Here is a 44,996-nt window from a genome sequence, read left to right as displayed (position 1 = left end):
CTGGGGGGGCCCCCCCCGGCGGTGGCGGGGGGGGCCCCCCCACACCCCCCCCCCCCCCCGGGGGGGGGGGTTGTGTGTCGGGGGGCAACAACCCCCCAACCCCCCCCACGACCCGTGGGCCGACAGGTAGCTTGCGAACCGCTCGTCGACTTCCTCGGGCGTCAACCCGAAGTCCGCCAGGCTGTAGCGGTGCACCGGTTTCCGGTCGCCGGTCCGGCTCGCCTCGTGCACCGACGTCATGGCCGCCCGCGCCTGCGGGGTGAACTCCAGTCCGAAGTGGTCGTACACAGTGGACACCGTGCCGATCGGGTCCGCGACGAAGTCCTCGTACCGCACGTCGAAGAACTGAGCCGGGTCGTGCCGCGCGCGGGCCCACCCGAACTCGTCGGCTCCGCGCGCCCACAGGTCGAGCTGCCCGCGGCCGATCACCTCGCCGCGGAACCTGTCCGACCAGCCGTCCGCGGCCTTCTCGGCCAGGCTGCACATCGACGCCATGATCGTGCGCGGCGACCGGTGCGTCTGGATCACCAGCGCGTCCGGGTAGTTCGCCATCAGGGCGTCCAGGGCGAAGAGGTGGCTGGGGTTCTTGAGGACCCAGCGCCGGCCCGCGTCGGGCAGCCCGATCAGCTGCAGGTTGCGCTTGTGCCGGGCGTAGGCGTCCGTCCAGTCCTGTTTGGCCAGCCAGCGCGAGTACCGCGGCAGGTGCGCGAGGCACTCGAAGGACACCGAGCGCATCGACTGGCGCAGCAGCTGCCAGCACTCCTCCACCTGGTCGGCGGACATGTGGTGCACCCCCATGAACTCCGGGTGCTCGACGTGGTGGCGTTCGTAGCCGGCCTGGATCCCCTGGAAGATCGGGTTGTCCGCCCACGACGCCCGCGGCGGCCGCGGCTGCGGGACCTCGGCGAGCCACACTTCGAGCCCCTGGTGCGCGGGGTCCTCGGCGAGCAGCCGGTGCAGCGCCGTCGTGCCGGTGCGCGGCAAGCCGGTGACGAAGATCGGCCGCTCGACGCGGACCTCCGCGTACGCCGGGTTCTGCTTCCACGACGCTTCGCTCAGCAGCCGCGCCACCAGAGCGCCGCGCAGGAAGGCCCGGTGCACCTTGTTGCCGTACGGCGTCAGCTCGGCGTCCGCCTCGTACGACTCCAGCAGCACGCGCAGGCCTTCGACGTACTCGTCCGCACCGAAGTCGGCGAGCCCGGTGAGCTTCGACGCCGAGGCGTGCAGGTCCTCGACGGTGCCCACGTCTTCGCGGCCGGGGAGCATCGATCCTCCTAGTGGTGGTACTCGCCGCCGTTGACGTCGAGGCACTGCCCGGTGATCGCGCGGGCCATCGGCGAGGCCAGGAACACCACGGCGTCGGCGATCTCGTCGGGCTCGGGCAGCTTGCGCAGGTCCGTTGTGGACGCCGTTTCGGCGTAGACCTCCTCGGGCGTGATGCCGCGTTCCTTGGCCAGGTAGGCGAAGTACCACTGGAGGTTCGGGCCCCAGATGTACCCGGGGGCCACGGTGTTGACGCGCACGCCGTCCGGCCCGAACTCGCTGGCGAGGCTCTGGGACAGCGACAGCAGCGCCGACTTCGCCATCTTGTAGGCCCCGAACGTCCGCCGCGAATGCCGCAGCACGGCGGAATTGATCATCACCAGCGAGCCCTTGCTCTCCTTGAGCGCGGGCAGGAAGAGCCGGGTCAGCCGCAGCACGGAAATCGCCGCCGTCTCGAAGCCCGCGCGGACCGCGTCGAGGTCCACAGTGGCCAGATCGGTCAGCGGCGGGACGGCGAAGGCGTTGTGCACCACCGCGTCCACCCGGCCGAACGCCTTGACCGCCTCGGTCACCAGGTTCGCCGCGGAGTCGGCGTCGTCGATGTCGGTGCGGACCGCCACGGCCCGGCGCCCGAGGTCGGTGACCTCCTTCGCCACCTCGGTGAGCCGCGACTCGGTGCGCGCGGCGAGCACGACGTCCGCGCCGGCCTGCGCGCTGCGCACGGCGATCGACCGGCCGAGCCCGGGTCCGATCCCCGAGACGACGACCACCTTGTCCTGCAGCAGGTTGTCCACGCTCACCCCAGCATCCGGGCGGCGACGGCGTCCTGCCGGGCCGCGATCCTCGCCGCCCACTGCTCCGGCGTCACGCGCGCGTCGGCGTGGTGGGGCAGCCGGTCGGGCAGTTCGTCGGTCTTGACCACCTCGACGACCGGGCCGTCGTCCGGGCCGAGGTCGCGCGCGAGCCGCTGCCAGCGGATCTGGACGTACCCGCGGTCGTGGCCGGTGAGTTCGAGCCAGTTCGCCAGGCCGGGATCGCGTTCGCCGATCACGAACCGGATCTTGCCGTCGGGGTCGACATGCGCCTGGTCGGCGGTGAGGCTCGTCTGGTGGTTGATGTAGTCGAGCGAGACGTACCAGCGGCTGCCGAGCTGGATGCCCTGGTAGGGCGCGTCCGCGCAGCGGGGCACGGTGACGATCATCGCCTCTTCGGGGCCGAGTTCGTAGTGCCCGGCCGAGGAGAACTGCGTGGTGAGCCCGCCCGGCGTCGAGCGCGGCTCGGTCAGCGTGTTCACCGGCAGGTTGTCGTAGAACCACTTCGGGAAGGCCAGGAACGTCTTGAGCCGGCTCAGCAGGATCTTGCCGGTGACGCCGTAGCGCTTGGCCAGCGCGCTCCGGTCCGGCACCGGCGGCGCCTGGCCCGCCGTGTCGACGCACCGGATGCGGATCTCGCCCCGGCGTTCGGTGGCCCAGTCGCTGTAGACCTCGCGGACGACGAGCATCGACGAGCCCGCGCCGAGCGTGAAGTAGTTCGGCCCCGGGTTCTCGCGGGCCGGGCCGAAGCGCAGCTCGAACCGGCCGTCCGCGCCGATCTCCAGCTGGCGGTCGTCGAACGCGGTGAGGCTGTCGGGCACCTCGACCGGCGAGTAGTCGCCGTTGAGGACCTGGAAGCTCAGGTCGGCGGTGCTGCCGCGGACGCCGGTGACCAGGTACTCGCGGTCGTCGCGGATGTTCGCGTTGAAGTACAGCGTGTCCGGGTTGTCCAGGCCCATCTTCGTGTACGGCCCGGTGGACGCGGTGAAGTACGGGAAGTCGCGCTGGTAGGCCCAGGCCATCTGCAGTGACGCCCGGATGCTGCCGGCGAGGTAGTCGTACCCCTCCAGGAGGCCCTGCTCGGTCTGCGCGGGCGGGGCTCCGGCGATCAGCTTCTCCGCCTCGGCGATGGCGTCGGCGAACGGCCGGGTCAACGAGAACTCGTTCTCGATCATGCCGGAACGGCCCAGCGGTTCGCGAGCAGCCGGTAGCCCGGGATGCCGTCCCAGGACATCATCGACTCGTAGGTCCGGACGTACCCGATGTGCGTCATCCGCCAGGCGCCGTCGGCCTCCCGGCGATAGGTGTCCTCGTAGAACGCGGCGCCTTCGATGATCACCTTGTGGTCGGGCACGATGACCTTGTCGGTGAACGACCACCGCCCGGTCGCGGTGTCGCCGTCGACGTCGATTTCGGGCTGACCGGCGTGGTGCACCGTGATGATGCCGTTGCCGAGGCTCTGGGTGAGGAACCCGACGATGGCGTCGCGGCCCTCGAACCGCTTGCCCTCACCGCCGACGGCGTGCGTGCCGTAGTCGGCCGTGGCGTCGACGGTGAAGGTGCCGGCCACCTCGTCCCACAGCTTCAGGTCCACCCCGCGCAGGTACCGGTACTTCAGCCGCTTGATCTCTTCGAGCACGCCCAGGTCCATGCCCTACAGCGTCCCGCACCGCTTGACCAAAGACAAGAACATGTTCTACTTTTTTCCGGTGTCCGTGACCTCGTACGAGCTCTCGCACCTGGCCGCGCTCGAAGCGGAGGCCGTGCACGTCTTCCGCGAAGTCGCGGCGACCTTCGAACGCCCGGTCCTGCTCTTCTCCGGCGGCAAGGACTCCGTGGTGATGCTGCACGCCGCCGCGAAGGCGTTCTGGCCTGCGCCCCTGCCGTTCCCCGTGCTGCACGTCGACACCGGGCACAACTTCGACGAGGTGATCCGGTTCCGCGACGAGACCGTCGCCGCCCTCGGGCTGCGCCTCGAAGTCGCGAGCGTGCAGGACGACATCGACGCCGGCCGGGTCGTCGAGGAGACCGGGCCGCGCGCGAGCCGCAACCGGCTGCAGACGGCGACGCTGCTGCGGGCGATCCGCGAGGGCGGCTTCGACGCCGTGTTCGGCGGCGCCCGCCGCGACGAGGAGAAGGCGCGCGCGAAGGAGCGCGTGTTCAGCTTCCGCGACGAGCACGGCCAGTGGGACCCGCGGGCGCAGCGCCCGGAGCTGTGGAACCTCTACAACGGGCGGCACCGGCGTGGCGAGCACATCCGCGTCTTCCCGCTGTCGAACTGGACCGAACTGGACATCTGGCAGTACATCCGGGACGAGCGGATCGCCCTGCCGCCGCTGTACTACGCGCACCAACGCCCGGTGGTCCAGCGCGACGGCATGCTGCTCGCGGCCACCCGGTTCCTGTCCCTTGTGGACGGCGAGACGCCGTACGAGGCGACCGTGCGCTTCCGGACCGTCGGCGACGCCACCTGCACCGGCTGCGTCGAGTCGTCGGCGGCGACACCGTCCGAAGTGGTCGCCGAGGTGGCCGCCACCCGCGTCACCGAGCGCGGCGCGACCCGGGCCGACGACCGGATTTCCGAGGCCGGCATGGAAGACCGGAAGCGAGAGGGCTACTTCTGATGCAGCTGCTGCGGATCGCCACCGCCGGGAGCGTCGACGACGGCAAGTCGACGTTGATCGGCCGGCTGCTGTTCGACTCGAAGGCGATCTTCACCGACCAGCTCGCCGCCGTCGAACGCGCCAGCCGGGACCGCGGCGAGGACTACCCCGACCTCGCGCTGCTCACCGACGGCCTGCGCGCCGAACGCGAGCAGGGCATCACCATCGACGTCGCCCACCGCTACTTCGCCACCCCGCGGCGGAAGTTCATCATCGCCGACACGCCGGGGCACCTGCAGTACACGCGGAACATGGTGACCGGCGCGTCCACCGCCGACCTGGCGCTGATCCTCGTCGACGCGCGCAAGGGCGTGCTGGAGCAGTCGCGGCGGCACGCGTTCCTCGCGTCGCTGCTCGGGATCGGGCACCTCGTGGTGTGCGTGAACAAGATGGACCTCGTCGGGTGGTCGCAGGAACGGTTCGACGAGATCCGCGAGGACTTCCGCCGGTTCGCGATGAAACTCGACGTCGCCGACCTGACGTTCGTCCCGGTTTCGGCGCTGCACGGCGACAACGTCGTCAACCGCAGCGCGAGCATGCCGTGGTACGAGGGCACTTCGCTGCTGCACCAGCTCGAAGAGGTGCACGTCGCTTCCGACCGCAACCTGATCGACGCGCGGTTCCCGGTGCAGTACGTCATCCGCCGGTCCGACTTCCGCGGCTACGCGGGCACCATCGCCGGCGGGGTGTTCAAGCCGGGTGACGAGGTGGTGGCGCTGCCCTCGGGGTTCACGTCGAAGGTGCGCGCGGTCTGGGGCCCGGGCGGCAAGTCCCTCGAGGAGGCGTTCACCGGCCAGGCGGTGGCCGTGGAGCTGGCCGACGACCTCGATCTGGGCCGCGGGGCCATGCTGTGCCGCCCGGGCAACCGCGCGGAGGCGGCCCGCGAGGTCGACGCCCTGGTCTGCTGGTTCTCCGAGCGGGCGGCGCTGACTCCCGGTGCTTCCTACGCGGTGCGGCACACGACCACCGAGACGCGGGGCACGGTGGAGCGGCTGGAGTACCGCCTCGACGTCACCACCCTGCACCGCGACGAGACGGCGGAAGCGCTGTCCTTGAACGACATCGGCCGCATCCGGCTGCGCACGCGTTCGCCGCTGCTGTTCGACCCGTACCGCCGCAACCGGGCCACCGGTGGCTTCCTGCTGGTCGACGAGCACACGGGCGACACGGTCGCGGCGGGCATGATCACCGGCGCTCCGGTGTCCCCGGTGGTCTGGCACACGGCGGCGGTCCGGCGGGAGGACCGCCCGACCCGCGGCGCGACGGTGTGGCTGACCGGGCTGTCGGCGTCGGGCAAGTCGTCGGTGGCGGTCGAGCTGGAACGCCGCCTGGTCGCGGCCGGGCGCCCGGCGTACCTCCTCGACGGCGACAACCTGCGGCACGGGCTCAACGCCGGGCTGGGGTTCAGCCCCGAGGACCGCGCGGAGAACGTCCGGCGGGTGGCCGAGGTGGCCCGGCTGTTCGCGGACGCGGGCGTGGTGGCGATCGCGTCCCTGATCAGCCCGTACGAGGCCGACCGGGCCCGGGCGCGGGCGGTCCACGACGGGCTGCCGTTCGTGGAGGTGTTCGTCGACACGCCCCTGGAGGTGTGCGAGGCGCGCGACCCGAAGGGCATGTACGCGAAGGCGCGCGCCGGGGAGATCACCGGGTTCACGGGCATCGACGCACCCTACGAGCGTCCGGCGGCCCCGGACCTGGTGCTGCACCCGGCCGACGGCGACCCGGCGGCCATGGCGGCGGCGATCCAGGCCCGGCTCGACGAGCTCGGCTGAAATCCGCTTGCCCGTGCGCCCTAGGGTGGGCGGTATGACGTCGGTCAGGCAGGTCCAGGTCACCTTCGACTGCGCGGATCCCGGGCGGGTCGCCCGGTTCTGGTGCGAGGTGCTGGGGTACGAGCTGCACAGTTCGGGTGTCGTCGCCACCGACCCGGCCGGCGTGGGCCCGCGGCTGTACTTCCAGCGCGTGCCGGAAGGCAAGGTCGTGAAGAACCGCGTGCACCTCGACGTCCGGATCGGCACGGGCCTCGTCGGCGACGAGCGGCTGGCGGCGCTCGAGGCCGAGTGCACCCGTTTGGTGGCGCTCGGCGCTGTCCGCGGGCAGCTGTTGCTCGCCGACGACGAGAACGAGTCGTGCCAGAACATGCAGGACGTCGAGGGCAACGAGTTCTGCCTGGACTGAGACCTACCCGGCTTCCAGGACGAAGAACAGGAAGCTCGGGAACGTGTCCAGGATTTCGAAATCCCCGGGGAACAGCTCCCGCGCGGCCGGCACCGGATGCGGCTCGCTGACGGCCGCGATCCGGAACCCCGCCGCCGTGAACGCGTCGGTCATCGCGTGCAGCGGTTTGTTCCAGAACGTCATGTGGGCCTTGCGGCCGTGCAGCTCGAACTCGTCCGTCCACGTGTACTGCTCGAAGTAGTCGGGCCGCGGTCCCTCGTGGCGGTGGGTCAGGTTGACCATCATCGGGTGGTTCACCGACGCGATCAGCCGGCCGCCGGGCTTCAGCACGCGCCGGACCTCGGCCAGCGTCGGTGCCCAGTCCCGCAGGTAGTGCAGCACCAGGGACGCCATGACGTCGTCGAACTCCGCGTCGCCGAACGGCAGTGGTCCGGCCAGGTCGGCGACCCGCAGGTCCGCGTCGTCACCGAGGCGCCGCCGGGCGTGCGCCAGCATGCCTTCGCTCTGGTCGATCCCGGTCACGGCCGCGCCCCGCGCCCGCAGGGCCGCGAACAGCGGGCCCGAGCCGCAGCCGGCGTCCAGGACCCGCCGTCCCGCCACCTCCCCGGCCAGCGCCAGCGCCGCGGGCCGCTCGTAGTGGGCGTTCATCAGGCTGTCGTCGTTCTCGGCCGTGTACGCCTCGGCGAATTCGTCGTATGCGGCAGTCATGCGGTCCATCCTGCCCGAATCAGCCGGACGGCGTCACGAAGCCGGAATCGTAGGCCCGGACCACCGCCTGGGTCCGGTCGCGCGCCCCGAGTTTCGCCAGCACGTTGCCCACGTGCGTCTTCACCGTCTGGACGCCCAGGTACAGCTCGCCGGCAATTTCCACATTGGACAGACCGCCGGCCATCAGGCGGAGCACTTCCCGCTCGCGCTCGGTCAGCCCGGCGGTGGCCAGGCCGTCCCCGGCCGACGCCGGGACGTGCCGCGCGGCCAGGCGGCGGATCGCCGCCGGGAACAGCAGGGACTCCCCCGCCGCCACCGTCCGGATCGCCGCGACGATCTCCTCCGGCCGGGCGCGCTTGAGCAGGAAGCCGCTGGCGCCCGCGAGCAGCGCGTCGTAGACGTAGTCGTCGTTCTCGAAGGTGGTCACCACGATCACCTTCGGCGGCGAATCCACAGTGGACATGAGGTGCGTGGTGGCCCGGATCCCGTCCACCGCCGGCATCCGCACGTCCATCAGCACGACGTCCGGGCGCAGCCGGGCCACCAGGCCGGGCACCTCGGCGCCGTCGGCGGCCTCGCCGACCACCGCAAGGCCGTCCTCGCTGTCGACGATCGCCCGCAGCCCGGCGCGGATCAGGAGCTCGTCGTCCACCAGCAGCACGCGGACGCTCATCGCCCGCTCCCCCACGGCACCCGCACCACGACCTCCCACCGCCCGTCCACCGGCCCGGCCGACAGCTCGCCGCCGAGCACCGCCACCCGCTCGGTCATCCCCCGCACGCCGCGCCCGCCGCCCGCCGGGCCCGGGCCGGCTCCCAGCGGGTTGCCGACCCGCGCGGTCAGCTCGTGCGCGGCGACGCCGACGACCACCGCCACCGGGACCCTACCGGCGTGGCGCACCGCGTTGGTCAGGCATTCCTGCAGGATCCGGTACACCTCGCGGGACACCACCGGCGGCACGGCGGCGAGGTCGCCGCGGATCTCGGCGGTGACGTCCGTGCCGGCGAGCCGCGTCGACTCGATCAGGGCAGGGAGCGCGGTCAACGCCGGCTGCGGCGCCCGGCCGGCCGTCTCCTCCCGCAGCAGCCCGAGCACGTGGTCGAGGTCGTCGAGCGCGGTGCGCGCCGACTCCTCGATGGCGGCCAGCGCACGCTCGGTGAAGTCCGGGTCGGTGCGCAACGTCCGCCGGGCGGCTCCCGCCTGGATCGTGACGACGCTCAGCGCGTGCCCGACCGAGTCGTGCAGTTCCCTGGCCAGCCGGTTGCGTTCGGCGAGCTGCTCGGTCCGCCGTTCGAGCCGGGCGATCCGCTCGGCGGCGGTCGTCCCGAGCAGCGCGATCGCGGCCCGGCGCAGCAGCCCGCCGACCACCCGGACGGCGTAGATCAGCAGCACCAGGCCGACCACGAAGACCAGCGGAAGCCACACCGACGGCCAGCCTCTCGGCACGGCGACCTGGTCGCCCTCCCCGGTCCGGAAGAGGTGGCCGGTGAAGACGGCGCTGACGGAAAGCCCGATCGCGACGGGCGCGGCGAGGCTGAAGAAGGCAACACCACACCCGGCGACGACGTGCAGCACGAACATCGCCGCGGCCCGCCGCCGACCCGGCCGCGTGTGCGGTTTCGCGGGCGCGTCCGGCACCGGGTCGTCCAGCAGCTCCCGGACGGCGGTCGACTCCAGCACGTGGACGGCGGGCAGGAACGCGGTCCCGGCCAGGACGGCCAGGGTGAGCAGGCCGCCGACGACGGTCGCCCGGCCGAGTGTGGTGACAAAGGGCAGCAGCGACGGCACGGCGACGGCGGCGAACAGGATGTAGGGCACGCTGATGGCGCCGCCGAGAACGAGGTAGACCCAGCGGCGGTAGGTCGCCTTGCTCGTCAGGATGCGCACGGGCCGATCCTCGCAGGCCGGGCCCTGGGCGCGCCTCCCTCTCGCGGTGGAGGTGGGTCAGCCCCGGCGTCACGCTGAGCGTGGGCCGTAAAAGGGTGGCCCCCGAACCGGAGGCCACCCCGAAACAGCTCAGTAAGCGACCGCCCGGCTCTCCGCTCCGGCCACCAATCCGTTCACCCACAACGACTGGACCTTCGCCGCCTCGGCTGATGACGGCTTTGCGTTCTTGCACGCCGTTCCCGGGCCGTGGCCTGACATCAGTTCCGTGCAGGGGCCGGTGTAGTGGTCCGGCAGGCCCAGGTTGTGCCCGAGCTCGTGGGCCGCGATGCGGGTCGGGTCGAAGCCCTCGGCCACCTGGCTCTTGTCCAGGTAGATCTGGCCGCGGCCGTGGCCGTTCGTGTTCGTGTACGAGCCGCCGCTGGTGATTTCGTGGAACACGATCGTTGCGCTCGTGTTCCGCTTGACCAGCTTCACGTCGGTGACCGCCGCGTTCCAGTTGGCCGCGCCCTGGTCGATCTGGGTGACGTAGTCCGGCGCGCCCGAAGAGCTGTAGTACAGCGTCGTGACAGCCGCCGCCGAGGCGGCCGGGGCCGAGACCAGCCCGAGGCCCAGCGGGGCCGCGACCGCCGTGGCCAGGGCCACGACCCGGCCGATCACGCGTCCGTTCATCGTGTCTCCTTCGTCCGGTTCAGGGAGCACTTCACCGTGGTTCGCGCGATCAGGTTAGAAGGCCACCTTCGCGGCGGCCACGGCCGAAAGTCGTTCCCTCGCGGGAGGGAGCCGCCTCCCGCCGCCGCGTGAGGTCACCGCGCCGGCCGCCGTGGTCTGCTCGGTTCCGGCGAAAGGGCATCGATGGACATCCTGCTGGGCCTGCTGACCCTCCCCCTGTACGTGCTCCTGCTGTGGCCGCTGGTGGTCGCGTCCCGGCGGGTGCTCGGCGTCCGGATCGGCGCCGTCCGCGCCCTGTGCGCCGCCGCGTTCGGGTGGCTCGTCGCGGGCGGGATCGGGCAGGCGTTCCCCGTTTCCCTGCTGCACCACGGCGGTGCGGCGCTCGGGCTGCTGATCCCGTTGGCCGGCAGCGCTTTCCTCGCGACGCTGGTCTTCCTGTTCGTCGCCGAGCTGGCCCTGCCGCACGGCGTCGGGCTCGGCCGGGTGCGCGGCCGGCTCTCCCGCACCCGCCGGTACGCGCAAATCAGCCGGATCGCCGTCAAGCACGGCCTCGGCCGCCACCTGACCGGCCGGCGCGAACCCGGCCTCGCGCCGGGCCGGCACGCCAAGCTCGCGCGGTCCCTGCGCCGGGCGCTGGAAGAGGGCGGCGTGACGTTCGTGAAGCTCGGCCAGCTGCTCTCCACCCGCGCCGACCTGCTGCCCCCGGTGTTCGTCGACGAGCTCGGCCGGCTGCAGGACCAGGTCGCACCCGCCCGGGCGGACGCCGTGCGGGCCGTCCTGGCCGACGAACTCGGCGGCTCCCCCGACGACGTCTTCGCCGAGTTCGACCCCGAACCCCTCGCCGCCGCGTCGGTCGCGCAGGTCTACCGGGCCAAGCTGCGCAGCGGCGAAGACGTCGTCGTCAAGGTGCAGCGGCCGGGTGTGCGCGAGCAGGCGGAGCGCGACATCGCCATCCTCCGGCGGGTGGCCGCGGCGCTGGAGGACCGTGCCGGCTGGGCGCGCTCGCTCGGCGTCGCCGAGCTGGCCGACGGGTTCGCCGCGGCACTGGCCGAGGAGCTCGACTTCACGATCGAGGCCCGCAACCTCGCCGCGATCGCCGCCGCGGGCACCCCGGACGTCGTGCTGCCGAAAGTCCACAAAGGACTCTCCACCGGCCGCGTGCTGGTGATGTCCCGGCTGGACGGCCAACCGCTCGCGACGGCCAAGGACACCCTCCCGGCGGCCGAGCGCAAGCGGCTGGCGCGCTCGCTCCTGCGCTGCCTGCTCGACCAGGTGATGATCGGCGGCGTCTTCCACGCCGATCCGCACCCCGGCAACCTGATGCTGCTGGCCGACGGCCGGCTGGGCCTGCTCGACTTCGGCTCGGTCGGCCGGCTCGACACCGGGCTGCGCGGCGGCCTGCAGAACCTGGTGCTCGCCCTGGACCGCGGCGACCCGGCGGGCCTGCGCGACGGGCTCCTCGAAATCGTCGACCGCACCGGCGAAATCGACGAACAACGCCTCGAACGTGCCCTCGGCGCCCTGGTCGCCCGGCACTTCGGCCCCGGCCGCACCCCGGACCTCGACCTGTTCACCGGCCTGTTCCGGGTGGTCGCGGACTTCCGGCTGAGCGTGCCGCCGCCGGTGGCCGCCGTGTTCCGCACCTTGGCGACGGTCGAGGGCACCCTCGCCGCGCTGGACCCCGGCTTCGACATCGTCGCGGAGTCGCGCGCGTTCGCCGTCGAGCAGGTCGGCGCCGGGCTGCGGCCGGGCCCGCTGGGCCGCACGGCGCTCGGCGAGCTGACGGCGCTGCTGCCCGTGCTGCGCCGCATCCCCCGCCGCATCGACCGGATCGGCGCGGCCTTGGAGGAGGGCAGGCTGTCGGTGAACGTCCGCCTGTTCTCCGACGAGCGCGACCGCGAAGTCGTCACCGGCCTGGTCCACGAGATCCTGCTGGCCTGCACCGGCGCGGCGACCGGCCTGATGGCGGTGCTGCTGCTGACCGGCTCGGGCGGGCCGCGCGTCGCCGCGGACCTGACGCTGCACCAGGTGTTCGGCTACAACCTGCTGGTGATCAGCGCCCTGGTGGGCCTGCGGCTGCTCTTCGTCGTCTTCCGGCGCGCCGGACGAGCGTCACGACCATCCCGGTGACTCCGGCGAAGAGCAGGACCACGCCGCCCAGCAGCCACCAGCGCAGCGCGGTGTACAGGGTGTCTTCGAACGGCGCACCCGGCAGGCCCGCGTCGGTGAAGGCGGTCGTGCGCGCCAGCGGCGCCGGACGGGAGATCCGGCCGGTGCCGACCACGAACCCGGTGACCGCGGAAACCGGTACGACACCGAGGAAGCGCGAATCCCGGGCCCGGCCGCGCTCGTCCCCGAGCAGGAACACCTGGCCCTCGTGCAGGCGCACGAGGTACGGCGTGGTGGCGGCCGCGTCGTGCGCGTACTGGTCCTGGCTGAGGTAGGTCTCGGTGATCGCCTTGCCGTCGACCGTCAGCGCCCCGCCGGTGCAGCAGGCGACGACGTCCCCGCCGACCGCGACGACCCGGAAGACGCTGCGCCCGGAACTGTCCGGGTGGGCGAAGGCGCCGCGGTCGAACATGACCACGTCGCCGCGGTGGACGTCTTCGCCGTCGCGGGCCCGCACGAGGGCCGAGCCACCGGGTTTCAGCGTCGGGTTCATCGCCGCGCCCGGAACCTGGTAATCGCGATAGGCGAAGAAGACGATCCCCACCTGGGCCACGGCGACCCCGAGCCCGAGCACGGCGACGACGATCCACCCCACGAGGGCGGGCGAAAGCAGGCGCGGCGCCGGCCGCCCGGGTGGCGCGGGCGGGAACGCGAGTTCGGTCACGCCGATCTATCGCCCGCCCACCTGCGGCGTTACCCCGTCCGGGGCGCGTACATGATCACCGCGACCCCGGCCAGGCACAGCAGCGCACCGATGACGTCGTAGCGGTCCGGGCGGTAGCCGTCGGCGGCCATCCCCCAGGCCAGCGAACCCGCCACGAAGACCCCGCCGTATGCGGCGAGGATGCGGCCGAAGTGGGCGTCCGGCTGGAGGGTCGCCACGAAGCCGTACACCCCGAGGGCCACGATTCCGCCGCCGATCCACAGCAGGCCGCGGTTTTCGCGGACGCCCTGCCAGACCAGCCAGGCGCCGCCGATTTCGCAGACCGCCGCGGCCAGGAACAGGAGGATCGACCGCAGGAGCACCCCGGGATACTAGCTTTCGTGCCGTTCACGCTCTGTCACCCGGCCGCCGTCCTGCCCCTGGCGAGGCGGCCGCTGGTCCCGTCCGCGCTCGTCGCCGGGTCGGTCGCGCCGGACGTCTTCTGGTTCGTGCCGCGGCTGCCGGGCGTCGGCCTGACCCGGACCCACGAGTTCGCGTCGGTCCTCTGGCTCGACCCGCTGCTCGCCCTCGCCCTGCTCGCCGTCTTCCACGTCCTGCTGAAGCGGCCGCTCCTGGCGCTGGTACCGCGACCGCTCGCCGAACGGCTCCCCCGGACCTTCGGCCGGCGGAACCCGGGCTGGATCGCCCTTTCCCTGGTCCTCGGCGCCGCCACGCACGTCGGCTGGGACGCGTTCACCCACGAGAACGACGGGTTCGCGTTCCTGAGCACCCCGCTCGTCACCGGCGTCGACGTCGGACGCCTGATCCAGCTGGTCAGCACGATCGCCGGCGCCGCGGTCCTCGGCTGGTGGCTGCGGAACTGGTACCGCCGGGCGCCCACCGAGCCCGCTCCGCCACCCGGGCGCCATCGCAAGCTCGTCATCACGATCCTGGCGGCCGGCGCGCTCGTCGGCGTCCTGGCGCAGGTGCTGCCGTTCCTGGCCCAGCACGACCCGATGACCCGCGCAGGCGTCTTCGGCAACGCGACCTACCTGGCCGTCACCGGCGCCGGCAGCGGGTTCTTCATCGCCCTCGGCGTCTATGCTCTGGCCTGGCACGCGCGGTATAGGTCGTTATACGCCAAGCGGGCCACCTCGGAAGGTGACCCGCTCGACGAGAAAAGCCTCAGACCGTGAAGCCGAGGGCGCGCAGCTGCTCGCGGCCGTCCTCGGTGATCTTCTCCGGGCCCCACGGCGGCATCCAGACCCAGTTGATCCGGAAGTCCTTGACCAGGCCGCCGCTGGTCAGCGCGGCGTTCGTCTGGTCCTCGATCACGTCGGTCAGCGGACAGGCCGCCGACGTCAGCGTCATGTCCAGGGTCGCCGTGTTGTCCGGCTCCACGCGGATGTCGTAGACCAGGCCGAGGTCGACGACGTTGATCCCGAGCTCCGGGTCGACGACGTCGCGCATGGCCTCTTCGACGTCCTCGATCTTCGCCAGGTCGAGGTCCTGCTTCGCGGTGGTCTCGGCGTCGAGGTCGGCGGCGGTGCGCCCCTCACGGGTGGCGGTTTCTTCGGTCATGCCTTTTCAGCTCCACTGCTCGTCCGGGCGACGGCGTCCTTGAAAGCCATCCAGCCGAGGAGGGCGCACTTCACGCGGGCGGGGTACTTGGCGACGCCCGCGAAGGCGACCCCGTCCTCCAGCACGTCCTCGTCCGGCTCGACCTTTCCCTTGCCCTGCATCAGTTCCACGAAGGCGTCCATGGTGCTGAACGCCTCCTCGACCGTGTGGCCGACGACGAGGTCCGTCATGACCGACGTCGACGCCTGGCTGATCGAGCAGCCCTGGCCGTCGTAGGAGACGTCGGCGACCTTCCCGTCGTCGAGCTTCACCCGCAGCGTCACCTCGTCGCCGCAGGTCGGGTTGACCTGGAACGACTCGGCGTCGAACGGGTCGCGCAGACCGCGCCCGTGCGGGTTCTTGTAGTGGTCCAGGATGATCTCCTGGTACATGCTCTCCAGGTTCACTGCCCCACCCCGAAGAACTTCTGCGCCTCGCGGACCCCGGCGACCAGGGCGTCCACTTCGGACAGGTCGTTGTAGAGGTAGAACGACGCCCGCACGGTCGCCTGCGCGTTGCAGGCCCGGTGCAGCGGCCACGCGCAGTGGTGGCCGACGCGGACGGCGATGCCGAGGCTGTCGAGCACCTGGCCGGCGTCGTGCGGGTGCACGCCGTCGATCACGAACGACACGGTCGCGCCGCGGTCCGCCAGGTCCGTCGGCCCGATGATCCGGACCCCCGGGATCGCGCCGATGCCCTCGATGGCCGCCGCGGCGAGCTCGTGCTCGTGCGCCGCGATGCGGTCCATGCCGATGGCCGAGAGGTAGTCGACGGCCGCGCCGAGGCCGATGGCCTGCGACGTCATCGGGACGCCGGCCTCGAACCGCTGCGGCGGCGGTGCGAAGGTGGAGCCCTCCATGCGGACCATCTCGATCATCGAGCCGCCGGTCAGGAACGGCGGCATCGCTTCGAGCAGTTCGGTGCGGCCGTAGAGGACCCCGATGCCGGACGGGCCGAGCATCTTGTGGCCGGAGAACACCGCGAAGTCGACACCCAAAGCGTGGAAGTCCACCGGGAAGTGGGGTACCGACTGGCAGGCGTCGAGCACGGTCAGCGCGCCGACGGCCTTGGCCTTCTCGACCAGCAGCGAGACCGGGTTGACCGTGCCGAGCACGTTCGACTGGTGCGCGAACGCGACCACCTTGGTGCGCTCGGTGATCAGCTCGTCCACATCGGACAGATCGAGTCGGCCTTCGGGAGTCACCTTGAACCACTTCAGCGTCGCCCCGGTGCGCTGGCACAACTGCTGCCAGGGCACGAGGTTCGCGTGGTGCTCCATCTCGGTGATGACGATCTCGTCGCCCGGGCCGACGACGAAGCGCGCGGCTTCCGGACCGGCGGTGGCGGCGTTGCTCATCGAGTACGCGACGAGGTTGATGCCCTCGGTCGCGTTCTTGGTGAACACCAGCTCTTCGGGGTCGGCGCCGACGAACTCGGCGATCTTCGCCCGAGCGGACTCGTAGGCGTCGGTAGCCTCTTCCGACAGCTGGTGCGCGCCGCGGTGCACGGCCGCGTTCGACGTGAAGACGTAGTCGCGTTCGGCGTCGAACACCGATTGCGGGCGTTGCGACGTCGCCCCGGAGTCCAGGTACACCAAGGGTTTCCCGTCGCGGACGGTGCGCGACAGGATGGGGAAGTCGGCCCTCAGGGCCGCCACGTCCAGTGGCAAAGAGCTGGCCGAGGTGGTGGTCATCGGGCCGACTCCTCTCGTTCTCGGTGTTGCACCAGGGAAAGCGTCAGAGCGCGGCGGGCTCGGGCTTGCCGACGTACTTGACGTACCCGTTCTCCTCCAGCTCGTCGGCCAGCTCCTTGCCGCCCGACTCGACGATCTTGCCGCCGGCGAAGACGTGCACGAAGTCCGGCGTGATGTGCCGCAGGATCCGGGTGTAGTGCGTGATCAGCATGACGCCGACCTCGCTGTTGGCCTTGTACTCGTTGACGCCCTCGGAGACGATCCGCAGCGCGTCGACGTCGAGGCCGGAGTCGGTCTCGTCGAGGATGGCGAACTTCGGCTTGAGCAGCGCCAGCTGCAGGATTTCGTGGCGCTTCTTCTCGCCGCCGGAGAAGCCCTCGTTGACCGAGCGCTCGGCGAACTCCTGCGAGATCTCGAGCTTGCCCATCTCCTCCTTGACCTCCTTGACCCAGTGGCGCAGCTTGGGGGCCTCGCCACGGACCGCGGTGGCCGCGGTGCGGAGGAAGTTGGACATCGACACGCCCGGCACCTCGACCGGGTACTGCATGGCCAGGAACAGCCCGGCCCGCGCGCGCTCGTCGACGCTCATCTCGAGCACGTTCTCGCCGTCGAGGAGCACCTCACCGGAGGTCACCTGGTACTTCGGGTGCCCGGCGATCGCGTAGGACAGCGTGGACTTGCCCGAGCCGTTCGGGCCCATGATCGCGTGCGTCTCGCCCGACCTGATGGTCAGGTTGACGCCCTTGAGGATCTCCTTGGCGCCTTCCTCGGTGGTCACCGAGGCGTGCAGGTCCTTGATTTCCAGCGTTGCCATTCTTCGTTTTCCTAAGTCAGAGAGGGCGGTCAGGCGCCAACGGCTTCGAGTTCGGCTTCGATCGCCGCTTCGAGGCGCTCGCGCACCTCGGGGACGTCGATCTTGACCAGGATCTCGTGGAAGAACCCGCGCACGACCAGGCGCCGCGCGGCTTCTTCGGCGATCCCGCGCGACTGCAGGTAGAACAACTGCTCGTCGTCGAACCTTCCCGTCGCGCTCGCGTGGCCGGCGCCTTCGATCTCGCCGGTCTCGATCTCGAGGTTCGGCACCGAGTCCGCGCGGGCGCCCGGTGTGAGCACCAGGTTGCGGTTGAGCTCGTAGGTGTCGGTGGCCTCGGCGGCCGCGCGGATCAGGACGTCGCCGATCCACACCGTGTGCGCGTCGTCGCCCTGCAGCGCGCCCTTGTACATCACGCGCGAGCGGCAGTTCGGGACCGCGTGGTCGACGAACAGCCGGTGCTCCTGGTGCTGGCCTGCGTCGGCGAAGTAGACGCCGAGCATCTCGACGTCGCCGCCCTTGTCCGCGAACGTCGCCGTCGGCGAGACGCGGACGAGGTCGCCACCCAGGGTGATCACGGTGTGCCGCAGCGCGGCGTCGCGGCCCAGCTTCAGGTGCTGCTCGGAGACGTGCACGGCGTCGTCGGCCCAGTCCTGGACGCTGACCACGGTGACCTTGGCGCCGTCGCCGATGACGAACTCGACGTTGTCGGCGTAGGTGCCGGAGCCGACGTGGTCGAGCACGATCACGGCTTCGGCGAACGCCTCGGCGCGGACCTGCAGGTGCCCGTAGGCGACCTGGCCCTCGCCCGGGCCGTGGATCCGCAGCACGGACGGCTTGGACGCCTTCGTCTCCTTGGGCACGGTCACGACGGTGGCCTGCTTGAAGGACGAGTACGCCTGCGCCGCGATCCGGTCGCTCGGGACGCCGGCGGCGCCCAGCCGCTCGTCGTCGCGGCCGACGGTCTCGATCTTCAGCTCTTCCGCCGCTTCGGCTTCGAGCGTGATCTCGCCGGTGGCGGTCGCGCTGCCGTCGTGAAGGCCGCGAAGGCGCTTCATCGGCGTGAAGCGCCAGTTCTCCTCACGCCCGCCGGGGACCTCGAAGGCCTCGACGTCGTAGGAGGTGAAGCGCTCCGCGCGGGAGGCCGCCGGGATGACGGCCCCCTCGCGAAGAGCTTCGGAAACGTTGTTCTCGGTAACCGACATGACTAGCCGACGGACCCTTCCATCTGGAGCTCGATCAGGCGGTTCAGCTCGAGCGCGTACTCCATCGGCAGCTCACGGGCGATCGGCTCGACGAAGCCGCGCACGATCATCGCCATCGCCTCGGCCTCGTCGAGACCGCGCGACATCAGGTAGAACAGCTGGTCTTCGCTGACCTTGGACACCGTGGCCTCGTGGCCCATCGACACCTCGTCGTTGCGGATGTCCACGTACGGGTACGTGTCCGAGCGCGAGATCGTGTCCACCAGCAGGGCGTCGCAGACGACGCTGGAGCGCGAGTGGTGCGCGCGCTTCGCCACGCGGACCAGGCCGCGGTAGGAGGTGCGGCCACCGCCGCGCGCCACCGACTTCGACACGATCGTCGAGGACGTGTGCGGCGCGAGGTGCTCCATCTTGGCGCCCGCGTCCTGGTGCTGGCCCTCGCCCGCGAACGCGACCGAGAGGACCTCACCCTTGGCGTGCTCGCCCATGAGGAAGACCGACGGGTACTTCATGGTCACCTTGGAACCGATGTTGCCGTCGATCCATTCCATGGTCGCGCCCTCTTCGCACTTGGCGCGCTTGGTGACCAGGTTGTAGACGTTGTTCGACCAGTTCTGGATGGTCGTGTAGCGGCAGCGGGCGCCCTTCTTGACGATGATCTCCACGACCGCCGAGTGCAGCGAGTCGGACTGGTAGATCGGCGCCGTGCAGCCCTCGACGTAGTGCACGTACGCACCTTCGTCGACGATGATCAGGGTGCGCTCGAACTGGCCCATGTTCTCGGTGTTGATCCGGAAGTAGGCCTGCAGCGGGATCTCGACGTGCACGCCCTTCGGCACGTAGATGAACGAGCCGCCGGACCACACCGCCGTGTTCAGCGCGGAGAACTTGTTGTCACCGGCCGGGATGACCGAGCCGAAGTACTCCCGGAACAGCTCCGGGTGCTCCTTGAGCGCGGAGTCGGTGTCCAGGAACAGGACGCCCTGCTCCTCCAGGTCCTCGCGGATCTGGTGGTAGACGACCTCGGACTCGTACTGCGCGGCGACACCGGCGACGAGGCGCTGCTTCTCCGCCTCGGGGATGCCGAGCTTGTCGTAGGTGTTCTTGATGTCCTCGGGCAGGTCCTCCCAGGAGGTGGCCTGTTTCTCCGTGGACCGCACGAAGTACTTGATGTTCTCGAAGTCGATCCCGGAGAGGTCCGCACCCCAGTTGGGCATGGGCTTCTTCTCGAAGAGCTTGAGCGCCTTCAGTCGCGCTTCGCGCATCCACTCCGGCTCGGACTTCTTCCCGGAGATGTCGGTGACGACATCCTCGTTCAGCCCGCGACGGGCGCTGGCGCCCGCCTCGTCGGAGTCGGCCCAGCCGAACGCGTACTTGCCAAGGGACTCGATGGTCTCTTCCTGGCTCAGTGGCGCGGTGGTGGGAGTGCGCTGCTCGGCAGCGGCAGTCATGCGGGTTTCCCTCCATTCGGGATCCGTGCTGTGTGTCCCTCGGGGGACACCGTTCTCGCCGGCTCGGGATGGGCCGGCTGACCCGCCGTGACGGGTACGTGGGTGGTGCACGCGGAGTCCCCGCGTGCGATGGTCGCCAGCCGCTGGACGTGGGTGCCCAGCAGCTGCGCGAACGCCTCCGTCTCGGCCTCGCACAGCTGCGGGAACTCCGCGGCGACGTGGGCGACCGGACAGTGGTGCTGGCAGAGCTGGGCGCCGACGTTCTGGCCGGGTGCCGGGGCACCGACCTGGCGGGTCGACGCAGCGTAGCCTTCCCTGCTCAGCGCGGTCGCGAGGGCCTCCGCGCGCGCCGCCGGACCACCCGGTCCGGTGATCGCCGAGCGGTGCGGGCCGACGAGCTTCTCGATGCGCTGCTCGGCGAAGGCGCGGACGGCGTCCTCCCCGGCGTGCTCGGCCAGGAAACGGATCGCGGAGACGGCCAGGTCGTCGTAGGCGTGCCCGAAGCGTGCGCGGCCGGGCTCGGTCAGCAGGAAGAGCTTCGCCGGACGGCCCCGGCCCCGGGGTCCGCGGCGGGGCGCGTCCCGGGTCTCGGCTTCGCCATCCGCGAGAAGCGCGTCCAGGTGCCGGCGGACGGCCGTGGGGCTGATCCCGAGCTGCTCGGCGACCACGACGGCGGTCATGGGACCCTGTTCGAGCAGCAGCCGCGCGACCTCGTGCCGGGTCTTGCCCTCGGCGCTGACCTGCGACGGGACGTGCGGGTGCGCGGCGCGGGGCATGCCGCCGCCCGCCTGGTCACCCGCCTCCGTCTTTTTCACAACACAAGTGTGTCTTATTTCCGGATGACCCGCAAAGGCGGGGCCCGCGGCAGTGATCCGACTCACTCCGGGGCGGACCGATACCCTGCACCCGTGGCAGTGGGTGAACAGGACCGGCAGGTGGCACGGCTCGTGAGCGGGCGTGTCCAGGCGGTGACGCTTTCCCCGGTGCGGCCCCGCGAACCGCTCCCCCTCGAGCCCGGCGAGCAGCGCGGGCTGGACGTCGTGCGCCGGTTCGGCACCGTCGGGTCGCTGTTCCTCGCGCTCGGTTCGCTCGGCGCCGGCGCCGCCCCGGTGATCAACCCGGTGCAGGAGATCCCGGTGCTGCGGCTGTTCACCCGGATCCCGACGGTGTCGCTGGCCATCGCCATCTCCGGGATGGGCATCCTGGTGCTGAGCTGGCTGATGCTCGGCCGGTTCGCCCAGCCCAGCCGCGAACGGCTGGCGTCGCAGGGCCAGCTCGCGCGCACCATCGCGCTGTGGGTGCTGCCGCTGCTGGTGATCCCGCCGCTGTTCTCCCGCGACGTCTACAGCTACCTCGCGCAGAGCGAGATCGTGCACCGCGGGATGGACCCGTACGTCCTCGGCCCGGCGCAGGCCCTCGGCGTCGCCGACCCCTACACCTCGGGCGTCTCCAACATGTGGCGCGAGACGCCGGCGCCGTACGGGCCGCTGGTGCTGCGCCTCGGCGGCTGGCTCGCCCCGCTCGCCGGCAACAGCATCGCCGTCGGCGTGCTGCTGCAGCGGCTGCTCGCGCTGGCCGGCGTGGTCCTCATCGTGTGGGCGCTGCCCCGGCTGGCCCGCCGGTTCGGCGTCCAGCCCGCGACCGCGCTGTGGCTGGGCGCGCTGAACCCGCTGCTGATCTTCCACTTCGTCGCCGGCGCCCACAACGACGCGCTCGCCATCGGCCTGATGCTCGCCGGGCTGGAGGTGGGCATCCGGCGGCTGCCGATCCGGGTGAAGGGCGACACCCCGCCGCCGCTCGCGCGCGGGGAGCTGCTGTACATCGCCCTCGGCGTCGCGATCATCACCCTCGGGGTCGCGGTCAAGCTGCCCGCGGTGTTCGCGCTGCCGTTCTTCGCCGTGATGGTGGCGCGGCGCTGGCACGGCCGGCTCAAGGACCTGTTCGTGGCCGGGGTGCCGATGGCGCTGTGGTTCGGCGTGGTGCTGGTGGCGGTCTGCTTCGGCACCGGCCTGGGCTTCGGCTGGTTCGGGGCGACGTTCGCCGCGCCCGGGCTGGTGCACAGCTGGATCTCGCCGAGCAACGAGCTGGCCAACCTGGCCGGCGTGCTCGGCATCTCGCTGAACCTCGGCAACCACACGAGCGCGCTGGTGCCGATCTTCGGCATGCTCGGCTACGCGGTCGCGGTCGCGATCACGGTCAAGTTCCTGTGGGACAGCTTCAAGTGGCGCTACCGGCCGATCATCGGGCTCGGCGTCTCGCTCGGCGCGGTCATGGTCCTGCAGATCAACCTGCAGCCGTGGTACCTGCTGTGGGCGGTGATCCCGCTGGCCGCGGCGGCCGGGACGTCCCGCTTCCGCGTCGCCGCGACGGTGGTCAGCGCGGCCCTGCCGTTCCTGCTCCCGCCCACCGGCAGCACCTTCGACGGCCGCCCGTACGTGCTGCCGTTCGCCTACGTCGCGGCGATCGTCGTCTGCGGCGGCGGGATGCTGATCGTGCGGCGGCTCGCGCCCGTGTTGCTCGCCAAGCCGTCCCCGCCGGTGCCCGAGCCCGTCGACGCCGTATCGTGACCCGATGTGAGTGTCCCTGCCGTCGAGATCAGCGGGCTGGTCAAAAGCTACGGCTCCACCCGCGCGGTCGACGGCCTCGACCTGCGGATGGAGCGCGGCAGCCTGCTCGCGCTGCTCGGCCCGAACGGGGCCGGCAAGACCACCACCGTCGAGGTCTGCGAAGGGTTCCTCCGCGCTGACGAGGGTTCGGTCCAGGTGCTCGGCTTCGACCCGGTGCGCGAGTCGGCGGCGCTGCGCCCCCGCGTCGGCATCATGCCCCAGGGCGGCGGCGCGTACCCGGGCGTCCGCGCGGACGAGATGCTGCAGCTGGTCGCGTCCTGCGCGGCCACCCCGCTCGACCCGGCCTGGCTGCTGGACGTCCTCGGGTTGTCGTCGGTCCGCCGGACGCCGTTCAAGCGCCTGTCCGGCGGCCAGCAGCAGCGGCTTTCCCTGGCGTGCGCGCTGGTCGGGCGGCCGGAGCTGGTGTTCCTCGACGAACCGACGGCGGGCATGGACCCGCAGGCCCGGCGGCTGGTCTGGGACCTGCTCGGCGCGCTGCGCGCCGACGGCGTTTCGGTGCTGCTGACCACGCACCTGATGGAAGAGGCCGAGGCGCTGGCCGACACGGTGGTGATCGTGGACCACGGCAAGGTCGTCGTCTCGGGCGCGCCCCAGTCGCTGACGATGGACGAGACGGGCAACGCGGGCCTGCGCTTCAAGGCCCGCACCCGCCTCGACACGGCGTTGCTGACGGCGGCGCTGCCGGAGGGCTACGCGGTCCGCGAGTCGGCCCCGGGGACGTACGTGGTGGTCGGCTCGGTCGACCCGCAGGTGGTGTCGACGGTCACGGCGTGGTGCGCGCAGCAGGGCGTGCTGCCGGACGAACTGCAGGTCGGCAAGCGGACCCTGGAAGAGGTCTTCCTCGAGCTGACCGGACGGGAGCTGCGGGCATGACGTTCGCACCGGGAACGTTCACCCCCGCCCCCGGGCGCGGATCGCTGGGCCGGATGCTGCGGACCCACGCCCGCGTGGAGGCGAGCCTGACCCTGCGCCACGGCGAGCAGGTGCTGCTGACGCTGCTCATCCCGCTGGCGCTGCTGATCGGGTTGTCGCTGTTGAACATCCTGCCGGCGGCTTCGCTCGGCTCGACGTCCAAAGTGGACTGGATCACCCCCCGGATCCTGGCGCTGGCCGTGATGTCCTCGGCGTTCACGGGCCAGGCGATCGCCCTCGGCTTCGACCGCCGTTACGGCGTGCTGAAGCGCCTTTCGGCCACGGCGTTGCCCCGCTGGCTGCTGGTGGCGGGCCGCCTCGCGGCGGCGCTGCTGGTGGTCGTGCTCCAGTCGCTGATCCTCGGCGTGGTGGCGGCGTTCCTCGGCTGGTCGCCTTCGCTGTCCGGGCTCTTTTCGGCGGTGCTGCTGCTGGTGCTGGGAACGCTGGCGTTCGGCGCGCTGGGCGTCCTGCTGGGCGGGGCGCTGCGGGCCGAAGCCGTGCTGGCGCTGGCGAACATCGTGTGGTTCGTCCTGCTTTTGGCGGGCGGGATCCTGCTGGCGCCGTCGTCTTTGCCGCCGGGGCTGGCGCACGTGGTGGAGCTGCTGCCGTCGGGAGCGCTGGCGGAGGGCATGCGCACGGCCCTGGTGGACGGGGCGTTCGCACCGGGGCCGATGGCGGTGCTCGCGGTGTGGGCGGTGGTCGCGGGCGCGGTGGCTTCGCGCACGACCAAGCTCACCTGACCGCCGGCACCGACACCATCGCGCGGTAGTACCCCTCCGGGTGCGGCTCCCCCACGTCCCGCCCCTCGGCCCGGACCCACGCGTGCGCCGCGAACGGCGGGCTCACCCGCACCCCCGCGCACCACTCCGGCCACTGCCCGGCCAGGCGGGCCACCAGCACCGTCGCCACCGATCGGCGCAGGCAGCCCTGGGGGCCCGCCGCCTTCAGGCTGACGGCCGTCACCAGCGTGCGGCACCGCAACGCCGTCGCGTGGTCCGCCGGACGCGCGCCCCGGCGCAGCACCTGCAGCACCGCGCGCAACCGCGCCGGGGGCAGGGTCGCCAGGCGGCCGGCCACCAGGGTCACCGCCCCCGCGGCCAGCCGCTGGGGCCAGGGGAACCGCGCCGCCGTGCGGGCGATCGTCTGGGGTGAGGTCATCCGTCCTCCTGAGCCGTCACGAGCAGGCCGCGCTCGGTCAGGCGGCCGGCGAGCTGGTGCACGTCGTCGCGCGCGGTTTCCACCGGGACCGCGAACCGCCGCGCCACCCGCTCGGCGGCCAGGTCCGCGTCACCGTCCAACAGGGACCGGAGCACGAAGAGCCCCGTCGCGTTGAGGCTGAAGTAGCGGCCACGGCGTTCGTCGAGCAGCACCGCGCCGTAGTCGGTGTCGGTCACCAGGACCGCCTTCGCCAGCCGGTAGGTCATTCCGCCTGCCTTTCCCCGCAAGCACGCAGCCACGCTTCGGCCGCGATCGTCGGTTCGATCCGGTACGCCGGGCGCCGGATGTCGAGGGGCCCGCGCGTCTGTTCGCGCCAGGCCGCCACGTCGAGGAAGCCGAGCCCGGCGAGCCGGCTGTCCTCCCCCACGCCGCGGATCCCGTCGCGGTGCCGGGCGGCGCCGGTGATCACCGTCGACGCCGTGTTCGACTTGCCTGTCCGGGCCAGGGCCGCGTCGGGCACGATCCCGCGCATGGCCGTCGTCAGGACCCGCTTGTACCGGGCCGGGTCGTACCGCACCTCGGGCCGCACGGACAACGCCGCCCGGACGATGCGGTCGTCGAAGAACGGCGCGGACACCCGTTCGCCCGCCTCTTCGGCGAGGGCCTGGTAGGCCGCGGCGATCGCCGAGCCGGCGAGCACGGTGGCGAGGGAGGCGTGCACACCCCGGTCCTCGGAGAGGGGCTCGGCCGTTTCGGCCGCGCGCAGCAGTTCCTCCGTCGCGAGCGCGGTGACCTCCGGCGTCGCCCAGGCCGGGATGGTCGGCACGGTGCCCCAGCCGAGGTCGTGGCCGAGCCGCGGCCGGTCCCGCTCGCCGATCCCCGCCGCCGTCCGGGCGAGCCACCGGCCGTAGGACTCGCGGCCGAGCGCGCCGCGCAGGACTTCGCGGTAGGACCAGCGGTTCTTCACGACGGTGTGGCGCAGCGACCGGGCCCCGGTCACCGGCGACGTCCGGAGCAGGGTGGCGATCGTCTGGATCGGCGCGGAGCAGGTCTCGTCGCCGCCGAACCCGGTCAGGTGGACCACCGGCCGGTGGCGCCCGCCCCGCCGCACGATGTCGAGGAACCGCCGGGCGTTGTGCCACAGCGGGAACGGCTCGTCGAACACCGGCGCGGGATCGAGGATCCCCGCGTACACCAGCGGCACCTCGGCCGCCGGGATCACCTCGTGCCGGATCGACCCCCGGGCTTCGAGGCGCTTGACGGTCTCGGTCGCGTAGTCGACGTCGAGGTCCATGGCGTCGGGCTGGGCGGCGGTCATGGCGACCACGTCGGCACCCGCCCGCACGGCGAGCGAGCACAGCGCGCTCGAATCCAGCCCGCTCAGGTGGGAGACGACGGTGCGGCCCGCACCGGCCCGGACGGCGACCGCCCGGTCCAGCTCGGCCCGCAGCTCTTCGGCGGCGGATTCGAGCGGGCGGTCCGGCTCCGGCGGGGTCCACCACCGGCCTTCGACGCACCCGGCGGCCGTCACCTCCGCGTACCGCCCCGGGCCGACGGCCCGCACCCCGGCCCACACCGGCTCCCAGGAAAGTGGCCACGGCGCCCCCGGGAACACCAGCCGGGTGGCGACGGCGCCCGGCCGGAACCCGGCGCCCGTCAGCTTCGCGAGCACGGCCGCGGAATCGCCGAGGACCTCCGTGCCGCCGATCCGGACGCGGTAGACGCGCCGCATCCCCGAAGCGGTGCCCTGCACCCGGAGGCGGCGGGGGTCCGCGGCGACGACGTGGCTGTTGCCCGGCAGATCGGCCAAAGCGGCGACGGCCCGCGGCAGGTCCGGCGGCAGTGCGCGCAGGGTCTGCTCGGTCGCCGTGTGTTCCCCGACCAGCGCCGTCACGAGCCCCGGCTGCCGGCCGACGAGGAGGCTGCCCGCCCGGAACCGGCCGACCAGCCAGGGCCGGCCCGACGGGTGCTCGTGCACCTCGACGCCGTCATCCACCCGCCGCAGCAGTTCCGCCACCGCGCGGCTTCCGTCGGCGTCGGGCAGGACGGCGAACCAGCTGCGCTCCACGGTCAGCGGGCCCCGGCCGGGGCGCAGCGGAACTGCGCCCCGGCGGGTGTCCGGATCAGTGCCACTGGGCGCCGATCCACTCGAAGTCGTCGCCCTGCACGCCGGCGGTGTTCTCGCCGAAGTCGCCGAGTTCGGTCAGCGTGGGACGCTCGTACTCTTCCATCCGGTTCCCCTCTCGGAAACGATTCACGGTCGAACCCCAAATTAGTGATCAATTCACCGGCGGTCACTCCGACGATGAGGTGATCGGCGCAAACCTGAGCGCCCGGGGAAAACCGTTGCGGGGAAAGGGATTCAGCCGATCCCGGACTCACGGCTGAGCCGGGCCAGCGCCTCGGCCCGCTGCCGGACCGCGGTGAGGACGTCGGTACGACGGCCCGGCGCGACCGCGGCCAGGAGCTCCGCGAATTCGGCGGCGCCGGGCGGTTCCTGGTCGAGCAGCAGGGTCAGCAGGCGCCCGGCGGCGGTCCGGCCCCACACCCGGCGGATCCCGGCCGGAACGCGGTCGAGGCCGGCTTCGCGGGGCCGGCGGGCCAGCGGATCCTCCCCCCGCTGCCACCGGCTGCGCACGTCGTGGGCCGTGCCGACGGACACGCCGGCCTCGCGGGCGATTTCGCGGACCGAAGCGCCGGGGTTTTCCGCCAGCACCCGCACCGCCCGCGCCCGCCCGGCGGCCTGGTCGGTCGGGTAGCGGCGGCCGTCCCGGCCGATCCGGGTGTTCGGCTGCGGCAGATCCGCACCCGAACGCCGGCGCGCGGCCGCGACGGTCTTGTCGGAAAGCCCGCTGGCCGCGGCGATCGCCCGGTCGGACCACGCCGGGTGCAGTTCGACGAGCCGCGCGGCGGCGGCCGCGCGGTCGATCGGCGAGAGCGTCCGGCCGCTGTGGGCGTTGAGCCGGACGGCGAGCAGGAACTCGTCGCCGGGGGCGCAGTCGGCCAAGAGCACGTCGACGTGGGTGCGGCCGGCGGCCTTCGCGGCCAGCAGCCGGTGCGTGCCGTCGATGACCCGCAGCCCGTCCCGGCTCGCGATCACCGGCGGCAGGCGCTCGGCGAGCTCGGCCAGCTCGCGGACGTGCTCGGCGTCGACCCCGCCGACCCGCGGCGAAACCGCGGGCCGCAGGGAGTCCACCGGCAGGCGCGTCGCCCGTTCGGCCGTCGCGAGCCGGGCGCAGAGGTCTTCGAACTCCCGCAGTCCGCGCCCGCCGGCCGGCCCCGGACGGGGCACGGGGGTCAACCGCGGGTCCGGCGTCCCGCTCGTGCCGTCGGATTCCAAGCGGTCAGGAAAAATCGGTGCGCGACAATCACAAGGTCCCTCCCCGGTCCTTGATCGTCACTATACACACCGGCGGCGGTCACGTTCGGCTACGAAGGGGCCGAGCCGGTGACCTAGGTCCCTTGCGCCCGCGGGGCCGTTCTGGGCGCCGGGACCTGCCGAAAGCGCGTTTTCCGCGCGCTCTACCATCGGATGCGTGCCGTTCACCAGCCTCGTCGCCCGTCTGCCGTACCCCTCCGCCGCCGTGCAGCGGGCCGTCGGGATCGCCGCGGTCCTCGCGCAGGCGCTGATCGGCGTCACCGGCTCCATCGTGCGCGTCACCGGGTCCGGGCTCGGCTGCCCGACCTGGCCGCAGTGCGTCGCGGGCAGCCTGGTGCCGAAGCACGACTCCGGGATCGCCGCGCTCAACCAGTGGATCGAGTTCGGCAACCGGCTGCTCACCGTGGTCGTCATCCTGGTCGCCGCGGTCGCGGTCATCACGGCGTGGCGCGTGCAGATCGACCACCCGTCCCGCACGCGCCTGGTCAAGCTGGCCTGGACGATGCCCGGCGGCGTCGTGCTGCAGGCCGTCGTCGGCGGCCTGACCGTGCTCGCCAAGCTGGAGTGGTGGACGGTCGCGATCCACTTCCTGGCGACGACCCCGCTCGTCTGGCTGGCCGTCCTGCTGCTGCGCGCGTTCCGCGAAGGCGACGAGCCCGCGCGGCCGCTGGTCCCCGCGGCCGGCCGCACGATCCTGGTCCTGCTCGCCGCGGTGATGTGGCTCGTGCTCGCGGCCGGCACCACGGTGACCGGCGCCGGCCCGCACAGCGGCGACATCAACACCCACCGCCTCGACGCCCCGGTCGAGGCGCTCGCCCAGGTCCACGGCGGGCTGCTGGTGCTCTACCTGCTGCTGCTCGCGGTGTTCGGCCTCCAGCTGCTGCGCGTCGGCGCGCCGAAGCAGCTGTGGCAGCGCTACACGGTGGTCTGGGTGGTCGCGGTGGCGCAGGGCGGGCTCGGTTCGCTGCAGTACGCGCTGGGCGTGCCGGAGGCGATGGTGTCGTTCCACGTGCTCGGCGCGATGGCGGTGATCGTCGCGACGGCGTCGCTGTGGACGGGCAGCCGCGACCGCGGCCCGGTGGTGTCCCTGACACCGGCCCCGCGGGAGCTCACGGCCGCCTGACGGCAACGCGGGCTTAACTCGGCGGCGGCGTGCCCGTCCCGGCGGTGGGTTAGTGTTCGCGCCATGACGTCGCGCACCCCGCCCAAGCCGCTGGTCTCGCACCGCCGCGGCACCGGCGAGATGATCGTGCTGAAGACCTTCCTGCTGGTGCCGTTCGCGGCACTCCTGGTCGCGGTCCCGCTGGTCTGGGGCTGGGGCATGACCTGGATCGACCTGGTTCTCGCGGCGGCGTTCTACGTCTTCGCGACCCTCGGGGTGACGGTGGGCTACCACCGCTACTTCACCCACGGCGCGTTCAAGGCGTCGCGTCCGCTGCGCGTGGTGCTGGCCATCGCGGGCAGCATGGCGGTCCAGGGATCGGTGATCTTCTGGGTGGCCAGCCACCGCCGCCACCACGCGTTCGCCGACCGCGAGGGCGACCCGCACTCGCCGTGGCTGTTCGGCACGTCCCCGTCGGCGTTGCTGCGCGGCTTCTGGCACGCGCACATGGGCTGGATGTTCGGCCGCGAGGTGACCAACGCGGACCGGTTCGCCCCGGACCTGGTGGCGGACGCGGACCTGCGCTGGGTCAACCGCTACTTCTGGCTGTGGATCACGCTGAGCCTCGCGCTGCCGGCGGTCCTGGGCGGCCTGCTGACGTGGTCGGTGTGGGGCGCGGTGACGGCGTTCTTCTGGGCGGGCCTGGTGCGCATCGCGTTCCTGCACCACGTGTCGTGGTCGGTGAACTCGGTCTGCCACCTGATCGGCGAGCGCCCGTTCGCCAGCCGCGACCGAGCGGCGAACTTCTGGCCGCTGGCCCTGCTGTCGATGGGCGAGTCGTGGCACAACTCCCACCACGCGGACCCGACGTGCGCCCGCCACGGGGTGCTGCGCGGGCAGGTGGACATCTCGGCGCGGGTGATCCGCACGTTCGAGCAGCTGGGCTGGGCAACGGACGTGCGGTGGCCGCGAGCGGACCGGCTGGCGGCCAAGCGGGCCTGAGCGCGACCGGCCGTTCACGCTTGGTAAGCTGTCGTCGCAGACAGTGGTCTGCGCGAGAAAAATACATAGAGGAGAGAGAGCGTGGCACACCACGACCGGACCGGTGGCGGCGGCGGCGAAGGCGGCGGCAACACCGGTAACTGACCGGGCTCTCTTAGGGAAGGAGAGCTATATCGGCGCGATGTAGCTCTTATCCCGCAGGCCACTCGAAGGCGATCCCGTATGCCTCTCGCGGCTGGCAACGCCCCTCGAAGGTGTGCTGCACGAACCCGTCGCCGACGTCCAGCAGGCGCCGGTCCCCCGTCGGCGGGCGCCGCGTTCGTTCGACCTCCAGCTGTTCCGCGTACCACCAGCACGCCCGGGGCAGCTGTGCTTCGTCGAAGTTCACGCGGATCGTCAGCCCGCCCGGAGCCACCCCGTGGTGATCGACCTCGACGTTGATCCACTTCCGCTCTTCGTCGACGTGCCCGTCCACCGCCTCGGAGACGAAGTGGTAGGGCTCGTCCACCTTCAACGTCCGCCGGAACCTCAGCTTGGCCGCTCCGGGAGAGGTGACGAGGCGGCAGTTCCACACGGCCTTCACCGGGAGGTCGGCGAGATTCCCCGACCAGCCGGTCAGCGCGTGCACGTCGTATCCGTCGACACCGTCCCGGCGGGCCACGATGTCCCGTTCCGTCGTGCGGCGCAGCGGCGTTCGCCGCTCCATGACGACGGTGATCTGCATCCGCTCCACGAACACCGGCTGCGCACCTTCGGACGGCGCGCGAAACCCTTCCGGCCCGTTGTCGCCGGGCGCCGGTCCCGCCATGGCCGATCGTCCGATGCCCACGTACCGCAGCCAGGCTTCCCCTTCCAGGTGCCCGAGCTTGCACGCCACGGCAGCCCCGAGCATTTCGAGCGCGCCGGCCCACGCCTTGTTCATCGGGGTGTTCGACAGCGGCTTCCGCTCACCGAAAAGCCCGCGAACCTCCGCCAGCTGCCCGAACCGGTCGCCGAGTTTCGACGCCCAGCGCTGACTGCCGTCCGGCACCGGCGGGAGCCGGAACGCGGCGAGCAGCACGAAGTGCTCGCGCGGTTCCACCACCGAACCCAGCTTGCCGATCTCGTCGACGATGAGCCCCCAGGCCGCGCAGGCCCGCGATTCCGGCGTGGCGCCCGGAATCGACGCGGTCGGCCCGACGAGACAGCCGAGCGCGGTTCCGGATCCGTTCGCCGAGGACTCCACCGCGCGCCGCAGGGCGCCGAGCGGGTCCCCGTCACGTCGGCGAGCCAGCGCCCCCAGCGCGGCCTTCTCCGGGGATTCTTCGAGAACCGCCGGTGAAGATCCACAATCCGCGGAAAAGTCCGACACGCAGAAACACCTCCGCACCACCAAAGATCATTTCCGATTCCGGTTCCGGCGAGGCACGCTGAACCCCACGCGTACTAGTACACCATAGACAGGGGTAGTACAGTGGGCAACAGAAAATCTTCGCTTCGCCACGGCGTACGGAAATCGATCGAAACCGGCCGGGCCGGAACCGGTGCCCCGATCACCCGTTCCGTCACCGCGCCCGGTTCGGCGCCGGCCGTGCCTACGCCAGCTGCTGCCGCACCGCCGAGGCGAACCGCACCGCCGCGCTCGCGTCCGTCTGGCGGAAGCCCAGTGACGGCTCCGTCAGCTCCAGCTCCAGCAGCAGCGGCTTCCCGTCCGCGCCGCGTACCAGATCCACCCGCGCGTACAGCAGCTCCGCCCGCAGGATCCCCAGCAGCGCCGACGCCGCATCCAAGACGTCCTCAGCCAGCGCCACGGCGTCCGCGGGCGGTTCGGCCGGGGCCAGCTGCTCCGACAGGTACAGCCCCGAAGCGTCCACACTGGACCCCAGCATCGCGCCCTTCGAAAACGCGTGTGAGTAGATTCCGCCCAGGTAGACCAAAGCCAGCTCGCCGTCGGTGTCCACACTGGACTGGTACGGCTGGATCAGGGCCGGGTGCCCCTCCGCGTGCAACGCCGCCACGTGGGCCGAAGCGTCCGCGCCGCCGGTGAACCGGGCCGCTCCGCGGGAACCCGCCCCCACCGATGGCTTCACCACGAAGTCCGACGAGGGGAACGAAGCCGGCGAACCGGGCTCGACCAGCGACGTCGGCACCACCGCCAGACCCGCGTCCAGCAGCTCGACCAGGTACGACTTGTCCGTGTTCCACCGCACCACGGCGGCCGGGTTGAACAGCGACGGCACCGACTCGCACCACGCCAGGAACTCCGAGCGCCGGGACGCGTAATCCCACGTCGCCCGCAGGATCACCGCGTCCGCCGACGAGAAGTCGGCCGAAGAATCCCACGGCGCCCACGAGACCGAAAAGCCCAGCGAGGACAGCGCCGGCACGACGGCGTCGTCGTCGCCGTCACCCGAAGGGAGCTCCGCGCAGCTGACGAGGATCGCCGTGGGGCTCACTTGCCCGCCATCTTGCGGCGGTGCTCCGGGCCGATCTTCGTCTGCTTGACCGTCTCCGCGTCCCAGGTCGCCGGTGCGAGGTCCTCGACCGCCTCGACCAGGGCCTCGCCGGTCGCCACCGAGGGGACCACCACGTCGCCGAGGGCGCCGTCGGCGCCGACCAGGACCACGCGGGCGCCCGCCCGGCCGATGTTCTCCACCACCGCGCGGGACGGCTTGCCGTGCGCCTTCACGAACTTGCGCGCCGCGCCCAGCTGCGCGCCCGACGGCGCGGCCACGGTCTCAGATGATTCAGCCACGTCCCGCACGATAACCAAGAACCGGCCGGAACGCGGAACAGCGTGGCGTCGGCCATAGTTGCACCCGGGAGAACCCGACCCGAGGAGGACGCATGCCCACCGCAGTCCAGGTGACGAAGACCGGCGGCCCGGAGGTGCTCGAACCGGCCGAAGTGGATGTTCCCGCCCCGAAGGACGGCGAACTGCTGGTCGACGTCGCCGCGGCCGGGGTCAACTACATCGACACCTACCAGCGGCAGGGCATCTACCCGATGGAGCTGCCGTTCGTCCTCGGCCTCGAAGGCGCCGGCACGGTCGTGGAAGCCGCCGAGGGCACCGGCTTCGCGCCCGGCGACCGCGTCGCCTGGCAGGGCTCGATCGGCAGCTACGCGGCCCGGAAGCTGGTGCCCGCGTCGGTGGCGGTCAGGGTGCCCGAGGGCGTCTCCCTGGAGACCGCCGCCGCCACCATGCTGCAGGGCATCACCGCGCACTACCTGGTCGCCTCGACGTTCGAGGTCAAGCCGGGCCACGACGTCCTCGTGCACGCGGCCGCGGGCGGCGTCGGCCTGCTGCTGGTGCAGCTGGCGAAGTCGCGCGGCGCCCGCGTCATCGGCACGGTGTCGACCGAAGAGAAGGAGCGGCTCGCCCGCGAAGCCGGCGCCGACGAGGTGATCCGCTACGACCGCGAGGACTTCGCGAAGATCACCCGCGAGCTGACCGGCGGCGAAGGCGTCGACGTCGTCTACGACGGGGTCGGCAAGGACACCGTCGACGGCAGCCTGGCCAGCCTGAAGGTCCGCGGCCTGCTCGCGCTGTTCGGCGCGTCCAGCGGCCCGGTCCCGCCGCTGGACCCGCAGCGCCTCAACGCCGGCGGCTCGCTCTATCTGACCCGCCCGACGTCCGTGCACTACACGCGTACCCGCGAGGAGATCGACTGGCGGTCGAAGGAGCTGTTCGACGCCATCCTCGCGGGCGAGCTGGACATCCGCATCGGCGGCAGGTACCCCCTGGCCGACGCCCGGAAGGCCCACGAGGACCTGCAGGCCCGCCGCACCACCGGCAAGCTGCTGCTCGTCCCCTGACCGCCGGAGGCCGCCGCGGGAAACCCCCGCGGCGGCCTTCGCGCACGTCAGGCGGCGGGGACTGAGACGGCGTCGGTGACGAAGACGAGCGTCTCGTTCGGCTTGATGCCGCGGCCGCCCTCGCCGTACGCGAGGTCCGGCGGGATGATCAGCAGGCGGCGGCCGCCCTGCTTGATGCCTTCCAGGCCCTTGTCCCAGCCCGGGATGACCTCGCCGGCGCCCAGGTTGAGGTCGAACGTCTGGCCGCGGTCGAACGAGCTGTCCAGCTTCTTCTTGTCCGACCAGGTCACCAGCAGGTAGTTCATCTTCAGCTGCTGGCCGGCCTTGGCCCCGGCGCCGGTGCCCTCGGACAGGTCCTTGGTGATCAGCTTCTTCGGCGGGTCGCAGTCGTCCGGGACGGTGATCGTCGGCACCTCGCCGAACTTCCCCGTCGTCTTGACGTCGTCCGCGGTGCACTCGCGGCCCTTGCTCTGGGTGGCCGGCGCGGCGCTCGACGACGGGACGGCCGGCCCCGCCGGGGCGGCCGTCTCGGTTTTGGCCTGCTGGCCGCACGCGGCCAGCGACAGCGCCGCCGCGGCGACGACCACGATCTTCCCGATCTTCTGCATGCCGGGCACCCTAGCCAAGCACGGAGAGTGCCGGGACGTCATCACCCGTGGTGACCACGCCGAGCCGGCGAGTGGCCCGCGTCAGGGCGACGTACAAGTCGTTGAGCCCGCGGGGCGACCCCGCGACGACCTCGTCCGGCGCGACCAGCACGACCGAGTCGAACTCCAGGCCCTTCGACCGCTCGACGGTCAGCACGCTCAGCCGCTCGTCGGACGAGCCGAGCAGCGCGGACACCGCTTCGAGCCGGCCGGACGGCACCAGCACCGCGACCGTGCCGCCGTCCACTTCGGACAGTTCCCGTGCCACCAGCCCCGGCAGCTCCGCGTCCGGGGATGCCGGGCGGGCCGACCACGGCGGGACCCCGGTCTCCCGCACCGAAGACGGCACCGACAGCTCCGGGGAGACCTCCGCGAGCACCCGCGCCGCGACGGCCATGATCTCGGCCGGCGTGCGGTAGTTCACGGTGAGCTCTTCGAGGCGCCACCGGTCCTCGACGTACGGCGAGAGCACCTCGCCCCACGACCGGGCGCCGCCCGCCGCGCCGGTCTGGGCGACGTCGCCGACCAGCGTCATCGACCGGTTCGGCGACCGCCGCATCAGCAGCCGCCAGTCCATCGCCGACAGCTCCTGGGCCTCGTCGACGATCACGTGCCCGAACGTCCAGGTCCGGTCCTGCGCGGCCCGCTGGGCGGCGGTCAGCTCACTGCGCGCCTGCTGGCGCTCGGCGAACAGCTCGGCGTCGAGGACGTCGGAAACCCGCAGCAGCTCCTCGTCGATGATCTCCTCGTCCTGTTCGAGGATGTCGAGCACGCCCTCGGCGTACGCGCGGTCCTCGCGCTCACGGCGTTTGCGTTCGACGCGGGCCTCGGTGTCGTCGACGCCGATCAGCTCGGCCAGCTCGTCGAGCAGCGGCACGTCCGCGGGCGTCCAGCGAGCGTCGCGAGGGCTCTCCAGCAGGGCGCGGTCTTCGGCCGGCAGCAGCTTCCCGGCGGCCGCGGCGAGGCGTTCGCGGTCGGCGAACAGGTCGTCGAGCACACCTTCCGGGGTCAGCACCGGCCACAGCGAGTCCAGCGCGGCGGCCACGTTCTCGTCGGCGGCCAGCTCGGCGCGGATGTCCTGCAGGTCCTGCCCGTCCAGCAGGTCGTCGCCCAGTTTGCGGGCGGCCTGGCGGGTCAGCGCGTCGAGGACGTCGGAGACGAACAGGCGCCGCGCCGGGTTGTGCGGCCGCCGCGACCGGCGGGCGCGGGTGCGGGCGTCGGTGCAGGTCTTGCGGTCCAGCCGCAGGACGTCGTGCTCGTACTCGATCTCGAGAACGGGTTCGGGCACGCGCTGGCGGTCGCGGACGGCGTTGGCGAGCACCTCGGCCAGCACGAGCCGGCCCTTGACCTCGGTCGTCTCGCGGGGTTCGGTGCCGTCGGCGTCGAGGCCCGGGTAGAGCTGCCCGATGGTGGCGAGCAGCACGCCGGTCTCGCCGAGCGACGGCAGCACCTGGCCGATGTAGCGCAGGAACGTGCTGTTCGGGCCGACGACGAGCACGCCGCGGGTGGTGAGCTGCTGCCGGTGCGTGTAGAGCAGGTAGGCCGCGCGGTGCAGCGCGACGGCGGTCTTGCCGGTGCCCGGGCCGCCCTGGACGACCATGACGCCGCCGAGCGGGGCGCGGATGATCCGGTCCTGCTCGGCCTGGATGGTGGCGACGATGTCGCTCATCTCGCCGGTGCGGCGCTGTTCGAGCGCGGCCAGCAGCGCGGCTTCGCCGGCCAGCCCGAGGTCCTGGCCCTGGTCGGCGGCGGTGAGGTCGAGGATCTCGTCGTCGAAGCCGGTGACCTTGCGGGTCAGCGACCGCAGGTGCCGCCGCCGTCGCACCCCTTCGGGTGACGCGGCGGTGGCGAGGTAGAACGGCCGCGCGACGGGCGCCCGCCAGTCGACGAGCAGCGGCTGGTAGTCGTCGTCCTCGTCGAACAGCCCGAGCCGGCCGATGTAGGTCGTTTCTTCGGCGCTCTCGGGGACGAAGTCGAGGCGGCCGAAGGCCAGCCCCTGCTCGACGGAACCGAGCTGCGCGAGCCGGTCGGTGTAGCGGGTGGTGGCGACGTCGCGCTCGGTGCGGGCCTGCGGGGTGCCGCCGGTCTGCCGCAGCGTCTCGTCGAGGCGGCGCTGGGCGTCGAGGCGCTCGGCGTCGAGCTTCGAGTAGAGGGTGGTGACGTACGCCTGCTCGCGGGCGAGCTCGGCGGAAAAGTCGTCCGAAGACAAGGATCCTGCTTTCGCCTCAAGGAAAAGAGCCAACGAAGTGTAACGGCGGCCGCCGCGCGATCATTCCGTCCGCAGGTCGCAGGAGGGGAAGACCTCGCTGCCGGCCGGCACGGCGGCGGGCAGCACCCGCTCCCCCGGCGCGCACGAGACGCTCGCCGCGGGCAGTTGTTCACCGCCGGTGATTCGCCCGTCCGGGGCGCGGAACAACACGGCGGCGCCCCGGCTGGTGAGGGCCCGGCAGTTCGCCGAGCGGTAGCGCACCCCGCCGGGAACGACCTCGGCGGTCACGGGCGTGTAGCCGCCGAGAGCCTCCGGCGCGATCCAGACCACCGGACCGACCGCGGGGCGGTCGAGCACGACGCCGGTCCGCTGCCCCGGCAGGAGCACCGGCACCTCGAAGGTCCGCGCACCGGACGTGACGACGATCCGGTAGGCGGCGAGCGTGCTGGCGTTCTCCAGCACGGCTGCGCCGGGGCCCTGTTCGGCGACGCGGACGGCACCGCCGTCGGGAGCCGCTCCGGGGACGGCGGTGATCCGTTTCGGGATGGTGCAGCCGCCGGTGAGCAGCGTCTCGTCCAGGGCCGGGAGCTTCCCGTGGCCGAGCAGGACGAGCAGGCCGAGGACGGCGACCGCGACGGCCGCGGTGCCGGCCCGTCTCAGGGCCGGATTCAGAACGGCAGGCCGAGGGTCGGCAGCCCGATGGCCGAGTCCACCGCCAGCGCCACGAACACGATCATCAGGTACGTGTTCGACCGGTGGAACAGCGCCATCGGCTTGGTCTCTTCGCCACGCCGGACCGCCGCCTGGAGGCTGTGCGCGTAGAAGAGGAACCAGCCGCCCGCGAGGATCGCGAACGTGCCGTACAGCCAGGACGTCACCGGGAGCAGCAGCAGCGTCCACGCCACCATCACCCACGAGTAGATGACGATCTGGCGGGCGACGTGCTGGGCGGTGGCGACCACCGGCAGCATCGGGACGCCGGCGCGCTCGTAGTCGTCGCGGTACTTCATGCCCAGCGCCCACGTGTGCGGCGGGGTCCAGAAGAAGATCACGCCGAACATCACGAACGCCGGCCACTGCACGGTGCCGGTGACGGCGGCCCAGCCGATGACCACCGGCATGCAGCCCGCCGCGCCGCCCCAGACCACGTTCTGCGACGTGCGCCGCTTGAGGCCGAGGGTGTAGACGAAGATGTAGAAGAGGATCGTCGCGATCGCCAGGATCGCCGAGAGCAGGTTCACCGTGAGGTACAGCACGGCGGCCGAAGCGACACCCATCACCAAGCCGAAGATCAGCGCGCCGCGCCGGGGCACGGAGTCCTTGACCAGCGGGCGGCGCTTCGTGCGGTTCATCACCTTGTCGATGTCCGCGTCGATCACGCAGTTGAGGGCGTTCGCGCTGCCCGCGGCCATCGTCCCGCCGACCAGCGTGGCCAGCACCAGCCACGGCGAGGGGATCTGACGGCCGGCCAGGAACATCGCCGGGATGGTGGTCACCAGGAGGAGCTCGATCACCCGGGGCTTGGCCAGCGCGGCGTAGGCGCCGACGACCCGGCGGAGGCTTCGCCGCTCACCGTGCGGTCGTTCACCGGTCGGGTGCACGGCGCTGGTGTCTTCACTGCGTCCGTGCGCAGCGTTCACCGGCGACATTTCACTCCCTGCGTCAGGTTCGGGCGGGTCGCTGCCGGAAGGCCGTGGTGGAGCGCCGGACTGAACCCTCGAACGATGTTAGACGTGGTGAATCCCGTGGGTGATCGCGGGTCCTCGACCGGCTCAAGCACTAGGCTGGCCGCGACGGGCCGCGATTGCCCCTGCGCATGGCCGCGAGCAGGAATATCGTCCCTTCGGGATCGATTGAGATAAGTAGCCGCGCGCACGGGTAACCGGAACGAGGAAGACCAGCCGCAACCATCATGACCGGGAGTTGGAGTTCAGTGTCCGAAACCGCCACTACCAGCGAGAACAACCCACTCCTCCGGCGCAACGTGCCCGCCGACTGGACCGACACCGACACCCGCGCCGTGGACACCGTGCGGGTGCTGGCCGCGGACGCGGTCGAAAACTGTGGCAGTGGCCACCCCGGCACGGCGATGAGCCTCGCGCCGCTGGCCTACACGCTGTTCCAGCGCACGCTGCGTCACGACCCCAACGACCAGCACTGGCCGGGCCGCGACCGCTTCGTCCTCTCCGCCGGGCACTCCAGCCTCACCCTCTACATCCAGCTCTTCCTCGCCGGCTACGGCCTCGAGCTCGAGGACCTCAAGCAGCTGCGCAAGTGGGGCTCCAAGACCCCGGGTCACCCGGAGTACCGCCACACCGACGGCGTCGAGACCACCACCGGTCCGCTGGGCCAGGGCCTGGCGAACGCCGTGGGCATGGCGATGGCCGCCCGCCGCGAGCGCGGCCTGCTCGACCCGGACGCGGCGCCCGGCGAGAGCATCTTCGACCACCACATCTACGTGATCGCCTCCGACGGCGACATCGAAGAGGGCGTCACCTCCGAGGCCTCGTCCATCGCGGGCCGCCAGGAGCTGGGCAACCTGATCGTCTTCTACGACGACAACAAGATCTCGATCGAGGACGACACCAACATCGCGCTGTCCGAGGACACCGTCGCGCGCTACGAGGCCTACGGGTGGCACACCCAGGTCGTCGAGGGCGGCGAGGACGTCGTCGCGATCGAGGAGGCCATCAAGAACGCGAAGGCCGAAACCGGGCGTCCGTCGTTCATCGCGCTGCGGACCGTCATCGGCTACCCGGCCCCGAAGAAGATGGGCACCGGCAAGGCGCACGGCGCCGCGCTGGGCGGCGAAGAGGTCGCCGCGGTCAAGGAGATCCTCGGCTTCGACCCGAACCAGTCGTTCCAGGTCGAGGACGACGTGCTCAAGCACACCCGCCAGGCGGCCGAGCGCGGCCGGGCCGCGCACGCCGAGTGGCAGGAGAAGTACGAGGCCTGGGGCCAGGCCAACCCGGAGCGCAAGAAGATCGGCGACCGGATGGCCACCCGCACGCTGCCCGAGGGCTTCGCCGACAACCTGCCGAAGTGGGAGCCGGACGCCAAGGGCATCGCGACCCGCAAGGCCTCCGGCGAGGTGCTCAACGCCCTCGCCGAGCCGCTGCCGGAGCTGTGGGGCGGCTCGGCCGACCTGGCCGAGAGCAACAACACGACGATGAAGGGCGCCGACTCGTTCGGCCCCGAGAAGGCCGCCACCGACATGTGGCAGGCCAACCCGTACGGCCGGACGCTGCACTTCGGCGTCCGCGAGCACGCCATGGGCTCGATCCTGAACGGGATCGCGCTGCACGGCGGCACCCGCCCGTACGGCGCGACGTTCCTCATCTTCTCCGACTACATGCGCCCGCCGGTCCGGCTGGCCGCGCTGATGAAGGCGCCGGTCACCTACGTCTGGACGCACGACTCGATCGGCCTCGGCGAGGACGGCCCGACGCACCAGCCGATCGAGCAGCTCTCCGCGCTGCGCGCGATCCCGGGCCTCAACGTCGTCCGCCCGGCGGACGCCAACGAGACCGCGTACGCGTGGAAGGCGGTCCTGGAGGACATCCACCACCCGTCGGGCCTGGCGCTGACCCGCCAGAACGTGCCGGTGCTCGAAGGCACCAGCGCCGAGGGCGTCGCCAAGGGCGGGTACGTCCTGGCCGACAGCGAAGGCACCCCGGACGTCGTGCTGATGGCCACCGGTTCCGAGGTCCAGCTCGCCGTCGAGGCGAAGAAGACCCTCGAAGCCGACGGCGTCAAGGCGCGCGTCGTGTCCATGCCGTGCGTCGAGTGGTTCGACGCGCAGGACGCGGCCTACCGCGAGTCCGTCATCCCGGCCGCCGTGAAGGCCCGCGTGTCCGTCGAGGCGGGCATCGCCCAGTCGTGGCACCGCTTCACGGGTGACGCCGGGGTGAACGTTTCGATCGAGCACTTCGGCGCTTCCGCCGATGCCGCCACACTGTTCCGTGAGTTCGGGTTCACCGCGGAAGCCGTCGTCGAGGCCGCCCGTCGCTCGATCCAGAACACCCAGAATTCCTGAAGGGGATGACAGTAATGAGCAACGACAAGCTCGCCGCGTTGTCCGAAGCCGGTGTGTCCATCTGGCTCGACGACCTCTCCCGTGAACGCCTGAACACCGGCAACCTCGCCGGCCTGGTCCGCGACAAGCACGTCGTCGGTGTCACGACCAACCCGACGATCTTCGCCAACGCGATGTCGAAGGGCGACGCCTACGACGAGCGCACGCGTGAGCTGGCCGCCCAGGGCGCCGACGTCGAGGCGACCATCCGCGACCTGACCACGACCGACGTGCGCAACGCCGCGGACCTGTTCCGCGACGTCTACAACGCCACGAACGGCGTCGACGGCCGCGTCTCCATCGAGGTCGACCCGCGCCTGGCCAAGGACACCGGCAAGACGGTGGCCGAGGCGAAGGACCTGTGGAAGACCGTCGACCGGCCGAACGTGCTGATCAAGATCCCGGCCACCGAAGAGGGCCTGCCGGCGATCACCGCCACGCTGGCCGAGGGCATCAGCGTCAACGTCACGCTGATCTTCTCCGTCGAGCGCTACAAGAAGGTCATCGAGGCCTTCTTCGCCGGCCTGGAGCAGGCGAAGGCCAACGGCCACGACCTGCGCGGCATCCACTCGGTGGCGTCGTTCTTCGTGTCCCGGGTGGACACCGAGATCGACAAGCGCCTGGAAGCCATCGGCACCGACGAGGCGCTGGCGCTGCGCGGCAAGGCGGCGGTCGCCAACGCGCGGCTCGCCTACGCGGCCTTCGAGGAGCTGTTCGCTTCGGACCGCTGGAAGGCCCTCGCGGCCGACGGCGCCAACGCGCAGCGCCCGCTGTGGGCGTCGACCGGCGTGAAGAACCCGGACTACTCCCCCACGCTGTACGTCGACGACCTGGTCGTCAAGGACACCGTCAACACGATGCCGGAGAAGACCCTCGACGCGGTCGCGGAGCACTCCGAGCTCAAGGGCGACCAGGTCACCGGCCGTGGCGAAGAGGCGCAGGCCGTCTTCGACCGGCTCTCGGCCGTCGGCATCGACATCACCGACGTGTTCCTGGTGCTGGAGAACGAAGGCGTCGAGAAGTTCGAGAAGTCGTGGACCGAACTGCTGGACACCGTGAACGGGCAGCTCGAGAAGGCGAAGGGCTGAAGCTCGACATGACGACAGGCGAAAAGACCGGCGTCGAGATCGTGGACGCCGCACTGGCGGAGCGGGCCGCACCGCTGGCCGAACAACTGGTCGCCGACCAGGCCGCGTCGAAGCTGGCGGCGCAGGACGCGACGCTCTGGGGGCCGGACGCCGAATCCGAGGCGTCGATCCGGCTGTCGTGGACGACGCTGCACAAGTCGTCCCGGCCGCTGATCGGCGAGATCGAGGCGCTGCGGACCGAGCTGCGGTCCGAGGGCGTCGACCGCGTGGTGCTGGCCGGCATGGGCGGCTCGTCGCTGGCGCCGGAGGTGATCACCGCCACCGACGGCGTCGCGCTGACCGTGCTCGACACCACCGACCCCGGCCAGGTCGCCGACGCGCTGGCCGGTGACCTCGAGCGCACGGTGATCGTGGTGTCGTCGAAGTCGGGCGGCACCGTCGAGACCGACAGCCACCGGCGGATCTTCGCGAAAGCGTTCGCCGACGCGGGGATCGACGCGGCCCGGCGGATCGTGGTCGTCACCGACCCCGGCTCGCCGTTCCAGGCACTGTCCGAAAAGGAGGGTTACCGCAAGACCTTCCTCGCCGACCCGCACGTCGGCGGCCGCTACTCGGCGCTGACCGCGTTCGGGCTCGTCCCGGCCGGCCTGGCCGGCGCGGACGTCGCCCGGCTGCTCGACCAGGCCGCTTCGGCGGCCGAGGAGCTCGCGGCCGACGACGCGGAGAACCCGGCGGTCAAGCTGGCCGCCGCGTGGGCCGCGGCGCACGAGGCCGGCGCCGAGAAGGTCGTCCTCGCCGACACCGGTTCGGGCATCAAGGGCTTCCCGGACTGGGCGGAGCAGCTGATCGCGGAGTCGACCGGCAAGCAGGGCACCGGCCTGCTGCCGGTCGCGGTCGAGGGCCCGCAGGCGGCCGGCTTCGCCGACGCCGGGTCCGACGCGACGGCCACGGCGGTCGGCAGCCCGCAGGGTGCGGCGAAGATCGCCGTCACCGGCTCGCTCGGCGCGCAGTTCCTGCTCTGGGAGTTCGCCACGGCGCTGGCCGGCCGGCTGCTCGGGATCAACCCGTTCGACCAGCCGGACGTCGAGGCGGCCAAGAAGGCGGCCCGCGCGCTGCTGGACGACCCGGAGAAGCTGAAGGGCGGCGAAGCACCGTCCAACGTGGACGGTCCGGTCGAGGTCTTCGGTTCGTCCGGCGTGGCCACGGACGGCAGCCTGACCGACGTGCTGCGCGCGTTCTTCGCGTCGGCGCCGGACGCGGGCTACATCGCGGTGCAGGCCTACCTCGACCGCCTCGACGACGCGTCGACCGAGCTGCTGCGCGGCGAGATCGCCAAGGTCACCGGCAAGCAGACGACGTTCGGCTGGGGCCCGCGGTTCCTGCACTCCACCGGCCAGTACCACAAGGGCGGGCACCAGAACGGCGTCTTCCTGCAGCTGACCGGCGCCGTCGAGCAGGACCTCGACGTGCCGGACCGGCCGTACACCCTCGGTCAGCTGCAGCACGCCCAGGCCCTCGGCGACGGGCAGGTGCTCGCCGAGCACGACCGCCCGGTGCTGCGCCTGCACCTGACCGACCGGGCCGCGGGCCTCGCGGCCGTCGTCCGCGCGGTACAGGAGGCCGGCGCATGACCTGGAGCAACCCGCTGCGCGATCCGCGGGACAAGCGGCTCCCGCGCATCGCCGGGCCGTCCAGCCTGGTGATCTTCGGGGTCACCGGCGACCTGGCCCGCAAGAAGCTGATGCCCGCCATCTACGACCTGGCCAACCGCGGGCTGCTGCCCGCCGGCTTCTCGCTCGTCGGGTTCGCCCGCCGCGACTGGGAGCACCAGGACTTCGGCGAGCTCGTGCACGACTCGGTCAAGGAACACGCACGGACGCCGTTCAAGGAGTCGGTGTGGAACCGGCTCGCCGAAGGCATCCGGTTCGTCCAGGGCACCTTCGACGACGACGACGCCTTCGACCGGCTCGCGCAGACGGTCCGCGACCTCGACACCGAACGCGGCACCGGCGGCAACACCGCGTTCTACCTGTCGATCCCACCCGGCGCGTTCCCGGTGGTGACCAAGCAGCTGGCCCGCTCGGGCCTGGCGAACGCCGACGAGAACACCTGGCGGCGCGTCGTCATCGAGAAGCCCTTCGGCCACGATCTCAAGAGCGCCGAAGAGCTGAACGGGATCGTCAACGACGTCTTCCCCGAGGAGTCGGTGTTCCGCATCGACCACTACCTCGGCAAGGAGACGGTGCAGAACATCCTGGCGCTGCGCTTCGCGAACCAGCTGTTCGAGCCGATCTGGAACGCCAACTTCGTCGACCACGTGCAGATCACCATGGCCGAGGACATCGGCCTCGGCGGCCGCGCGGGGTACTACGACGGCATCGGCGCGGCGCGCGACGTCATCCAGAACCACCTGCTGCAGCTGCTCGCCTTCACCGCGATGGAGGAGCCGCTGTCGTTCGAGCCGCGGGCCCTGCGCGCGGAGAAGATCAAGGTGCTTTCGGGCACCAAGCCGCTGGGGCCGCTGAACAAGACGAGCGCGCGCGGCCAGTACGCGGGCGGCTGGCAGGGCGGCACGAAGGTGCCCGGCCTGCTTCAGGAAGAGGGCTTCGCGAAGGACTCGAAGACCGAGACCTACGCGGCGGTGACCCTCGAGGTGCAGAACCGCCGCTGGGCCGGGGTGCCGTTCTACCTGCGCACCGGCAAGCGGCTCGGCCGCCGCGTCACCGAGATCGCTGTCGTGTTCAAGCGGGCGCCGCACCTGCCGTTCGACTCGACGTCGACCGAGGAGCTGGGGCAGAACGCCCTGGTCATCCGGGTCCAGCCGGACGAGGGCATCACGCTGCGGTTCGGCTCGAAGGTGCCGGGGACCACGATGGAGGTCCGCGACGTCACGATGGACTTCGGCTATGGCCACGCGTTCACCGAGTCCTCCCCCGAGGCCTACGAACGGCTGATCCTGGACGTCCTGCTCGGTGAGCCGTCGCTGTTCCCGGTGAACGAAGAGGTCGAGCTCTCCTGGAAGATCCTCGACCCGATCCTGGAGCACTGGGCGAAGGAAGGCGCGCCGGAGCAGTACGCGCCGGGCACGTGGGGCCCGCCGTCCGCCGACGAAATGCTGGAGCGCACCGGCCGGAAATGGAGGCGCCCGTGATCATCGACCTGCCGTCCACCACGACTTCGGCACTCAACAAGAAGCTGGTGGAGATCCGCGAACAGGGCGGGCAGGTCGC

Annotated in this window: 45 protein-coding genes (1 of these 45 cut by a window edge); 16 read left to right on the top strand and 29 right to left on the bottom strand. The window is 71.7% G+C overall.

The window, feature by feature from the left end; all coding sequences use genetic code 11:
* From ABZW17_RS31860 to ABZW17_RS31845, 4 genes are all read right to left on the bottom strand, one after another.
* On the bottom strand, positions 1-1,266 hold a 1,266-nt coding region (locus ABZW17_RS31860; protein WP_354822498.1), incomplete at its 3' end, for a sulfotransferase.
* An 8-nt stretch (positions 1,267-1,274) separates the two neighbouring features.
* Positions 1,275-2,063 (bottom strand): SDR family oxidoreductase, encoded by a 789-nt coding sequence (locus ABZW17_RS31855; RefSeq protein ID WP_354822496.1) that lies wholly within the window; start codon positions 2,061-2,063, stop codon positions 1,275-1,277.
* A complete protein-coding gene (locus tag ABZW17_RS31850) occupies positions 2,060-3,250 on the bottom strand; it encodes a hypothetical protein (RefSeq protein WP_354822494.1) in 1,191 nt (396 codons plus the stop codon). The genes ABZW17_RS31855 and ABZW17_RS31850 overlap by 4 nt, the downstream gene beginning before the upstream one ends.
* Positions 3,247-3,726, bottom strand: a complete 480-nt coding sequence (locus ABZW17_RS31845) for a nuclear transport factor 2 family protein (RefSeq protein WP_354822492.1) — start codon at positions 3,724-3,726, stop codon at positions 3,247-3,249. Before ABZW17_RS31845 ends, ABZW17_RS31850 begins: the two co-directional genes overlap by 4 nt.
* 40 nt (positions 3,727-3,766) lie before the next feature.
* Between ABZW17_RS31845 and cysD the strand changes: the two genes are divergently transcribed.
* The 3 genes from cysD to ABZW17_RS31830 are packed head-to-tail and all read left to right on the top strand — an operon-like array spanning position 3,767 to position 6,916.
* Positions 3,767-4,699 (top strand): sulfate adenylyltransferase subunit CysD, encoded by a 933-nt coding sequence (cysD, locus tag ABZW17_RS31840; protein WP_354822490.1) that lies wholly within the window; start codon positions 3,767-3,769, stop codon positions 4,697-4,699.
* Positions 4,699-6,510, top strand: a complete 1,812-nt coding sequence (gene cysC / locus ABZW17_RS31835; RefSeq protein ID WP_354822488.1) for an adenylyl-sulfate kinase — start codon at positions 4,699-4,701, stop codon at positions 6,508-6,510. Before cysD ends, cysC begins: the two co-directional genes overlap by 1 nt.
* 34 nt (positions 6,511-6,544) lie before the next feature.
* Positions 6,545-6,916 (top strand): VOC family protein, encoded by a 372-nt coding sequence (locus ABZW17_RS31830; RefSeq protein ID WP_354822486.1) that lies wholly within the window; start codon positions 6,545-6,547, stop codon positions 6,914-6,916.
* A 3-nt stretch (positions 6,917-6,919) separates the two neighbouring features.
* Here the strand turns inward: ABZW17_RS31830 and ABZW17_RS31825 are convergent, their stop codons facing one another.
* The 4 genes from ABZW17_RS31825 to ABZW17_RS31810 all read right to left on the bottom strand — a co-directional run bounded on the left by ABZW17_RS31825 (position 6,920) and on the right by ABZW17_RS31810 (position 10,180).
* Entirely contained in the window at positions 6,920-7,624 is a 705-nt protein-coding gene (locus ABZW17_RS31825; RefSeq protein WP_354822484.1) for a methyltransferase domain-containing protein, read from the bottom strand.
* 19 nt (positions 7,625-7,643) lie between these two features.
* Complete coding sequence (locus ABZW17_RS31820; RefSeq protein WP_354822482.1) at positions 7,644-8,297, bottom strand: response regulator transcription factor; 654 nt, start codon at positions 8,295-8,297, stop codon at positions 7,644-7,646.
* Positions 8,294-9,511, bottom strand: coding sequence for a histidine kinase (locus tag ABZW17_RS31815; RefSeq protein ID WP_354822480.1), 1,218 nt, complete (start codon positions 9,509-9,511; stop codon positions 8,294-8,296). The genes ABZW17_RS31820 and ABZW17_RS31815 overlap by 4 nt, the downstream gene beginning before the upstream one ends.
* Positions 9,512-9,640: 129 nt before the next feature.
* On the bottom strand, positions 9,641-10,180 hold the full coding sequence (locus ABZW17_RS31810; RefSeq protein WP_354822478.1) for a snapalysin family zinc-dependent metalloprotease: 540 nt from the start codon (positions 10,178-10,180) through the stop codon (positions 9,641-9,643).
* Positions 10,181-10,363: 183 nt separating this feature from the next.
* Here ABZW17_RS31810 and ABZW17_RS31805 point away from each other — a divergent pair, with 183 nt between their 5' ends.
* The gene (locus tag ABZW17_RS31805) at positions 10,364-12,310 is read left to right on the top strand and encodes an AarF/UbiB family protein (protein WP_354822476.1); all 1,947 of its coding nucleotides are present in this window, start codon (positions 10,364-10,366) and stop codon (positions 12,308-12,310) included.
* On the opposite strand, the gene lepB is transcribed toward ABZW17_RS31805, so the two are convergent.
* Both lepB and ABZW17_RS31795 read right to left on the bottom strand, forming a co-directional pair.
* A complete protein-coding gene (lepB, locus tag ABZW17_RS31800; protein WP_354822474.1) occupies positions 12,234-13,013 on the bottom strand; it encodes a signal peptidase I in 780 nt (259 codons plus the stop codon). The genes ABZW17_RS31805 and lepB overlap by 77 nt on opposite strands.
* Positions 13,014-13,042: 29 nt before the next feature.
* A complete protein-coding gene (locus tag ABZW17_RS31795; protein ID WP_354822472.1) occupies positions 13,043-13,375 on the bottom strand; it encodes a YnfA family protein in 333 nt (110 codons plus the stop codon).
* 18 nt (positions 13,376-13,393) lie between these two features.
* On the opposite strand from ABZW17_RS31795, the gene ABZW17_RS31790 reads away from it, so the two are divergent.
* Entirely contained in the window at positions 13,394-14,188 is a 795-nt protein-coding gene (locus tag ABZW17_RS31790; protein ID WP_354822470.1) for a DUF4184 family protein, read from the top strand.
* Here ABZW17_RS31790 and ABZW17_RS31785 read toward each other — a convergent pair.
* The 7 genes from ABZW17_RS31785 to ABZW17_RS31755 are packed head-to-tail and all read right to left on the bottom strand — an operon-like array spanning position 14,178 to position 20,548.
* Positions 14,178-14,573: a metal-sulfur cluster assembly factor gene (locus ABZW17_RS31785; protein WP_003071384.1), complete on the bottom strand. Its 396-nt coding sequence runs from the start codon at positions 14,571-14,573 to the stop codon at positions 14,178-14,180. The genes ABZW17_RS31790 and ABZW17_RS31785 overlap by 11 nt on opposite strands.
* Positions 14,570-15,019, bottom strand: a complete 450-nt coding sequence (gene sufU / locus ABZW17_RS31780; protein ID WP_354822468.1) for a Fe-S cluster assembly sulfur transfer protein SufU — start codon at positions 15,017-15,019, stop codon at positions 14,570-14,572. Before sufU ends, ABZW17_RS31785 begins: the two co-directional genes overlap by 4 nt.
* On the bottom strand, positions 15,016-16,305 hold the full coding sequence (locus ABZW17_RS31775; protein WP_354822466.1) for a cysteine desulfurase: 1,290 nt from the start codon (positions 16,303-16,305) through the stop codon (positions 15,016-15,018). The genes sufU and ABZW17_RS31775 overlap by 4 nt, the downstream gene beginning before the upstream one ends.
* Before the next feature lie 43 nt (positions 16,306-16,348).
* Positions 16,349-17,119 carry a Fe-S cluster assembly ATPase SufC gene (gene sufC, locus ABZW17_RS31770; protein WP_354822464.1) on the bottom strand — a complete coding sequence of 257 codons (771 nt, stop codon included), beginning with the start codon at positions 17,117-17,119 and terminating at the stop codon, positions 16,349-16,351.
* A 29-nt stretch (positions 17,120-17,148) separates the two neighbouring features.
* Positions 17,149-18,321, bottom strand: a complete 1,173-nt coding sequence (sufD, locus tag ABZW17_RS31765) for a Fe-S cluster assembly protein SufD (protein ID WP_354822462.1) — start codon at positions 18,319-18,321, stop codon at positions 17,149-17,151.
* 2 nt (positions 18,322-18,323) lie between these two features.
* Positions 18,324-19,772, bottom strand: a complete 1,449-nt coding sequence (gene sufB / locus ABZW17_RS31760; protein WP_354822460.1) for a Fe-S cluster assembly protein SufB — start codon at positions 19,770-19,772, stop codon at positions 18,324-18,326.
* The gene (locus ABZW17_RS31755; RefSeq protein WP_354822508.1) at positions 19,769-20,548 is read right to left on the bottom strand and encodes a metalloregulator ArsR/SmtB family transcription factor; all 780 of its coding nucleotides are present in this window, start codon (positions 20,546-20,548) and stop codon (positions 19,769-19,771) included. The genes sufB and ABZW17_RS31755 overlap by 4 nt, the downstream gene beginning before the upstream one ends.
* A 159-nt stretch (positions 20,549-20,707) precedes the next feature.
* Here ABZW17_RS31755 and mptB point away from each other — a divergent pair, with 159 nt between their 5' ends.
* From mptB to ABZW17_RS31740, 3 genes are read left to right on the top strand one after another with little or no spacing between them, the layout of a single operon-like run.
* Complete coding sequence (mptB, locus tag ABZW17_RS31750; protein ID WP_354822506.1) at positions 20,708-22,339, top strand: polyprenol phosphomannose-dependent alpha 1,6 mannosyltransferase MptB; 1,632 nt, start codon at positions 20,708-20,710, stop codon at positions 22,337-22,339.
* Between the two features lie 6 nt (positions 22,340-22,345).
* Positions 22,346-23,272, top strand: a complete 927-nt coding sequence (locus ABZW17_RS31745; protein WP_354822458.1) for an ABC transporter ATP-binding protein — start codon at positions 22,346-22,348, stop codon at positions 23,270-23,272.
* On the top strand, positions 23,269-24,051 hold the full coding sequence (locus ABZW17_RS31740; protein ID WP_354822456.1) for an ABC transporter permease: 783 nt from the start codon (positions 23,269-23,271) through the stop codon (positions 24,049-24,051). The genes ABZW17_RS31745 and ABZW17_RS31740 overlap by 4 nt, the downstream gene beginning before the upstream one ends.
* Here the strand turns inward: ABZW17_RS31740 and ABZW17_RS31735 are convergent.
* From ABZW17_RS31735 to ABZW17_RS31715, 5 genes are all read right to left on the bottom strand, one after another.
* Positions 24,044-24,469 (bottom strand): lasso peptide biosynthesis B2 protein, encoded by a 426-nt coding sequence (locus tag ABZW17_RS31735; RefSeq protein ID WP_354822455.1) that lies wholly within the window; start codon positions 24,467-24,469, stop codon positions 24,044-24,046. The genes ABZW17_RS31740 and ABZW17_RS31735 overlap by 8 nt on opposite strands.
* Positions 24,466-24,735 carry a lasso peptide biosynthesis PqqD family chaperone gene (locus tag ABZW17_RS31730; protein ID WP_354822453.1) on the bottom strand — a complete coding sequence of 90 codons (270 nt, stop codon included), beginning with the start codon at positions 24,733-24,735 and terminating at the stop codon, positions 24,466-24,468. Before ABZW17_RS31730 ends, ABZW17_RS31735 begins: the two co-directional genes overlap by 4 nt.
* Positions 24,732-26,537, bottom strand: coding sequence for an asparagine synthase-related protein (locus ABZW17_RS31725; RefSeq protein WP_354822451.1), 1,806 nt, complete (start codon positions 26,535-26,537; stop codon positions 24,732-24,734). Before ABZW17_RS31725 ends, ABZW17_RS31730 begins: the two co-directional genes overlap by 4 nt.
* Positions 26,538-26,592: 55 nt before the next feature.
* Positions 26,593-26,700 carry a keywimysin-related RiPP gene (locus tag ABZW17_RS31720; RefSeq protein WP_354822449.1) on the bottom strand — a complete coding sequence of 36 codons (108 nt, stop codon included), beginning with the start codon at positions 26,698-26,700 and terminating at the stop codon, positions 26,593-26,595.
* 131 nt (positions 26,701-26,831) lie between these two features.
* Positions 26,832-27,761 carry a helix-turn-helix domain-containing protein gene (locus ABZW17_RS31715; protein ID WP_354822447.1) on the bottom strand — a complete coding sequence of 310 codons (930 nt, stop codon included), beginning with the start codon at positions 27,759-27,761 and terminating at the stop codon, positions 26,832-26,834.
* A 244-nt stretch (positions 27,762-28,005) separates the two neighbouring features.
* Here ABZW17_RS31715 and ABZW17_RS31710 point away from each other — a divergent pair, with 244 nt between their 5' ends.
* Positions 28,006-28,971, top strand: coding sequence for a COX15/CtaA family protein (locus tag ABZW17_RS31710; RefSeq protein ID WP_354822445.1), 966 nt, complete (start codon positions 28,006-28,008; stop codon positions 28,969-28,971).
* Between the two features lie 63 nt (positions 28,972-29,034).
* The gene (locus tag ABZW17_RS31705) at positions 29,035-29,952 is read left to right on the top strand and encodes an acyl-CoA desaturase (protein WP_354822443.1); all 918 of its coding nucleotides are present in this window, start codon (positions 29,035-29,037) and stop codon (positions 29,950-29,952) included.
* 190 nt (positions 29,953-30,142) lie between these two features.
* On the opposite strand, the gene ABZW17_RS31700 is transcribed toward ABZW17_RS31705, so the two are convergent.
* From ABZW17_RS31700 to ABZW17_RS31690, 3 genes are all read right to left on the bottom strand, one after another.
* A complete protein-coding gene (locus tag ABZW17_RS31700; protein ID WP_354822441.1) occupies positions 30,143-31,303 on the bottom strand; it encodes a hypothetical protein in 1,161 nt (386 codons plus the stop codon).
* A 223-nt stretch (positions 31,304-31,526) separates the two neighbouring features.
* Positions 31,527-32,387, bottom strand: coding sequence for a hypothetical protein (locus tag ABZW17_RS31695; RefSeq protein WP_354822439.1), 861 nt, complete (start codon positions 32,385-32,387; stop codon positions 31,527-31,529).
* Entirely contained in the window at positions 32,384-32,695 is a 312-nt protein-coding gene (locus tag ABZW17_RS31690; protein ID WP_354822437.1) for a hypothetical protein, read from the bottom strand. Before ABZW17_RS31690 ends, ABZW17_RS31695 begins: the two co-directional genes overlap by 4 nt.
* Positions 32,696-32,778: 83 nt before the next feature.
* On the opposite strand from ABZW17_RS31690, the gene ABZW17_RS31685 reads away from it, so the two are divergent.
* Positions 32,779-33,747 (top strand): quinone oxidoreductase, encoded by a 969-nt coding sequence (locus tag ABZW17_RS31685; protein WP_354822435.1) that lies wholly within the window; start codon positions 32,779-32,781, stop codon positions 33,745-33,747.
* A 47-nt stretch (positions 33,748-33,794) separates the two neighbouring features.
* Here ABZW17_RS31685 and ABZW17_RS31680 read toward each other — a convergent pair whose 3' ends face one another.
* From ABZW17_RS31680 to ABZW17_RS31665, 4 genes are all read right to left on the bottom strand, one after another.
* Positions 33,795-34,355, bottom strand: coding sequence for an FKBP-type peptidyl-prolyl cis-trans isomerase (locus ABZW17_RS31680; protein WP_354822433.1), 561 nt, complete (start codon positions 34,353-34,355; stop codon positions 33,795-33,797).
* Positions 34,356-34,365: 10 nt separating this feature from the next.
* Positions 34,366-36,603: an ATP-binding domain-containing protein gene (locus tag ABZW17_RS31675; RefSeq protein ID WP_354822431.1), complete on the bottom strand. Its 2,238-nt coding sequence runs from the start codon at positions 36,601-36,603 to the stop codon at positions 34,366-34,368.
* Between the two features lie 60 nt (positions 36,604-36,663).
* On the bottom strand, positions 36,664-37,065 hold the full coding sequence (locus ABZW17_RS31670) for a hypothetical protein (protein ID WP_354822429.1): 402 nt from the start codon (positions 37,063-37,065) through the stop codon (positions 36,664-36,666).
* Positions 37,066-37,271: 206 nt separating this feature from the next.
* Complete coding sequence (locus ABZW17_RS31665; RefSeq protein WP_191314224.1) at positions 37,272-38,252, bottom strand: heme o synthase; 981 nt, start codon at positions 38,250-38,252, stop codon at positions 37,272-37,274.
* A gap of 284 nt (positions 38,253-38,536) precedes the next feature.
* Here ABZW17_RS31665 and tkt point away from each other — a divergent pair, with 284 nt between their 5' ends.
* The 5 genes in view from tkt to opcA are tightly spaced (at most 14 nt apart) and all read left to right on the top strand, a layout consistent with a single transcriptional unit that may run on beyond the window.
* A complete protein-coding gene (gene tkt, locus ABZW17_RS31660) occupies positions 38,537-40,639 on the top strand; it encodes a transketolase (protein ID WP_354822426.1) in 2,103 nt (700 codons plus the stop codon).
* A 14-nt stretch (positions 40,640-40,653) separates the two neighbouring features.
* On the top strand, positions 40,654-41,766 hold the full coding sequence (tal, locus tag ABZW17_RS31655) for a transaldolase (protein ID WP_354822424.1): 1,113 nt from the start codon (positions 40,654-40,656) through the stop codon (positions 41,764-41,766).
* A gap of 8 nt (positions 41,767-41,774) precedes the next feature.
* Positions 41,775-43,397 carry a glucose-6-phosphate isomerase gene (locus tag ABZW17_RS31650; protein WP_354822422.1) on the top strand — a complete coding sequence of 541 codons (1,623 nt, stop codon included), beginning with the start codon at positions 41,775-41,777 and terminating at the stop codon, positions 43,395-43,397.
* Positions 43,394-44,917 (top strand): glucose-6-phosphate dehydrogenase, encoded by a 1,524-nt coding sequence (zwf, locus tag ABZW17_RS31645; RefSeq protein WP_354822420.1) that lies wholly within the window; start codon positions 43,394-43,396, stop codon positions 44,915-44,917. The genes ABZW17_RS31650 and zwf overlap by 4 nt, the downstream gene beginning before the upstream one ends.
* Positions 44,914-44,996, top strand: partial view of a glucose-6-phosphate dehydrogenase assembly protein OpcA gene (gene opcA, locus ABZW17_RS31640; RefSeq protein WP_354822418.1) — the beginning only. Its footprint extends 913 nt past the window's final position; 83 of the gene's 996 nt are visible here — the first part of the coding sequence; it begins with the start codon at positions 44,914-44,916; its stop codon lies off the right edge, out of view. The genes zwf and opcA overlap by 4 nt, the downstream gene beginning before the upstream one ends.

The sequence above is a fragment of the Amycolatopsis sp. NPDC004625 genome, from assembly GCF_040609695.1.
In the GTDB taxonomy this organism is placed as follows: Bacteria; Actinomycetota; Actinomycetes; order Mycobacteriales; family Pseudonocardiaceae; genus Amycolatopsis.
The sequence above is the reverse complement of the archived record's forward strand: the minus strand, read 5'-3'. Positions and strand labels throughout refer to the sequence as shown.

What these genes read in the sequence shown, in the direction of transcription:
- ABZW17_RS31850 (WP_354822494.1), bottom strand. Translation starts at nt 3,250, where the DNA reads ATGATCGAGAACGAGTTCTCGTTGACCCGGCCGTTCGCCGACGCCATC.
- ABZW17_RS31845 (WP_354822492.1), bottom strand. Translation starts at nt 3,726, where the DNA reads ATGGACCTGGGCGTGCTCGAAGAGATCAAGCGGCTGAAGTACCGGTAC.
- cysD (WP_354822490.1), top strand. Translation starts at nt 3,767, where the DNA reads ATGTTCTACTTTTTTCCGGTGTCCGTGACCTCGTACGAGCTCTCGCAC.
- cysC (WP_354822488.1), top strand. Translation starts at nt 4,699, where the DNA reads ATGCAGCTGCTGCGGATCGCCACCGCCGGGAGCGTCGACGACGGCAAG.
- ABZW17_RS31830 (WP_354822486.1), top strand. Translation starts at nt 6,545, where the DNA reads ATGACGTCGGTCAGGCAGGTCCAGGTCACCTTCGACTGCGCGGATCCC.
- ABZW17_RS31825 (WP_354822484.1), bottom strand. Translation starts at nt 7,624, where the DNA reads ATGACTGCCGCATACGACGAATTCGCCGAGGCGTACACGGCCGAGAAC.
- ABZW17_RS31820 (WP_354822482.1), bottom strand. Translation starts at nt 8,297, where the DNA reads ATGAGCGTCCGCGTGCTGCTGGTGGACGACGAGCTCCTGATCCGCGCC.
- ABZW17_RS31810 (WP_354822478.1), bottom strand. Translation starts at nt 10,180, where the DNA reads ATGAACGGACGCGTGATCGGCCGGGTCGTGGCCCTGGCCACGGCGGTC.
- ABZW17_RS31805 (WP_354822476.1), top strand. Translation starts at nt 10,364, where the DNA reads ATGGACATCCTGCTGGGCCTGCTGACCCTCCCCCTGTACGTGCTCCTG.
- ABZW17_RS31785 (WP_003071384.1), bottom strand. Translation starts at nt 14,573, where the DNA reads ATGACCGAAGAAACCGCCACCCGTGAGGGGCGCACCGCCGCCGACCTC.
- ABZW17_RS31775 (WP_354822466.1), bottom strand. Translation starts at nt 16,305, where the DNA reads ATGACCACCACCTCGGCCAGCTCTTTGCCACTGGACGTGGCGGCCCTG.
- sufC (WP_354822464.1), bottom strand. Translation starts at nt 17,119, where the DNA reads ATGGCAACGCTGGAAATCAAGGACCTGCACGCCTCGGTGACCACCGAG.
- sufD (WP_354822462.1), bottom strand. Translation starts at nt 18,321, where the DNA reads ATGTCGGTTACCGAGAACAACGTTTCCGAAGCTCTTCGCGAGGGGGCC.
- sufB (WP_354822460.1), bottom strand. Translation starts at nt 19,772, where the DNA reads ATGACTGCCGCTGCCGAGCAGCGCACTCCCACCACCGCGCCACTGAGC.
- ABZW17_RS31755 (WP_354822508.1), bottom strand. Translation starts at nt 20,548, where the DNA reads ATGCCCCGCGCCGCGCACCCGCACGTCCCGTCGCAGGTCAGCGCCGAG.
- ABZW17_RS31740 (WP_354822456.1), top strand. Translation starts at nt 23,269, where the DNA reads ATGACGTTCGCACCGGGAACGTTCACCCCCGCCCCCGGGCGCGGATCG.
- ABZW17_RS31735 (WP_354822455.1), bottom strand. Translation starts at nt 24,469, where the DNA reads ATGACCTCACCCCAGACGATCGCCCGCACGGCGGCGCGGTTCCCCTGG.
- ABZW17_RS31730 (WP_354822453.1), bottom strand. Translation starts at nt 24,735, where the DNA reads ATGACCTACCGGCTGGCGAAGGCGGTCCTGGTGACCGACACCGACTAC.
- ABZW17_RS31720 (WP_354822449.1), bottom strand. Translation starts at nt 26,700, where the DNA reads ATGGAAGAGTACGAGCGTCCCACGCTGACCGAACTCGGCGACTTCGGC.
- ABZW17_RS31705 (WP_354822443.1), top strand. Translation starts at nt 29,035, where the DNA reads ATGACGTCGCGCACCCCGCCCAAGCCGCTGGTCTCGCACCGCCGCGGC.
- ABZW17_RS31685 (WP_354822435.1), top strand. Translation starts at nt 32,779, where the DNA reads ATGCCCACCGCAGTCCAGGTGACGAAGACCGGCGGCCCGGAGGTGCTC.
- ABZW17_RS31680 (WP_354822433.1), bottom strand. Translation starts at nt 34,355, where the DNA reads ATGCAGAAGATCGGGAAGATCGTGGTCGTCGCCGCGGCGGCGCTGTCG.
- ABZW17_RS31665 (WP_191314224.1), bottom strand. Translation starts at nt 38,252, where the DNA reads ATGTCGCCGGTGAACGCTGCGCACGGACGCAGTGAAGACACCAGCGCC.
- tal (WP_354822424.1), top strand. Translation starts at nt 40,654, where the DNA reads ATGAGCAACGACAAGCTCGCCGCGTTGTCCGAAGCCGGTGTGTCCATC.
- ABZW17_RS31650 (WP_354822422.1), top strand. Translation starts at nt 41,775, where the DNA reads ATGACGACAGGCGAAAAGACCGGCGTCGAGATCGTGGACGCCGCACTG.
- zwf (WP_354822420.1), top strand. Translation starts at nt 43,394, where the DNA reads ATGACCTGGAGCAACCCGCTGCGCGATCCGCGGGACAAGCGGCTCCCG.